The sequence below is a fragment of the Oceaniglobus roseus genome (assembly GCF_002869745.1).
GTDB classification, from domain to species: domain Bacteria; phylum Pseudomonadota; class Alphaproteobacteria; order Rhodobacterales; family Rhodobacteraceae; genus Oceaniglobus; species Oceaniglobus roseus.
In genome coordinates, this window is record NZ_PNOS01000032.1 from 1 (window position 1) to 54,856 (window position 54,856).

Annotated in this window: 56 protein-coding genes and 1 tRNA gene (1 of these 57 cut by a window edge); 30 read left to right on the forward strand and 27 right to left on the reverse strand. The window is 70.3% G+C overall.

The window, feature by feature from the left end; translation table 11 throughout:
• The first annotated feature begins 172 nt into the window (after positions 1-172).
• Both A7B20_RS15220 and A7B20_RS15225 read left to right on the forward strand, forming a co-directional pair.
• On the forward strand, positions 173-442 hold the full coding sequence (locus A7B20_RS15220) for a hypothetical protein (RefSeq protein ID WP_342747266.1): 270 nt from the start codon (positions 173-175) through the stop codon (positions 440-442).
• 9 nt (positions 443-451) lie between these two features.
• A complete protein-coding gene (locus A7B20_RS15225; RefSeq protein ID WP_102109440.1) occupies positions 452-1,114 on the forward strand; it encodes a DUF1523 family protein in 663 nt (220 codons plus the stop codon).
• A 27-nt stretch (positions 1,115-1,141) separates the two neighbouring features.
• On the opposite strand, the gene A7B20_RS15230 is transcribed toward A7B20_RS15225, so the two are convergent.
• The 8 genes from A7B20_RS15230 to A7B20_RS15265 form a co-directional block, all read right to left on the reverse strand.
• Positions 1,142-1,705: a cupin domain-containing protein gene (locus tag A7B20_RS15230; RefSeq protein ID WP_102109441.1), complete on the reverse strand. Its 564-nt coding sequence runs from the start codon at positions 1,703-1,705 to the stop codon at positions 1,142-1,144.
• A 69-nt stretch (positions 1,706-1,774) separates the two neighbouring features.
• Positions 1,775-2,893, reverse strand: coding sequence for a substrate-binding domain-containing protein (locus A7B20_RS15235; protein ID WP_102109442.1), 1,119 nt, complete (start codon positions 2,891-2,893; stop codon positions 1,775-1,777).
• 43 nt (positions 2,894-2,936) lie between these two features.
• Positions 2,937-3,920: an ABC transporter permease gene (locus A7B20_RS15240; protein ID WP_102109443.1), complete on the reverse strand. Its 984-nt coding sequence runs from the start codon at positions 3,918-3,920 to the stop codon at positions 2,937-2,939.
• Positions 3,917-4,903 (reverse strand): ABC transporter permease, encoded by a 987-nt coding sequence (locus tag A7B20_RS15245; protein WP_102109444.1) that lies wholly within the window; start codon positions 4,901-4,903, stop codon positions 3,917-3,919. Before A7B20_RS15245 ends, A7B20_RS15240 begins: the two co-directional genes overlap by 4 nt.
• Positions 4,900-6,429, reverse strand: a complete 1,530-nt coding sequence (locus A7B20_RS15250; protein WP_216641211.1) for a sugar ABC transporter ATP-binding protein — start codon at positions 6,427-6,429, stop codon at positions 4,900-4,902. Before A7B20_RS15250 ends, A7B20_RS15245 begins: the two co-directional genes overlap by 4 nt.
• A complete protein-coding gene (locus tag A7B20_RS15255) occupies positions 6,426-7,274 on the reverse strand; it encodes a sugar phosphate isomerase/epimerase family protein (protein ID WP_102109446.1) in 849 nt (282 codons plus the stop codon). The genes A7B20_RS15250 and A7B20_RS15255 overlap by 4 nt, the downstream gene beginning before the upstream one ends.
• A complete protein-coding gene (locus A7B20_RS15260; RefSeq protein WP_216641212.1) occupies positions 7,271-8,401 on the reverse strand; it encodes a Gfo/Idh/MocA family protein in 1,131 nt (376 codons plus the stop codon). The genes A7B20_RS15255 and A7B20_RS15260 overlap by 4 nt, the downstream gene beginning before the upstream one ends.
• Before the next feature lies 1 nt (position 8,402).
• Entirely contained in the window at positions 8,403-9,461 is a 1,059-nt protein-coding gene (locus A7B20_RS15265) for a sugar phosphate isomerase/epimerase family protein (protein ID WP_102109447.1), read from the reverse strand.
• A 120-nt stretch (positions 9,462-9,581) separates the two neighbouring features.
• Between A7B20_RS15265 and A7B20_RS15270 the strand changes: the two genes are divergently transcribed.
• From A7B20_RS15270 to A7B20_RS15290, 5 genes are all read left to right on the forward strand, one after another.
• Positions 9,582-10,583, forward strand: a complete 1,002-nt coding sequence (locus tag A7B20_RS15270) for a LacI family DNA-binding transcriptional regulator (protein ID WP_102109448.1) — start codon at positions 9,582-9,584, stop codon at positions 10,581-10,583.
• A gap of 187 nt (positions 10,584-10,770) precedes the next feature.
• Positions 10,771-11,871, forward strand: coding sequence for an ABC transporter substrate-binding protein (locus A7B20_RS15275; RefSeq protein WP_102109449.1), 1,101 nt, complete (start codon positions 10,771-10,773; stop codon positions 11,869-11,871).
• Positions 11,872-11,968: 97 nt separating this feature from the next.
• Positions 11,969-12,889 (forward strand): ABC transporter permease, encoded by a 921-nt coding sequence (locus A7B20_RS15280; protein WP_102109450.1) that lies wholly within the window; start codon positions 11,969-11,971, stop codon positions 12,887-12,889.
• Positions 12,886-13,701, forward strand: a complete 816-nt coding sequence (locus tag A7B20_RS15285; RefSeq protein WP_102109451.1) for an ABC transporter permease — start codon at positions 12,886-12,888, stop codon at positions 13,699-13,701. Before A7B20_RS15280 ends, A7B20_RS15285 begins: the two co-directional genes overlap by 4 nt.
• On the forward strand, positions 13,698-14,768 hold the full coding sequence (locus A7B20_RS15290) for an ABC transporter ATP-binding protein (protein ID WP_102109452.1): 1,071 nt from the start codon (positions 13,698-13,700) through the stop codon (positions 14,766-14,768). The genes A7B20_RS15285 and A7B20_RS15290 overlap by 4 nt, the downstream gene beginning before the upstream one ends.
• A 428-nt stretch (positions 14,769-15,196) precedes the next feature.
• Here the strand turns inward: A7B20_RS15290 and A7B20_RS15295 are convergent.
• Positions 15,197-15,273: transfer RNA gene (locus A7B20_RS15295), tRNA-Met, on the reverse strand.
• A gap of 103 nt (positions 15,274-15,376) precedes the next feature.
• A complete protein-coding gene (locus A7B20_RS15300) occupies positions 15,377-16,135 on the reverse strand; it encodes an alpha/beta fold hydrolase (protein WP_102109453.1) in 759 nt (252 codons plus the stop codon).
• A 90-nt stretch (positions 16,136-16,225) separates the two neighbouring features.
• Here A7B20_RS15300 and A7B20_RS15305 point away from each other — a divergent pair, with 90 nt between their 5' ends.
• On the forward strand, positions 16,226-16,588 hold the full coding sequence (locus tag A7B20_RS15305) for a hypothetical protein (RefSeq protein WP_102109454.1): 363 nt from the start codon (positions 16,226-16,228) through the stop codon (positions 16,586-16,588).
• Between the two features lie 19 nt (positions 16,589-16,607).
• Here the strand turns inward: A7B20_RS15305 and A7B20_RS15310 are convergent, their stop codons facing one another.
• The gene (locus A7B20_RS15310; protein WP_342747267.1) at positions 16,608-17,492 is read right to left on the reverse strand and encodes a DUF817 domain-containing protein; all 885 of its coding nucleotides are present in this window, start codon (positions 17,490-17,492) and stop codon (positions 16,608-16,610) included.
• A gap of 172 nt (positions 17,493-17,664) precedes the next feature.
• Positions 17,665-18,960, reverse strand: coding sequence for a serine hydroxymethyltransferase (glyA, locus tag A7B20_RS15315; RefSeq protein WP_102109455.1), 1,296 nt, complete (start codon positions 18,958-18,960; stop codon positions 17,665-17,667).
• Between the two features lie 123 nt (positions 18,961-19,083).
• On the opposite strand from glyA, the gene A7B20_RS15320 reads away from it, so the two are divergent.
• Together A7B20_RS15320 and A7B20_RS15325 are read left to right on the forward strand one after the other, a co-directional pair.
• Positions 19,084-19,608, forward strand: coding sequence for a GNAT family N-acetyltransferase (locus A7B20_RS15320; protein ID WP_102109456.1), 525 nt, complete (start codon positions 19,084-19,086; stop codon positions 19,606-19,608).
• A gap of 77 nt (positions 19,609-19,685) precedes the next feature.
• Complete coding sequence (locus A7B20_RS15325; RefSeq protein WP_102109457.1) at positions 19,686-20,450, forward strand: NAD kinase; 765 nt, start codon at positions 19,686-19,688, stop codon at positions 20,448-20,450.
• A gap of 729 nt (positions 20,451-21,179) precedes the next feature.
• Here the strand turns inward: A7B20_RS15325 and A7B20_RS15330 are convergent.
• The 3 genes from A7B20_RS15330 to deoC form a co-directional block, all read right to left on the reverse strand.
• Positions 21,180-22,226: a fatty acid desaturase gene (locus A7B20_RS15330; RefSeq protein WP_102109458.1), complete on the reverse strand. Its 1,047-nt coding sequence runs from the start codon at positions 22,224-22,226 to the stop codon at positions 21,180-21,182.
• A 124-nt stretch (positions 22,227-22,350) separates the two neighbouring features.
• Entirely contained in the window at positions 22,351-24,705 is a 2,355-nt protein-coding gene (locus tag A7B20_RS15335) for an aldehyde dehydrogenase family protein (RefSeq protein ID WP_102109459.1), read from the reverse strand.
• Positions 24,706-24,755: 50 nt separating this feature from the next.
• On the reverse strand, positions 24,756-25,745 hold the full coding sequence (gene deoC, locus A7B20_RS15340; protein ID WP_102109460.1) for a deoxyribose-phosphate aldolase: 990 nt from the start codon (positions 25,743-25,745) through the stop codon (positions 24,756-24,758).
• A gap of 153 nt (positions 25,746-25,898) precedes the next feature.
• Here deoC and rpe point away from each other — a divergent pair, with 153 nt between their 5' ends.
• Entirely contained in the window at positions 25,899-26,579 is a 681-nt protein-coding gene (gene rpe, locus A7B20_RS15345; protein ID WP_102109461.1) for a ribulose-phosphate 3-epimerase, read from the forward strand.
• Between the two features lie 3 nt (positions 26,580-26,582).
• Here rpe and A7B20_RS15350 read toward each other — a convergent pair whose 3' ends face one another.
• Positions 26,583-27,239, reverse strand: a complete 657-nt coding sequence (locus tag A7B20_RS15350) for a hypothetical protein (RefSeq protein ID WP_172961031.1) — start codon at positions 27,237-27,239, stop codon at positions 26,583-26,585.
• The gene (locus A7B20_RS15355; RefSeq protein ID WP_102109462.1) at positions 27,239-27,814 is read right to left on the reverse strand and encodes a hypothetical protein; all 576 of its coding nucleotides are present in this window, start codon (positions 27,812-27,814) and stop codon (positions 27,239-27,241) included. The genes A7B20_RS15350 and A7B20_RS15355 overlap by 1 nt, the downstream gene beginning before the upstream one ends.
• 126 nt (positions 27,815-27,940) lie before the next feature.
• On the opposite strand from A7B20_RS15355, the gene A7B20_RS15360 reads away from it, so the two are divergent.
• From A7B20_RS15360 to A7B20_RS15380, 5 genes are all read left to right on the forward strand, one after another.
• Positions 27,941-28,396 carry a sensor histidine kinase gene (locus A7B20_RS15360; RefSeq protein WP_172961032.1) on the forward strand — a complete coding sequence of 152 codons (456 nt, stop codon included), beginning with the start codon at positions 27,941-27,943 and terminating at the stop codon, positions 28,394-28,396.
• A gap of 18 nt (positions 28,397-28,414) precedes the next feature.
• Positions 28,415-28,642, forward strand: a complete 228-nt coding sequence (locus A7B20_RS21825) for an ATP-binding protein (protein WP_102109464.1) — start codon at positions 28,415-28,417, stop codon at positions 28,640-28,642.
• Between the two features lie 75 nt (positions 28,643-28,717).
• Positions 28,718-29,326 (forward strand): LysE family translocator, encoded by a 609-nt coding sequence (locus A7B20_RS15370; protein WP_102109465.1) that lies wholly within the window; start codon positions 28,718-28,720, stop codon positions 29,324-29,326.
• Between the two features lie 74 nt (positions 29,327-29,400).
• The gene (locus A7B20_RS15375; RefSeq protein WP_102109466.1) at positions 29,401-31,401 is read left to right on the forward strand and encodes a caspase family protein; all 2,001 of its coding nucleotides are present in this window, start codon (positions 29,401-29,403) and stop codon (positions 31,399-31,401) included.
• Positions 31,398-31,577: a hypothetical protein gene (locus A7B20_RS15380; RefSeq protein WP_102109467.1), complete on the forward strand. Its 180-nt coding sequence runs from the start codon at positions 31,398-31,400 to the stop codon at positions 31,575-31,577. The genes A7B20_RS15375 and A7B20_RS15380 overlap by 4 nt, the downstream gene beginning before the upstream one ends.
• 83 nt (positions 31,578-31,660) lie before the next feature.
• On the opposite strand, the gene A7B20_RS15385 is transcribed toward A7B20_RS15380, so the two are convergent.
• From A7B20_RS15385 to A7B20_RS15395, 3 genes are read right to left on the reverse strand one after another with little or no spacing between them, the layout of a single operon-like run.
• Positions 31,661-32,269 (reverse strand): hypothetical protein, encoded by a 609-nt coding sequence (locus A7B20_RS15385; RefSeq protein WP_102109468.1) that lies wholly within the window; start codon positions 32,267-32,269, stop codon positions 31,661-31,663.
• Positions 32,257-32,508: a hypothetical protein gene (locus tag A7B20_RS15390; RefSeq protein WP_102109469.1), complete on the reverse strand. Its 252-nt coding sequence runs from the start codon at positions 32,506-32,508 to the stop codon at positions 32,257-32,259. Before A7B20_RS15390 ends, A7B20_RS15385 begins: the two co-directional genes overlap by 13 nt.
• Entirely contained in the window at positions 32,505-33,122 is a 618-nt protein-coding gene (locus tag A7B20_RS15395; RefSeq protein WP_102109470.1) for a hypothetical protein, read from the reverse strand. Before A7B20_RS15395 ends, A7B20_RS15390 begins: the two co-directional genes overlap by 4 nt.
• A gap of 207 nt (positions 33,123-33,329) precedes the next feature.
• Between A7B20_RS15395 and A7B20_RS15400 the strand changes: the two genes are divergently transcribed.
• The 8 genes from A7B20_RS15400 to A7B20_RS15440 all read left to right on the forward strand — a co-directional run bounded on the left by A7B20_RS15400 (position 33,330) and on the right by A7B20_RS15440 (position 40,674).
• Entirely contained in the window at positions 33,330-35,558 is a 2,229-nt protein-coding gene (locus tag A7B20_RS15400; RefSeq protein ID WP_102109499.1) for a putative monovalent cation/H+ antiporter subunit A, read from the forward strand.
• A gap of 118 nt (positions 35,559-35,676) precedes the next feature.
• A complete protein-coding gene (locus tag A7B20_RS15405; protein WP_102109471.1) occupies positions 35,677-36,096 on the forward strand; it encodes a Na+/H+ antiporter subunit B in 420 nt (139 codons plus the stop codon).
• 244 nt (positions 36,097-36,340) lie between these two features.
• Positions 36,341-36,703 carry a Na+/H+ antiporter subunit C gene (locus A7B20_RS15415; RefSeq protein ID WP_102109472.1) on the forward strand — a complete coding sequence of 121 codons (363 nt, stop codon included), beginning with the start codon at positions 36,341-36,343 and terminating at the stop codon, positions 36,701-36,703.
• Positions 36,700-38,199 carry a Na+/H+ antiporter subunit D gene (locus A7B20_RS15420; RefSeq protein ID WP_102109473.1) on the forward strand — a complete coding sequence of 500 codons (1,500 nt, stop codon included), beginning with the start codon at positions 36,700-36,702 and terminating at the stop codon, positions 38,197-38,199. The genes A7B20_RS15415 and A7B20_RS15420 overlap by 4 nt, the downstream gene beginning before the upstream one ends.
• Positions 38,196-38,675, forward strand: a complete 480-nt coding sequence (locus tag A7B20_RS15425; protein ID WP_102109474.1) for a Na+/H+ antiporter subunit E — start codon at positions 38,196-38,198, stop codon at positions 38,673-38,675. The genes A7B20_RS15420 and A7B20_RS15425 overlap by 4 nt, the downstream gene beginning before the upstream one ends.
• Positions 38,672-38,986 (forward strand): MrpF/PhaF family protein, encoded by a 315-nt coding sequence (locus tag A7B20_RS15430; protein WP_102109475.1) that lies wholly within the window; start codon positions 38,672-38,674, stop codon positions 38,984-38,986. The genes A7B20_RS15425 and A7B20_RS15430 overlap by 4 nt, the downstream gene beginning before the upstream one ends.
• The gene (gene mnhG, locus A7B20_RS15435) at positions 38,983-39,306 is read left to right on the forward strand and encodes a monovalent cation/H(+) antiporter subunit G (protein ID WP_102109476.1); all 324 of its coding nucleotides are present in this window, start codon (positions 38,983-38,985) and stop codon (positions 39,304-39,306) included. The genes A7B20_RS15430 and mnhG overlap by 4 nt, the downstream gene beginning before the upstream one ends.
• 168 nt (positions 39,307-39,474) lie before the next feature.
• Entirely contained in the window at positions 39,475-40,674 is a 1,200-nt protein-coding gene (locus tag A7B20_RS15440; protein ID WP_157937701.1) for a sensor histidine kinase, read from the forward strand.
• A gap of 79 nt (positions 40,675-40,753) precedes the next feature.
• On the opposite strand, the gene murJ is transcribed toward A7B20_RS15440, so the two are convergent.
• Genes murJ through A7B20_RS15455 form a run of 3 tightly spaced genes read right to left on the reverse strand, consistent with a single transcriptional unit; the run spans position 40,754 to position 46,294 of the window.
• Entirely contained in the window at positions 40,754-42,337 is a 1,584-nt protein-coding gene (gene murJ / locus A7B20_RS15445) for a murein biosynthesis integral membrane protein MurJ (RefSeq protein ID WP_102109478.1), read from the reverse strand.
• Positions 42,337-45,156, reverse strand: coding sequence for a [protein-PII] uridylyltransferase (locus A7B20_RS15450; protein ID WP_102109479.1), 2,820 nt, complete (start codon positions 45,154-45,156; stop codon positions 42,337-42,339). Before A7B20_RS15450 ends, murJ begins: the two co-directional genes overlap by 1 nt.
• Entirely contained in the window at positions 45,116-46,294 is a 1,179-nt protein-coding gene (locus A7B20_RS15455; RefSeq protein WP_102109480.1) for a penicillin-binding protein activator, read from the reverse strand. The genes A7B20_RS15450 and A7B20_RS15455 overlap by 41 nt, the downstream gene beginning before the upstream one ends.
• Before the next feature lie 86 nt (positions 46,295-46,380).
• Between A7B20_RS15455 and rsmI the strand changes: the two genes are divergently transcribed.
• The 3 genes from rsmI to gshB all read left to right on the forward strand — a co-directional run bounded on the left by rsmI (position 46,381) and on the right by gshB (position 48,627).
• The gene (gene rsmI / locus A7B20_RS15460; protein WP_102109481.1) at positions 46,381-47,244 is read left to right on the forward strand and encodes a 16S rRNA (cytidine(1402)-2'-O)-methyltransferase; all 864 of its coding nucleotides are present in this window, start codon (positions 46,381-46,383) and stop codon (positions 47,242-47,244) included.
• Positions 47,241-47,591, forward strand: a complete 351-nt coding sequence (locus A7B20_RS15465; RefSeq protein ID WP_102109482.1) for a YraN family protein — start codon at positions 47,241-47,243, stop codon at positions 47,589-47,591. Before rsmI ends, A7B20_RS15465 begins: the two co-directional genes overlap by 4 nt.
• 88 nt (positions 47,592-47,679) lie before the next feature.
• Positions 47,680-48,627, forward strand: a complete 948-nt coding sequence (gene gshB, locus A7B20_RS15470; RefSeq protein WP_102109483.1) for a glutathione synthase — start codon at positions 47,680-47,682, stop codon at positions 48,625-48,627.
• A gap of 62 nt (positions 48,628-48,689) precedes the next feature.
• Here gshB and A7B20_RS15475 read toward each other — a convergent pair whose 3' ends face one another.
• Genes A7B20_RS15475 through cobU form a run of 4 tightly spaced genes read right to left on the reverse strand, consistent with a single transcriptional unit; the run spans position 48,690 to position 52,307 of the window.
• Positions 48,690-50,198 carry a YifB family Mg chelatase-like AAA ATPase gene (locus tag A7B20_RS15475; RefSeq protein ID WP_102109484.1) on the reverse strand — a complete coding sequence of 503 codons (1,509 nt, stop codon included), beginning with the start codon at positions 50,196-50,198 and terminating at the stop codon, positions 48,690-48,692.
• Between the two features lie 57 nt (positions 50,199-50,255).
• Positions 50,256-51,143: a glutathione S-transferase gene (locus A7B20_RS15480; protein ID WP_102109485.1), complete on the reverse strand. Its 888-nt coding sequence runs from the start codon at positions 51,141-51,143 to the stop codon at positions 50,256-50,258.
• Positions 51,144-51,201: 58 nt separating this feature from the next.
• Positions 51,202-51,774 carry a histidine phosphatase family protein gene (locus A7B20_RS15485; RefSeq protein WP_102109486.1) on the reverse strand — a complete coding sequence of 191 codons (573 nt, stop codon included), beginning with the start codon at positions 51,772-51,774 and terminating at the stop codon, positions 51,202-51,204.
• Entirely contained in the window at positions 51,771-52,307 is a 537-nt protein-coding gene (gene cobU / locus A7B20_RS15490) for a bifunctional adenosylcobinamide kinase/adenosylcobinamide-phosphate guanylyltransferase (protein WP_102109487.1), read from the reverse strand. The genes A7B20_RS15485 and cobU overlap by 4 nt, the downstream gene beginning before the upstream one ends.
• 98 nt (positions 52,308-52,405) lie before the next feature.
• Here cobU and A7B20_RS15495 point away from each other — a divergent pair, with 98 nt between their 5' ends.
• The 3 genes from A7B20_RS15495 to A7B20_RS15505 all read left to right on the forward strand — a co-directional run.
• A complete protein-coding gene (locus A7B20_RS15495) occupies positions 52,406-53,284 on the forward strand; it encodes an RNA polymerase factor sigma-32 (protein ID WP_102109488.1) in 879 nt (292 codons plus the stop codon).
• Positions 53,285-53,434: 150 nt separating this feature from the next.
• Entirely contained in the window at positions 53,435-54,658 is a 1,224-nt protein-coding gene (coaBC, locus tag A7B20_RS15500; RefSeq protein ID WP_102109489.1) for a bifunctional phosphopantothenoylcysteine decarboxylase/phosphopantothenate--cysteine ligase CoaBC, read from the forward strand.
• 51 nt (positions 54,659-54,709) lie between these two features.
• Positions 54,710-54,856, forward strand: the start of a protein-coding gene (locus tag A7B20_RS15505; protein ID WP_102109500.1) for an alpha-glucosidase. 1,575 nt of this gene lie beyond the right edge of the window; 147 of the gene's 1,722 nt are visible here — the first part of the coding sequence; its start codon is at positions 54,710-54,712; its stop codon lies beyond the right edge, outside the window.

The following is a 54,856-nucleotide window of genomic DNA, read 5'->3' on the forward strand; positions in this document are numbered from 1 at the left end:
CCGCCAGGGCGGGGCCGCGCCGCCCCCTCTCGGCCCCCGCCCCCGCCGGGGGGGGCCCCCCCCCGCGCCCCCCCCCCGCCGCACCGCCGCCGCCGCCCGCCGAACCCCGCCGCCCCGCCGCCGCCGCCGCGCCCCGCGTCGGCCCCTGGGGTCCAGCCACCGGAAGACGTTCGTGATCTTCGCCATCGCCCGCCTCGCCCTGATGGGCTTCGTGATCCTCAGCGTGATCTACGTCCTGCTGTCGCTCTACTCCCGCTCGGTCCGCCGCGAGAAGCTGGAGAACGCTTGGGAGGCCGAGGGGCGCCCCGGCGAGCGCGAGGAGTTCGTGCGCGCGGGGCTCGCCGAATACGACAGCTCGCTGCGGCGCAAGCTGATCCTCGGCGTCTATGTCATCCCGCCGATCGTGGTCGGCACCCTGATCTACGCGATCAACTACTGGTAGGAGCCACGCATGCGCTACGTCAAATGGGCCTTTTGGCTGGTCATCGCCGTGATCCTGGCCGGCTTCCTGCACTATACGCTGCCCCAGCAGGACATCGTGCGCGTGGTCAACACCGAGGTGCGCCGCGTCGACGTGGGCGAGAACAGCTGGTTCTGGGCCCAGACCGACGTCGGCAACAACCCGGACACCACCAACCGTGACGTCCGCTTCATCGAGACGATCAGGCCCAACGGCCGCCCCGTCGTCTATCGCAACGAGGACACGGGCTGGGGCTGGCCGCCCTATTTCAAGCTCGACTCGTCGAACCTCCAGGCCCAGGCGAGCGACATGATCTCGACCCGCGCCAACCCGGAATGGGTGGTCGTGCGCCACTATGGCTGGCGCAACGAGTTCCTGTCGATCTTCCCCAATGCCGTGGGCATCCGCCCGGTCGCGGGGCCGGACGTGACGCTGATCCCCTGGCTCAACATCGTGATCCTCGGCGCGCTCCTGGTCCTCGTGCTGCTGATCCGCGCCATGTGGCTCCAGTTCCGCCAGCGCACCGTCGATCCGCTGATCGAGGACGCGGGCGAGGCCTGGGACCGCGCCGACGCCTATGCCGACGAGAAGCGCGGCCGCCTGAACCGCTGGCTCGACACCTGGAAGAAGAAGCCGGGGCCGCGGCGGCGATAGGCCGCGCCCCGGCCGCACCGGAGGGGGTCAGCCCGAGGCGTCCAGCCCGTCCCGGAAATCGTTCCAGCCGCCGTCGACCGAGGAGGGCGCGTCGCGCCACTGGTGCAGCGGCCGGCCCGTCACGGGATCGCTGGCCGGGATCGGCAGCGACATGATCAGCTTGGCGGCGGCGCGGAAGTCGGCCTCGCTCACGAATTCCTCCTGGATGTTGTCCCAGTCGCGCCCCTCGGGATAGCCGCCGGTCACCATCACGTCGTCGGAATTGCCGATCATGCAGTGCGACACGCCCGCGGGCATCACCACGACATCCCCCGCCTCGACGCGCACCTTCGTGCCGCCCTTGCCGAACAGTTCCAGTTCCATCCAGCCTTCGGCGACGCCGAGGCATTCGTGGGTCGTCGAGTGGAAGTGGTGATAGGTGTAGATTCCGGGATAGCGCCAGTTGTTCAGCCAGCCGTTCTCCCGGAACCGCCCGCGCACGGCGTCGAGCCCGCCGCCGGGAACGCCGCCGCGGTGGATCAGCAGCGGAAAGCGGCTGTTGGGCACCCGTCCCCGGGGCATCGACTGATGTTCTTCGATCTTGCCGGTCATGCCGGTCCTCCCTTCTTCAAGCCGTTCCGAAATGAAAAGGGGCGGCCTGCGCCGCCCCCGTCCGTCGGCTCAGTTGCCGCCCCAGGCCTGGGGATAGTTCTCCATCTCCTCGCAGCCGCACATCGCATAGTGCAGCGGCGGCATCGCCGGGTTCACGTACTGGTCCAGGTTCTCCTGGGTGATCGCCGGCTGCGGCAGCACCCACTCGGGCCCCGGCACCGCCTCGCCCTCGATGACCTTCGCGGCGGCGATGATCGCCGTGCGCCACTGGTAGGTCGGATAGGTCGGCGCGATGGCGGTCAGCCCCTCGTCCTGCCACTTCCGCAGGAAGTCCTGCTGGTCCTCGCCCACGAACACCGGGATGTCATAGCCTGAATCCTCGAACGCCTCGATGGCGGCGACGGCGGTGGCGCCCGCGTCCATCCACACGGCGTCGATGTCGCCGCGCATCAGGTAATCTTCCACGATGGACTTGGTCTTGGCGTTGTCGCCATCGGTGAATTCGGCGCCGACGATGTTCATCCCCGCCTCGTCGAGGATCCGCCGCCCGGCCGAATACCGCGTCTCCAGCACGTCGACGCCGGGCAGGATGCGCAGCATCAGCACGTTGTCGCCCTGTTCCAGCTTGCTGGCGATGAACTCCGCCCCCTGGATGCCGAAGCCGTAGCCGCCGACGGGGTGGATGAAGGTGACGGGGCACTGGGTGTTCACGCCGCGGTCGAAGACGATCACCGGCATCGCCTCGCAGGCGCGCTCGACCGCCGGGGTCAGCGCGGCGGTGGTGTTGGGCGAGACGATCATCACGTCGCACTCGCCGCCCGCCAAGAGGTCGTCGATGTCGGCGATCTGCTTGTCGTCCGAGCCTTCGGCGTCGACGTGGATGAAGTTGCCGATGGATTCGTGGTTCTTCACCTCCTCGGTCATGTTGGTATAGCCGACGACGCGCCAGGGGTTGTTCACGCCGGCGTTCGAGAAGCAGACGGTCGCGGGCGCGCTCAGGCCCAGGTCCGCCGTTTCGACCATTTCGCCGCCGATGTGCTGAAGCCAGGGCTGGCCCTCGGGGCCTTCCGGCGTCGCCGCCAGCTGTTCCTTCTGCTTGGCGAACTCCTCGGGGTCGTCGAAGTTCTGGGCGTGAAGCGGCGCAAGGCTCAGGGCCAGGGCGCCGGTCGCCAACAGGATGCGTTTCATGTGGTCTCTCTCCCTATCGGTTGGGGGCCGCGTTTTGCGACCCTCAGGTTCCCGTCTCCTCCCTTCGGTGCATGGCCAGCGCGACGGCCGCGATCAGGATCAGACCCTGCACCACCTGCCGGACGGGTTGCGGCAGACCGAGGAAGTTCAAAAGCGTGAAGATGGCCGTCAGCGCCAGCGCTCCGCCCACGGCCGCGGGGACCGAGCCGCGCCCGCCCAGAAGCTGCGCGCCGCCCAGCACCGCGGCGGTGATCGCCTGCAGCTCGTAGCCGGTGCCGACATCGGTCGACACCCCGGCGAACCCGCCCAGAAGGATGCCCGCCAGCGCGCCCGAGAGGCCCGAGAGCATGAAGGCGGTGATGCGGACCCGGTTCACCGCGACCCCCGCCAGCCGCGCGGCCACGGGGTTGTCGCCGATGGCGTGGACCTGTCGGCCGAGGTTGGTGCGGTGCATCAGCCAGGTCAGCAGCCCCACGACCACCACCAGCACGATCACCGACACGGGGATGAAGCGCACCAGCGGCACGTCCTTGATCAGCTCGCGCCCGAAGAAGCGGAAGGTGTCGGGCAGATATCCGCGCGGCGCGCCGCCCGACCAGAGGAAGGCCAGCCCGTTCAGCGTGATCATCATGCCCAGCGTCGCGATCAGCGAGGGTACCCGCAGGAAGCAGACGATCGCTCCGTTCACCGCGCCGACGCCAAGGCCGAGCGCCAGCATCAGCGGGATCACCCAGACCGTCGCCGAAGGGTCGTTGTTCGTCAGCATGGACGAGCCGACGACGACCAGCGTGATGAGCGAGCCGACCGACAGGTCGAAGCCGCCCGAGACGATGACATAGACCTGCCCGGCGGCGAGGATGGCGAGCGGCGCCGCCCGTTTCAGGAAGTTCATGTAGCCGGTGGGCTCCACGAACCCGGGGTTCATGAAGACGATGGCGAGGATCAGCGCGGCCAGCAGCAGCCAGACCGGATTGACCCGCGGCAGGCGGCGCCGGGCGGCGCGGGGGCGGGCGGTGCTGTCGCTCATGCCACGATCCTCTTCGAACGGATGGCATAGAAGGCGACGGCGGCGACGATGATGATGCCCCTCAGCACCTGCTTGGCGAAGCTGTCCACGCCCGCGATGTTGAAGACGGAATCGATCAGCGAGAAGATCAGCATCCCCGCCATGGTCCCCCAGATCCCGCCGCGCCCGCCCGCCAGCACCGTTCCGCCGATCACCACAACCGCGATGCTTTCGAGGTCATAGACCCCGTCCGACCCGATCCACGGCGCGCCCGAGCGCAGGCGGCTGGCGAGGTACAGCCCCGCGATAGCGGCGCAGACCGAGCAGATGACATGGGTCAGGATGACGACGCGCCCGGTCTTGATCCCGGCGAAGCGCGCCGCCTCCTCGTTGCCGCCGACGGCGTAGATGTCGGAGCCGAACCTGGTGAACCGCAGCACCGCCCAGGCGAGCGCCGCCATCAGCGCGAGGAAGATCAGCGCCAGGGGGAAGGGGCCGATCTCGCCATAGGCGAAGACCTGGAAGGCCACGGGCACCTTGCCCGCGAAGTTCGACACGAAGGCCGAGAGGCAGCCCTGGATGATCAGGCTCATCCCCAGCGTCGCGATCAGCGGGTTCACCTTCAGCGCGCTCACCATCAGCCCGTTGCAGACCCCGACCAGCGCGCCGAGCGCCAGCGCCGCCAGGATCGCGGGCAGGATCATTGCGGGCGCGCCGTCCATCACGACCGAGGCGAGGACGGCGGTGGCCGAGATCAGGCTTGCCACGCTGAGGTCGATGGACGCGACGAGGATCACGAAGGTCTGCCCGATCGCCGTGATGCCGAGCGCGATGGAGCGGCCGAGGATGGCGATGAGGTTGTCCAGCGTCAGGTACTGCGCCTGCCCCGTGCCGATGGCGACGGCGACATAGATCAGCGCCGCGCCCGCCAGAAGGATCAGCGGCGCCCAGCGTTCGAAGCGGAAGCCCGTGGCGCGGGGCGGAGTGTCTTCGGCGAGGCTCATGCGGCCACCTCGGCCCCGCCGGTCGCGGCGTGCATGATCTCCTGCTCGCTCGCGCCGCGGCCGAAGGCGGCCACGATCCGCCCCTCCTGCATCACCAGCACCCGGTCGGCGGCGCCGATCACCTCGGGCAGGTCCGACGAGATCATCAGGATCCCCGCGCCCTCCCGCGCGAGGTCGCGCATCAGGTGATAGATCCCGGCCTTGGCGTTCACGTCGATGCCGCGGGTCGGCTCGATGAAGATCAAAAGCTTCGGGCGCATCGACAGCCACCGCGCGACGATGGCCTTCTGCTGGTTGCCCCCCGAAAGCGCGCGGATGTCCTGGTCGTAGGAGGCGGCGCGGATCTCCATCCGGTCCAGGAGCCCGTCCATGCCAGTCGTGTCGGCATGGGCGTTGCGCCGGTCCGAGGCCCAGAGCGGCGCGAAGGCGCGGGAGGTCAGCATCCCGTTGTCGCGGACGGACTGCATCAGCACCAGCCCCTCGCTCTTGCGGTCGCCGGGCAGAAGGCCCACGCCGCCGAGGATCGCGGCGCGGGGGCTGCGGAAATCGACCCTTTCGCCGCTCAGCGTCACCTCGCCCCGCTCGAAGGGTGCCTGCCCGAACAGCGCCATGGCCAGCGCCACGCGGCCCGCGCCCTGGATCCCGGCAAGGCCGACGATCTCGCCCGCCTTCACCTCCAGATCGATGCCCTTCAGCACCGCGTTGCCGCCGCCCCTGACGGTCAGGACCGGCGGACCGATCTCCCCGGCCGTGGCGGGAGCGGCGTAGAAATCGGCGATGTCGCGGCCGACCATCGCGCGCACGATCTCCGCGGGCTCGGGCACCTCGTCGAAGCGCGCGGCCACCTCGCCGTCCTTCAGCACTGTGACGCGGTCGGCCAGCCGCGCGATCTCGCGCATCCTGTGGGTGATGTAGATGATCGCGACGCCCCGGGTCCGCAGCGTGTCGACGGTGGCGAACAGTTCCTCGCACTCCGCCTCGTTCAGCGCCGCCGTCGGCTCGTCCATCACCACGACGCGGGCGCCTGTCGAGACTGCCTTGGCGATCTCCACCACCTGCTGCGTGGCCACGTCCAGCGTGCCGACGATGCGGTCGGGGTCAATCCGCCCGGCGGCGGCGAAGAGCGACAGCACCTCCCGCGTCTCGCGCCGCATCCGCGCGCCGTCGATCAGCCCGAAGCGGGTGCGCGGCTCGCGGCCCAGGAACAGGTTCTGCGCGACGGTCCGCTCGGGCAGCAGCGAGAACTCCTGGTAGATCACCGCGATCCCGGCCCGGAGCGACTCGACGGGATGGGCGAAATGCACCGGCTCGCCGTTCAGCAGCACCGCGCCGGAATCGGCCCGGTAGACGCCCGAGAGGATCTTGATGAGGGTCGACTTGCCCGCCCCGTTCTCGCCCACCAGCGCCTGCACCTCGCCCGCGCGCACGTCGAAGCTGACGTCCGACAGCGCGCGGACTCCCGGGAAGGTCTTGGTGATGCCCTTCATCTCGATCATGGGCGCGGAGCCGGGGGCAGGGGCGGTCATGCGGCCTCCCATGCCCTGCGGATGACATCGTGGGATTCGGTGAACAGCGTCTCGAAATCCGGGAACAGCGGCCGCCAGACCCGCGTGGCCGCCGCAAGCTCGGGCACGCCCGCGCCGAAGGCTTCCAGCACCACGTGGCCGTCGAAGCCGGCGGCGCGCACCGTCCTCAGGATACCCGCGAAGTCAATCTGGCCGCGCCCGACCACGCCGCGGTCGTTCTCGGACAGGTGCAGGACGTGCATCTTCTCGCCCAGATGACGGATCGCGGCGTGCTGGTCCTGCTCCTCGATATTGGCGTGGAAGGTGTCGTACATGATGCCGAAGGCCGGGTGGTCCACGCGGTCGGCATAGTCGCGGGCCTGGGCCATGGTGTTCAGGAAGTAGGTCTCGAACCGGTTCAGATGTTCGAGCGCGAGCCTGTAGCCGTTCCTCGCCGCCCGCTCGGCCATCGCGCGGTGCGCCTCGGCGCCGCGCTCGATCTCGCCCTCGGTCGGCCCCTCGCCGGTGAAATGCCCCATGGGCGCGTGAAACGGCCCGCCGACGGTTTCCGAGCCGAGCGCCTCGGCACAGTCCTGGATCCACGACAGGTGGTCGAGACCGCGCCGGCGCACCGCCGGATCGTCGGAGAGCGGGCTGGCATCGGGATCGGGCACGATCGAGGTCTGCGCGCGGCCGAGGCCCATCCCGGACAGCTTGCCGCCGAGCCAGGCGTAGTGGTCGGGGCTGCCGCGCATCACCGGCACCTCGACATGGTCGTAACCAATCTCGGCGATCCGCTCGATCTGGGGCAGGTGGCTTTCGTCGATGTGACCGCCGAGGCAGAGGAGGTTGACGCCGAGTTTCATGGCGTCACCCAGGCGCCGTTGTCCCGCGACGAGCGCACGCAGGCCGCCACGAAGCGCATCCCCGCCAGCCCGTCCTCGAGCGTGGGGTAAAGCAGCCCGTCCGGCACCGCCTCTCCCCTGCGACGGGAGAGGATCGCGCGGGCGGCGTCGGTGTAGATGTTGGCGAAGCCTTCAAGGTAGCCTTCGGGATGGCCCCCCGGCACGCGGCTGGCGGCGGTGTTCGCCGCGCTCGCCCCCGCGCCGTTGCGGGTCAGCAGCCGCTTCGGCTCGCCCAGCGGCGTGAACCACAGGCGGTTCGGCTCTTCCTGCTCCCACTCGAGCCCGCCCTTGTCGCCGTAGAGGCGCAGGCGCAGGGCGTTCTCGTTGCCGGTGGCGACCTGGGAGCACCAGAGCATCCCCCGCGCGCCGCCCTGCCAGCGCAGCATCATGTGGGCGTTGTCGTCCAGCACCCGTCCCTCGCCGAAGGCCTGCAAGTCCGCCGAGAGGCTTTCCAGCGTCAGGCCCGAGACGAAACAGGCGAGGTTGTAGGCGTGGGTGCCGATGTCGCCGATGGCCCCGCCCATGCCGGAACGCTCGGGGTCCATCCGCCATTCCGCCTGCTTGCCCTCGGCCGCGCCGGCCATCCAGTCCTGCGCATATTCCGCCTGCACGACGCGCAGGGTGCCGAGCAGCCCGTCGGCCACCATCTCGCGCGCCTGCCGGACCATCGGGTAGCCGGTGTAGTTGTGGGTCAGCACGAACAGCGCGTCCGAGCGCCGCGCGGCCTTCGCCAGCGCCTCGGCCTGCTCCAGCGTCGCGGTCAGGGGCTTGTCGCAGATCACGTGGATCCCGCGGTCGAGAAAGGCGATGGCGGCCTCGGCGTGGACATGGTTCGGGGTGACGATCGCCACCGCCTCGATCCCGTCCTCGCGCCCCGCCTCGCCCTCGGCCATGGCGGCGAAACTGTCGTAGCTGCGGGGCAGGCCAAGCGCCCCGGCGCTGGCCCGCGCCTTCTCGGGCGTCGAACTCAGCGCGCCCGCGACCAGCGTGTAGTGCCCGTCGAGCCGCGCGGCGATGCGGTGGACCGCGCCGATGAAGGCGTCGCCGCCGCCGCCGACCATGCCGAGCCGGATGGGTGCGTCGGCCATCTCAGACCTCCAGCCCCAACATCCGGCGGTTGGCGGCATCGTCCGCCCCGCCGTCCGCGAAATCGTCGAAGGCGCGCTCGGTCACGCGGATGATGTGGTCGCGCACGAACTGCGCCCCCTCCCGCGCCCCGTCCTCGGGGTGCTTCAGGGCGCATTCCCATTCGACCACCGCCCAGCCGTCGAAATCCATCGCCGTGAGCTTCGAAAAGACTGCGCCGAAATCCACCTGACCGTCTCCGGGGCTGCGGAACCGGCCCGCCCGGTTCACCCAGGACTGGTAGCCGCCGTAGACGCCCTGCTTGCCGGTCGGATTGAACTCCGCGTCCTTGACGTGGAACATCCCGATCCGCCCGGCGTAATCGTCGAGGTGGGCGATGTAGTCGAGGCACTGGAGCACATAGTGCGACGGGTCGTAGAGCATCCGGGCGCGCGGGTGCTGGTCCACGCGGTCGAGGAACATCTCGAAGCTGACGCCGTCGTGCAGATCCTCGCCGGGGTGGATCTCGTAGCAGATGTCCACGCCCTTCTCGGCCGCATGGTCGAGGATCGGACGCCAGCGCTTTGCCAGTTCGTCGAAGGCGGCCTCCACCAGACCCGCGGGCCGCTGCGGCCAGGGATAGACGTAGGGCCAGGCGAGGGCGCCGGAGAAGGCGCCGAGCGCGGTGAGGCCGAGGTTGGCCGATGCGTCGAGCGCGAGGCGCACCTGCCGCACCGCCCATTCCTGCCGTGCCTTCGGATCGCCGCGCACGGACGGGTCGGCGAAGCCTTCGAAGGCGATGTCGTAGGCCGGGTGGACCGCGACGAGCTGCCCCTGCAGATGGGCGGAGAGTTCCGTCACCGCGATGCCGTTCTCGGCGGCCTCACCCTTGAACGTGTCGCAGTAATCCTGCGAGGCGGCGGCGGTTTCGAGGTTGAACAGCCGCTTGTCCCAGCTTGGAACCTGCACCCCCTCGTAGCCGCAGTCGGCCGCCCAGCGGGTGATCGCACGCCAGCCGTTGAACGGGGCGTCGTCCGACGCGAACTGCGCCAGGAAAAGGGCGGGGCCCTTCATTGTCTTCATGGTTCCTCCCAGCGGCGCCGTCCTCCCCGGCGCCTCTGCAATCGATTACAACGCGATTCGCCGCAGCATTGCAAGACAATTTGCAATCGATTACAGTCCCGCTGTTTTCCGGGAGAACCCATGCGGGCACGGCCGAAGATCAAGGATGTGGCGACGCTTGCCGGCGTCTCCACGGCCACCGTCAGCCGGGCGCTCTCGACGCCGGAAAGCGTCGGCCTCGCCACCCGCGAGAAGGTGATGGAGGCGGTGAAGGCGACGGGCTACCGCATCAACGCCGCCGCGCGGGATCTCAGGATGCGGCGGGCGCGCTCGATCCTGATCCTCGCGCCGAACCTGTCCAACACTTTCTTCAGCCGGATCTTCGCCGCGGTTCAGGAAGAGGCCAGCGCGGCGGGGCTCACGGTGCAGATCTCGGACAGCCGGATCGGCCGCGAGAGGCTGCTGTCGCTCGGTTACGACGGGCGGGCGGACGGGATCGTGCTGCTCGACGGCAGCCTCGACCCCGAGGTGGTGAACGGCTGGCAGCTGCCGCTGATCCAGCTCAGCGAATGGAACGACGCCTACGACGCCCCGCGCCTCGGCATCGACAACCGCGCCGCCGCCGGCCTGGCCGTGCGCCACCTTGCCGCGCTCGGCCACCGGAAGGTGCTGCACGTCAGCGGCCCCGGAGACAACGTGCTGGCCCTGACCCGGCAGCAGGGCTTCAGCGGAACCGCGGCAGAGAGCGGCATCGCGCCCGTGGTGTTTCCGGGCGATTTCACGATGGAAGCGGGGGCCGGGGCCGCGCGGCGCTGGGCAAAGCTGTCCGACCGCCCGACCGCGGCCTTCTGCGCCTCGGACGAATGCGCGCTCGGCTTCATCTCGGAGTGCGTGCACATGGGCTTTTCCGTGCCGGGCGACGTGTCGGTGGTGGGTTTCGACGACATCGACTTCGCCGACCGCTTCCTGCCCTCGCTGACCACCATCCGCCAGCCGCGCGAGGCGATGGGACGGCTCGCGGCGGAGCGGGTCATCGCGATGATGGGCGCCCCTGCGAAAGAGCCGCGCTCCCGTCCCGCGCCCCCGATCCACGTCGCCGCCGCGCTGGTCGAGCGCGCCTCGACCGGACCCGCGCACACCTGACCGCTCATTCTTCCCGGCGCAGGCACGAGGCGGACCGGGGCAGGGTGCGAAACCGTACCTCGCGGGCGAGTTTGTCGCGATTTGTCATAAATCCATAACACCCGGCCCCTAATCCGCCTGTCACCCGCTGCCGGGTTCCGCCGCCGCCCCGTGCCGCGTCGGGCTGCATCTGCTTATGGAGATTACCATGACCCTTCGTTCCGCGCTTGCCACCTCGGCGGGTGTCCTCGCGATCCTGTCCGCCGCGGCTGCCTCGGCCCAGTCGATCGAAGACCTCTACGCCGCCGCCAAGGAAGAAGGCCAGCTGACCACCATCGCGCTGCCCCACGACTGGTGCGGCTACGGTGCCGTGATCGACGGCTTCAAGGCCAAGTATCCGGGCATCACCGTGAACGAGCTGAACCCGAACGCAGGCTCGGGCGACGAGATCGAGGCGATCAAGGCGAACAGGGACAACACCGGCCCGCAGGCGCCCGACGTGATCGACGTCGGCCTCGGTTTCGGCCCGTCAGCCAAGGCCGAGGGGCTGCTCCAGCCCTACAAGGTCGCCACCTGGGACGAGATCCCGGACAGCGCCAAGGACCCCGAGGGCTACTGGTACGGCGACTATTACGGCGTGCTGGCCTTCGCGGTGAACAAGGACATCGTCACCGACGAACCGAAGAGCTTCGCCGACCTGATGGATCCGAAATACGCCAACTCGGTCGCCATCCCGGGCGATCCGCGCACCGGCAACTCGACCATGATGACGGTCTATGCCGCGGGCCTGTCGACGTCGCCCGAGGCCGCGGGCGCGGAGGCGCTGAACGCGGGCATCGCCTATTTAAAGGCGATGAAGGAGAACGGCAACCTGGTGCCGGTCAACGGCTCGGCCCAGAACCTCGCGCAGGGCACGACGCCGATCTACTTCGACTGGGACTACAACCTGCTGGCGATGCGCGACAAGCTGGCGGGCAACCCGCCGGTCGAGGTCATGGTGCCGTCGGACGGCGTGGTGGCCGGTGTCTATGTCCAGGCGATCTCGGCCTTCGCGCCGCACCCGAACGCGGCGAAGCTGTGGATGGAGTACCTCTATTCCGACGAGGGCCAGCTGCTGTGGCTGAAGGGCTACTGCCACCCGATCCGGTTCAACGCCATGGCCGAGGCCGACAAGCTGCCCGCCGACCTGATGGAGGCGCTGCCCCCGGCCGAGAACTATGCCAAGGCCGTGTTCCCCACCCTGGACGAGCAGACCGCCGCCAAGACCGCCACCGCCGACAACTGGGCGACCGAGATGGGCGCGAACTGATCCGCCCGGGCATGATCACCGCGGGGCCGGGGCGGCTGTCCCGGCGCCGCCTTTGCAGAAGCCCGGGCGCACGGCGTCCGGGCCAGCGGCCGAGCAGATGACGACGATCGCCACCGACGCACTGGAAGAGACCGCGCCCCGGACGGCGCCGCGCCCGCCGTTCCTGCGCGGGGCGCGGGGCCGCTGGGACTGGCTCGGCGCGCTGCCCTATCTCGCGTTCACCGCGCTGTTCATGGTCGCGCCGGTGTTTTACCTCGTCACCGGCGCCTTCCAGCACCCCGACGGAGGCTTCACCCTCCAGAACATCCGCGACCTCGCCGCGCCGAACATCGCCGCGTCCTACTGGCTTTCGATCCGCCTCAGCCTCGCCTCGGCGCTGATCGGCACGGTGGCCGGGCTGCTCCTTGCCTGGGCGGTGGTGCTGGGCGGGCTGCCCTCCTGGGTGCGCAGCGCCGTCACCACCTTCTCCGGGGTCGCGTCGAATTTCGCGGGCGTGCCACTGGCCTTCGCCTTCATCGCGACGCTGGGGCGGATCGGCCTCGTCACCGTGCTGCTGCGCGACCTGTTCGGCTTCAACCTCTACGGCACAGGCTTCTCGCTGTTCTCGTTCTGGGGGCTGGCGCTGACCTATCTCTACTTCCAGATGCCGCTGATGCTGCTGGTCGTCACCCCCGCCCTCGAAGGGCTGAAGCCCGACTGGAGCGAGGCGGCGGCGAGCCTCGGCGCCAGCCGGTTCCAGTTCTGGCGCCATGTCGGCGCGCCGGTGCTGGCGCCCTCGGTCCTGGGCTGCTTCCTGCTGCTCTTCGCCAACGCCTTCGGCACGCTGGCCACGGTGATCGCCTTGACGGGATCGAACTTTTCCGTCGTGCCGATCCTCCTGTTCCAGCAGATCCGCGGCAACGTCTTGTACAATCCGAACCTTGGCTACGCGCTGGCGGTGGGGATGATCGCGATCATGGCGGTGTCGAACACGCTCTACCTGATGTTGCGCGCCCGGGCCGAGCGGTGGCAGCGATGAGGCGCGGCACGCCGATCCTGTCGACCGTGATCGTGCTGCTGGGGGCGGCCTATTTCCTCGTGCCGCTCTATGCCGCGTTTCAGTTCTCGCTCCAGATGAAGCGGGGCGAGCTGTCCCTCGAGGCCTACCGGTCGGTGCTGTCGAGCAGCGTGTTCCTGTCTACGCTCACCTTCTCCGCCGTCGCCTCCTTCGCCGCCATCGCGATGGGCGCGCTGCTGGTGGTGCCCACCGTCTACTGGGTGCGGCTCAAGCTTCCGCGTCTCAGGCCCGTGGTCGAGTTCCTGTCGCTGCTGCCGCTGATCATCCCGCCGGTCGTGCTGGTCTTCGGTCACATCCGGCTCTTCGGCTCGAACTCGGTCCTGCCGCTGACGATGACCGCATCCGGCACGAACGTGCTGCTGGTCATGGGCTATGTCGTGCTGTCGCTGCCCTACATGTTCCGGGCCGTCGACAACGGCATGGCGGCGATCGACATCCGCACCCTGACCGAGGCGGCCGAAAGCCTCGGCGCCTCCCGCATCCGCACCATCGCCGGGGTGATCTTTCCGAACGTCCGCTCGGCCATCGTGTCGGGCGCCTTCCTGACCTTCTCGATCTGCCTCGGCGAGTTCGTGCTGGCGAGCCTGCTGAACCGCCCGGCCTTCGGCCCCTACATGGTGCAGCTCGGACAGGACTATGCCTACGAGCCCGCGGCGCTCGCCATCCTCAGCTTCGCGCTGACCTGGACGCTGATGGCGCTGATGCAGCTCTTCGCCACCCGCAGCCCCGGCCGCCGCCGCCGCGCCCCTCTAAAAACGAGCACGACGCCATGAGCTTCCTCGCCCTCTCCTCCATCCGCAAGAGCTTCGCTGCGAACACCGTGGTGAAGGACTTCACCCTCGGCGTGGAGCGGGGCGAGTTCGTGTCGCTCCTCGGCCCCTCGGGCTGCGGCAAGACGACCGTGCTGCGGATGATCGCGGGCTTCGAGACGCCGAGCGCGGGCAGCCTCCGCATCGACGGCGAGGACGTGACCGCGCTGCCTCCGAACCGGCGCAGGATCGGCATGGTGTTCCAATCCTACGCCCTGTTTCCGAACCTGACCGTGGCGCAGAACGTGGCGTTCGGCCTGCGCGTCGCCGGCGTGCCCGGGCCCGAGCGCGAAACGCGCGTGGCCGAGATGCTGCGACTGATCGGCCTGCCGGACCTCGGCGCGCGCTATCCCTACCAGCTGTCGGGCGGCCAGCAGCAGCGGGTCGCGCTCGCCCGGGCGCTGGCGGTGCGCCCCCGGGTGCTGCTGCTGGACGAGCCGCTGTCGGCGCTCGACGCGAAGATCCGCGTGTCGCTCAGAAGCGAGATCCGCGAGATCCAGCGCGACCTCGGGATCACGACGATCTTCGTCACCCACGACCAGGAGGAGGCGCTGTCGATGTCGGACCGCGTCGTGGTGATGAACGGCGGCGTCGCCGAGCAGGTCGGCACCCCGTTCGAGATCTACAACCGCCCCCGCACGCGCTTCGTCGCGGGCTTCGTCGGCACGCTGAACCAGCTCGAGGCGGTCGTGAGGGATCCCGGCCGCGGCCTGGTCGAGATCGGCGGCACGACCCTGACCATGAGCGGCCCGCTTGCGGTGGCGCCGGGCCGGCGGGTCCGCGTCGCGTTCCGGCCCGAGGCGATCCGCATCGGCGCCGCGCCGGGGCGCGAGGTGATGCTGCGCGCGCGCATCACCGCGGTGGACTTCATGGGCGCGGTGATCCGGATCCGCGCCGAGACCGAGGGCGGCACCCTGTCGCTCGACACCTTCAACCGCCCCGACACCCCGCCCCCCGGCATCGGCACGCGGACCGACCTCAGCCTTTCGTCGCGCGACCTGATCGTGCTGGAGGACGGCCCGGCCGCCTGAGTTCCAGGAGCGGGAGACCCTGCGCGCCCGCGTCCGCGGCGAGCAGGATCCCAATGTCGGGGGGGCGTCCCTGCCCCCGGCGTCTTGGGCGCCGGCGCTGCCGGGCGGCGGGGCAGGGAAAGAACCCGGCGCGCCAGGCCCGACACCCCTGGCTTCGCACTCCGCCCGGCAGCCCGCCCAAAGCGCCGCCTTCGCGTCGATTCTCACCACAGGAAACCAGATGGCCTACCGCGAAACTCCGCGAACCCCTGCCCTGGACGGCGCGAAAGGCTGGCCTACCGCGGCGCCTTCCGTGTCCGCCGGTGTTACACGGAGCGGTCGGGAGCGAGCGCAAATCTGGGGAAGCTTTCGGGCGCATTCGACACGACTTTGAAGCGCGAAACGCGCAGGCCCTCTGGCCTGTACCTTCGCTGTCCTGTCGAGAAACTTGGTTGCGGGAGTAGGATTTGAACCTACGACCTTCAGGTTATGAGCCTGACGAGCTACCGGGCTGCTCCATCCCGCGCCAAGTCCGGGTTATCTATTGGAGCCTCCGGTGAGTCGCAAGGGGGAGAGGGCGGATTGCTGCACTTTCATGACGAAAAATCTGCATGCCCTCGCGTCAGCCGTCAGCCGCCAAGAAACACCCGCACCGAAGCCTCCACCTCGCGCGGCTTCTCGGCGTGAAGCCAGTGGCCCGCATCGCGGATCGCGGCGAAGCGGGCGGCGGGGAAGAGGGCGCGGATCGCTCCCCGGTGCTCGGGGCGGACGTAGCCGCTTTCGGCACCGGTCAGGAACAGGGTCGGGCCGTCGAAGCTGCCCGCGATCCCGGGCCAGCCCATGATCTTTGGCATTTCGCGCGCCAACACGTCGAGGTTCAGCCGCCAGCGCCCCTCGGCCACGTCCAGCGACTGCAGCAGGAAGGCGCGCACGCCCCGGTCCTCCACCGTCTCGGCCAGCCGCGCGTCGGCCTCGCTGCGCCGGGTGATGCCGGTCAGGTCCAGCCCCCGCATCGCCTCCACCAGCGGCAGCTGCGTGTGCCGGTAGGCGACCGGCGCGATGTCGGCGACGATCAGGCGGCGCACCAGCCCGGGCCGGGTCAGCGCCAGCACCATCGCCGCCTTGCCGCCCATGGAATGGCCCAGCACGTCGGCGGGGACGTCGAGCGTCTCCAGCACCTCCGCCAGGTCGCCCGCCATCTCGGGATAGCCGTGGGTGTCGCTCCGGAAGGAGCCGCCGTGGTTGCGCATGTCCACCGCCACCACCTGGCGGTCGCTGGCCAGCCGCGCCGCCACGGCGCCCCAGTTCCGGGCCGATCCGAACAGTCCCGGAACGATCAGCAGGGGCGGCAGGGCGCCCGGTTCCCCGTGGTGGACCGTGTTCAACATGCCGCCGTTCTATCCCGCACCCTCTCCCCGCGCCACAGCATATTGAGCGCGCGGAACCTCTGGAGTAGGAGGGCGCAAAAAGGATGGGTGATGACCCCGAAGGAGCAGGCACAGGAGATCGCCGACCTGATCGGCGCGCGCCTCGGCGTGGGCGGCACGGGGCTCGAGACCAAGCTGCGCCGGGCCGGACGCCTGCTGCCCCGCCGGATCCGCAGGGAGGCCGAGCAGCTGGCCCAGGCCGCCCGCCTTGCCGAGCATCCGCGCCTCGCCAAGCAGCTGCACCTGATGGACCACGACCGCGCCTACCGCGACTGCAAGCGCTTCCTCGAAGGCATCGACGGCTCCGAGCGCATCGTCCGCGCCCTTCTCGGGTTCGTGACGACCAACGCCTTCAACGTCCTCGTCATCGGCGCGCTCCTGATCGCCCTGCTGCTCTGGCGCGGCTTCCTCTGAGCCTTCCGCCCCGTCGCCGTCAGCGCCGCGACCCCAAGCCGCCCGCCAGCGGTGCGGGGTGCAGCACGTCGCGCACCACCAGGGTGACGCTCACGAAGCTCACGAACAGAAGCAGGTACCACGATCCGATCTTGGCCGGGCTCACCCAGTCGCCCTCGCTCTGCCCGGCATAGATCCAGACACCGCCGTGGGTACCCACGTTCTCGGCCACCCACAGCGCGAGGCTCGACAGGAAGGCGGCCAGCGGCAGCGGCATCCAGCGGTCGCGATGGCCGATGCGGAACCATATCCGGGTCCGCCAGAACAGCGCCAGCGTCGCGGCGAACAGCAGGGAGCGGGCGTCGGGCAGGACGTGGTGGGCAAAGAAGTTGACGTAGATCGCCACGGCCAGGGCCACCGTCGCGGGGAAGGCGGGGTAGGGCGCGAAGCGCATCTCGAAGACCCGGATCGCCCGCGCCATGTAGCTGCCGACGCTCGCATACATGAAGCCCGAGAACAGCGGCACGCCGCCGATCTTGAACAGCCCGGGCTCGGGATAGCTCCACGATCCGGCGTCGACCTTGAAGATCTCCATCAGCGTCCCGACGGCATGGAAGATCAGGATCACCCGCACCTCGCGCCAGGTCTCCAGCCGGAAGGCGAGGAACAGGGCCTGCACCGCCACCGCGAAGACCAGCAGCGCATCGTAGCGCGCGACCGGCCAGTCCGGGCGCCAGGCCGCGTGACTTGCAAGGATGGCAATCAGCAGCAGGGCACCGTACAGGGCGGCCCAGCCCTGTTTCAGCACGAACATCACCAGCTCCGCCCAGCCCGGCGGCAGGTGCGCGCGCACCCGGTCGCCGAGGTGCCGCTCGATCCCCCGGGTGTCCGCCGGGGGAACATCGACCCTGTCGACCCTGCTCACCGGAAAGCCTTCCGCGTCATGCCCTTGGCACCGGCCGTCCGTGACCGCACCGGTCCGCCGCCCGGCCGGACGGCAAACCCGCTCCGCACCGCTTCACCCCATCTTTGCTTCCCAAATATCCCGGGGTGCGCGAGGGGCAGGGCCCCTCGCTCCCACACCTACAACCCGCGCCTCACGCCTCGGGATAGATCGGGAAGCGGGCACACAGCGCCTCGACCTCGCCCTTCACGCGCGCCTCGATCTCGCCGTTGCCGTCCTCGCCGTTGGCGGCAAGGCCGTCGACCACCTGCACGATCCAGTCGGCGATCTGGGTGAACTCCGCCGCGCCGAAGCCGCGCGTCGTCCCGGCGGGTGCGCCCAGCCGGATCCCCGAGGTCACCGTCGGCTTCTCGTCGTCGAACGGGATGCCGTTCTTGTTGCAGGTGATGTTCGCGCGCCCGAGCGCCTTTTCCGTTGCGTTGCCCTTCACCCCCTTGGGGCGCAGGTCGACGAGCAGCACGTGGCTGTCGGTCCCGCCGGTGACGATGTCGAGGCCCCCCTCCATCAGCCGGGCCGCCAGCACCTTGGCGTTGGCGATCACCTGCTGCTGGTAGACCTTGAAATCGGGGCGCAGCGCCTCGCCGAAAGCCACCGCCTTCGCCGCGATGACATGCATCAGCGGACCGCCCTGGATGCCCGGGAAGATCGCCGAGTTGACCTTCTTCGCGATGTCCTCGTCGTTGGTCAGGATCATGCCGCCGCGGGGGCCGCGCAGGGTCTTGTGGGTGGTCGTCGTCGCGACGTGGACATGGGGGAAGGGCGAGGGGTATTCGCCCGCCGCGATCAGCCCGGCGAAATGCGCGACGTCCGCCAGCAGCCAGGCGCCCACGGAGTCGGCGATCTCCCGCATGCGGGCAAAGTCGATCACCCGCGGAATGGCCGAGCCGCCGGCGATGATCATCTTCGGCTGGTGCTCCTCTGCCAGCGCCGCCACCTGGTCATAGTCCAGCTCCAGCGTGTCGCGCTTCACGCCGTACTGCACGGCGTTGAACCACTTGCCCGACTGGTTGGGCTTCGCGCCGTGGGTCAGGTGCCCGCCCGCGTCCAGAGACATGCCGAGGATGGTGTCGCCCGGCTTCAGCAGGGCGGTGAACACCCCCTGGTTGGCCTGCGAGCCGGAGTTCGGCTGCACGTTGGCGAAGCCGCAGTCGAACAGCCTACACGCCCGCTCGATCGCCAGCTCCTCGGCGATGTCGACGTACTGGCAGCCGCCATAGTAACGCCGCCCGGGATAGCCCTCGGCGTACTTGTTCGTCATCACCGACCCCTGCGCCTCCATCACCGCCTTCGATACGATGTTCTCGGACGCGATCAGCTCGATCTCGGTCTGCTGGCGGTGCAGCTCCTTGCCGATGGCGCCGAAGATCTCGGGATCGCGCTCGGAGAGGGGTTCGGTGAAGAAGCCTGAGCTCTTGTGGGGGGCGTTCATGGCAGCACTCCTGGGACGGGTGAAGGTTGCGCAAGGGTCTATCCGATGCGCGGGTTTCGAAAAAGACCGGATTGCGGCGCTCCCGCCCTTGGCAGCGGCGTCCGCCCCGGCTAGGGCGCGGGGATGCGCTGCCCGCCCCGCCTCCGCCCCGCCACCGCCGACGACGCCTCCAGCCTCGCCGCGCTCTCGGTCGAGGTCTGGCTCTCCACCTACATCCGCCGCGGCATCAACGCCCATTTCGCCGACTACGCGCTGGCCGAGTTCACCGCCGCCCGCTTCGCCGCCCGCCTCGCCGACCCGAAGGAAACCTTCACCGTGTCCTGCAACGCCGAGGGCATCGACGGCTTCCTGCGCCTGACCGACGGCAGCCGCGCCCCGGTCGAGGGGTGCTCGGACACCGAGATCGCGACGCTCTATGTCCAGCCGCGCCACCAGGGCAGGGGGATCGGCGCCGCGCTGCTGTCCGCCGCTTTGGACCAATGTCGCGCGGCGGGCGCCCCGGCGCCCTGGCTCGCCGTCAACGCCGAGAACGACGCGGCCCTCCGCTTCTACACCGCCCACGGCTTCCACGTCGCCGGCGAGACGCGCTTCAGCTTCGGCGGACAGTCCTATCCGAACCTGATCCTGTCCCGCCGCCTCGGCGCCTGAAATCCCCCGCGACCTTCGCCGGACTTGTAATCCCGTCGCCTCCGCGCCATCCATGAGCGGACCAACCGGAGCACGCCATGCCGCGCGCCATCGCCTTCGAGGCCAGCTCGGCGCCCATGGCGCAGGCGGCGGCCGAACGCCTTCGCGCGCTCCACGGCACCGTGCCGCCGGAGCGGGCCGAGGTGATCGTCGCGCTCGGCGGCGACGGCTTCATGCTCCAGACGCTCCACGCCACCATGATGCTGGGCGTGCCGGTCTACGGCATGAACCGCGGCACCATCGGCTTCCTGATGAACGAGTACTCGGAAGAGGATCTGCCCGCCCGCATCGACGCCGCCGAGGAGGAGGTGATCAACCCGCTGGTGATGACCGCCACCAGCATCGACGGCCGGGTGCACGAAGCCCTTGCGATCAACGAGGTCGCGCTGCTGCGCGCCGGGCCCCAGGCGGCGAAGCTCGCCATCCACGTCGACGGCCGGATGCGCCTCGCGGAACTCGTCTGTGACGGCGCGCTCGTCGCGACGCCCGCCGGGTCCACCGCCTACAACTATTCCGCCCACGGACCGATCCTGCCCATCGGGGCCGAGGTGCTGGCGCTGACCGCCATGGCCGCCTTCCGCCCCCGCCGCTGGCGCGGCGCGCTGCTGCCGAAGTCCTGCACCGTGCGCATCGAGGTGCTGGAGCCCGAGAAGCGCCCGGTCATGGCCGATGCCGATAGCCGCCAGTCGGTGCGCGACGTCGCCACGGTCGAGATCCGGTCGAAGACCTCCGTCCGCCACCGCCTGCTGTTCGATCCCGGCCACGGCCTGGAAGAGCGGCTGACCCGCGAACAGTTCGTCTGAGCCGTTCCGACGGTCCTTGTCATTTGAACGCGCGATCCCGATGCCGGATCATCGGGGTCATTGAACGCAGACATTGACGAGACCGAAGATTTCAGCTGCTGCATTGACGGGTGCGCTGTTCATGGTCGGGTCGCCCCGGCCATGGGCAGCGCGCCGCAGCGCCTCGCGGGCGTCGCCCGCGCGATGTCCATGACGACCGGGGACTGTCAGGCAATCCTTGCCGCGAAGACCCCGAGGCAGGCCTTGCGGGCATCTGATCCATGAAATTACGTGGCCGGACGGGCGGCATGTCTCCACCCTTGCCGCGAAGGAGCGCCCCGGCGCGACCCTTGCAGACACCTGGTCCGTGGAGGTCCGCCGCCGGACGGGCGGCATGTCGCCGGGCTTGCGCACCGGCGGCGCCCTAGATGCGGCCGAGGGCGAAAGGGTCACGCTCTGCCGGGTCGGCATCGGCGGCGGGGCGGCGGGATCGAGGCGGAGATGGCCCGCACTTTAGACAGCGCCACAAGACTGCCCTCTCCGGACCGACCCGCCGCTCACGCGCGGCTTGTGGGGGCCGTCACCGGGTGGAGCCCCCACGGCGCGGCTTGCCGGATGGGGACCGCGGTTCGTTGCGCAGGGGGGCGGAACCCGATCCAGGCCCCGGATACTGACGGATCGGAAATCCGGGCCGTTCCGCGACGCGCGGGCGCAGTAGCCTCTGCGACGCCGGAACAGGGTCGGCCTGCGTCAGCTTCGCTCCGGCACGCCGTACAGCTCCCTCTCCGAGCGGAACGACAGGAGCTTGCGCTGCCGCTCGTCCCAGAGGTGCAGCTTCACGCAGGCGAGGCTTTCGCGCAGGGTCAGCCGCTGGGCCGTCGCAAGCTCCGCATGGTCGCGCAGGACCTCCGTCAGGCGATAGAACGGGATCCGCGCATAGAGGTGATGGACGTGGTGCACCCCGATGTTGCCCGAGAACCAGCGCAGCACGCCCGGCAGGTCGTAGTGCGACGAGCCGTGCAGCGCCGCGTCGTGCAGCTGCCAGTCCTGGTCGTTGTCCCAGTGCGTCTCCTCGAACTGGTGCTGGACGTAGAACAGCCAGACCCCGGCCGAGGCGCCGACCAGCACCGTGGGCAGGAAGATCAGCACCAGCGGCTGCCAGCCCCCGGTCCACCAGATCAGCCCGAGCGCCCCCGCGATCAGGACATTCGTCGCCATCGCCGAGGTCCAGTAGGTCGCCCCGGCGCGCATCAGCCCGAGGGGCAGGCGGTTCTGCACCATGAACAGGTAGCTCGGCCCCAGCCCGAACATCACCGCCGGGTGACGGTAGACGCGGTAGAGGAACCGGTTCCAGGGCGACAGCGCCCGGTATTCGGCAACGGTCAGGGTGTGGACATCGCCCATTCCCCGCTTGTCGAGGTTGCCCGCCGCCGAATGGTGGAACGAGTGCGTCCGCCGCCACACGTCGTAGGGCGTCAGCGTCAGCACGCCGATGGCGCGTCCTGTCCAGTCCGACAGGGACCGGCTGCGGAAGAACCCGCCATGCCCGCAGTCGTGCTGGATGATGAACAGCCGCACCAGGAAGCCGCCGTTCAGCACCGCCAGCAGCACCGACAGAACCGGCGCGATGTCCAGAAGCCACCAGGCCAGCGCCCAGATCGCGAGGTAGGGCAGGAGGCTGACCCCCAGTTCGAACCCGCTGCGCAGCGGATCCGGGTCGCGATACTTGGCGAGGATGCTCACCCAGTTCCGGGCGGGCATCGGCGCGCCGCTGTTGCGTGAAGGGTCGGCTGTCATGGATCGGATCCTGTCGTCTGCTCGATCGAGGCTGCACCGGGACCGCATGTGGCCCGCTGGAGCGCAACCCTACGCGAGGGAGCGGCCCAAGTCGAGCGGTGCAGGTCGTCCGGCGGCTGCGGCATCATCCCTCGCCATAGGGGATCCAGATCGTCTTCGTCTCCGTGGCCTCGGTCCTGAACGCCTCGGCCACGCCCCCGGGACCCTGCCAGTCGCGGGTTAATCCGTGGTTAAGCCAGGTCCGCTTCAGGTTCGCGGCCGAGGCCTTCGCAACGACCTCCGACAGCCCCGTCGCCGAGGAGAAGGACCAGACCGCGTCAACGTCCATATGCCCCGCCAGGAGCGGCGCAAGCTCGGCCGCGTCGCCGGTCAGGATGTTCACCACGCCCGCGGGGACGTCCGAGGTGTCGAGCACCTGGTAGAAATCCGTCGCCGCCAGCGGAAAGGCCTGCGAGGCCACCGTCACCACCCGGTTGCCGAAGGCGATCGCGGGTGCGACGACCGAGACCAGCCCCAGCAGCGGCGCCTCGTCCGGCGCGAACTGGCCGATCACGCCCACCGGCGCGGGCATCGCCAGCGCCACCGCGCGCATCGGCACGCCCCGCGCCGCGCCGTCGTGCTTGTCGGCCCAGGCGGCCCAGTGGAACAGCCGGTCGACGCTCGCCTCGACCTCGGCCTCCGCCTGCTTCGCCCCCGTCCCGGTCATGTCCCGCAGCCGCGCCGCGAACTCCGCCCCCCGCGCCGCCAGGTTCTCGGCGACGTAATAGAGGATCTGCGCCCGCAGGTGCCCCGTGCTGCGCGACCAGCCCGAAGCCGCCTGCGCCGCCTCCACGGCATTCCGCACGTCCTTCCGGTTCGCCAGTCCGACATGGCCCAGCAGCGTTCCCGAAGGCGACCAGACGGCGCGCGAATAGCCCCCGTCAGGGCGCGCCTGCTTGCCGCCGACATAGAGCTTGGCCGTCCGGTCCAGCCCCTCGACCTTCGCGGCCTTCGGTGCCGGAACGGCCTCCACCGGCTTCAGCGGCTTCTCGCCGTCCGTTGCCTTCGTATAGGCCGCCAGCCCTTCCCGGCCGCCTTCCCGCCCGAAGCCCGATTCGCGCACCCCGCCGAAGGGGGCCGCCGCATCGAAGAGGTTCGTCGCGTTGACCCAGACCACCCCGGCCGCGAGCTTCGGCGCGATGTCGAGCGCGAGGTTCACGTTCTCGGTCCAGACCGTCGCGGCCAGGCCGTAGCGGGTGTTGTTGGCCATCTGCACCGCCTCGGCCGGGGTGCGGAAGGTGGCCGAGACCAGGACCGGCCCGAAGATCTCCTCCTGCATCAGCGTATCCGACGGTGCGAGCCCGGTGATCAGCGTCGGCGGATAGAAGCAGCCCGCGGGCAGCGCGACCGCCGCGCGGTGCACCTCGCCGCCCGACCCGTCGACCAGCGCCGAAATGCGCTCCAGCTGCACCGGGTCCACCACCGCGCCGACGTCGATGCACTTGTCCAGCGGATCGCCGACGCGCAGGCGGTCCATCCGCGCCTTCAGCCGGGCGTGGAAATCGGCCGCGATGTTCTCCTGCACCAGAAGCCGCGAGCCCGCGCAGCAGACCTGCCCGCCGTTGAACCAGATCGCGTCGACCAGCCCCTCGATCGCGCTGTCGATGTCGGCGTCGTCGAAGACGATGTAGGGCGATTTGCCCCCCAGCTCGAGCGTCAGCGCCTTGCCGGTCCCCGCCGTCACCTCCCGGATCCGGCGCCCGACCTCGGTCGAGCCGGTGAAGGCGATCTTGTCGATGCCGTCTTGGGCGACGATCCTCTCGCCCACGGCACCATCGCCGGTGACGATGTTGACGACGCCCGCCGGCACTCCGGCCTCGGCGCAGAGTTCGGCGAAATACAGTGCCGTCAGCGGCGTGTATTCGGCGGGCTTCAGCACCACCGTGTTGCCCATGGCAAGGGCAGGGGCCACCTTCCAGGCCAGCATCAGCAGCGGGAAGTTCCAGGGCACGATCTGCCCGCACACCCCCAGGGCTTCCCGCCCCGGCAGCTCGGACTCCATCAGCTGCGCCATCCCGGCGTGATAGTAGAAATGCCGCGCCACCAGCGGCACGTCGATGTCGCGGCTCTCGCGGATCGGCTTGCCGGTGTCGAGGCTTTCGAGCACGGCGAACATCCGCGCCTGCTTCTGCACCAGCCGCGCCAGCGCATAGAGCACCCGCGCCCGCGCCGCGCCCCCGGCCTTCGCCCACCCGGGTTGCGCCTTCCGCGCCGCGGCCACCGCGGCGTCCACATCCGATGCCGTCGCCTGCGTGACCGAGGCCAGTACCGTTCCCTTCGCCGGGTTGCGCGTCTCGAACGTGTCGCCCGGCGCCGTCATCTTCCCGCCGATGAACAGCCCGAAGGCCCGACCGTGCCCCTCCAGCCATCCCTGGGCCTCGGCGTCGCTCTCGGGCGCGGGGCCATACTCCATGCTCTGGTATATCTCGGAAACGCTCATGGCTCTTTCTTGGTCCAAATACTCAGTTACGCCGCCCGCAGCACGCGCCGTCAGCCGATCCCGTGGCGATAGCCGGCCGAGTAGCGTCCGGTCACCTGGTGCTCGAGCTGCCGCTCGATGTCGCCGAGCAGCGAGGAGGCGCCGAAGCGGAACAGGTCGGGCTGAAGCCAGCGGTCCCCAAGCTCGTCCTTCATCAGCGACAGGTACACCAGCGCGTCCTTCGCCTTGGAAATCCCGCCCGCCGGCTTGTAGCCCACCTTGAACCCCGTGCGCGCCTCGTAGGCGCGGATCGCCCGGACCATCACCAGGGAGACGGGCAGGGTGGCGTTCACGGTCTCCTTTCCGGTCGAGGTCTTGATGAAATCCGCCCCCGCCATCATGCAGACCAGCGAGGCCCGCGCGACGTTCCGGAGCGTGCCAAGCTCTCCCGTCGCCAGGATCGCCTTCACGTGGGCGTCGCCGCAGGCCGCGCGGAAGGCGCACATCTCGTCGTAGAGCGCCTGCCAGTCCCCGGTCAGGACGTGTCGGCGCGAGATCACGATGTCGATCTCCGAGGCCCCCGCCGCCACCGACTCGCCGATCTCCGCCAGCCGCAGCCGGTAGGGCGACAGGCCCGCCGGGAAACCCGTGGAGACCGCGGCCACGGGCACGCCCGTGCCCTCCAGCGCCGCGACCGCCGTCTCGACCATCTCGTGATAGACGCAGACGGCCCCGGTGGTGATCCGCCCCATCCCGAGCGCGTCCAGCAGGTCGCGCCGCACCGGGTTCGCCGCTTTGGCGCAGAGCCGCTTCACCCGCTCGGGCGTGTCGTCGCCCGACAACGTCGTCAGGTCGATGCAGGAAATCGCCCGGAGCAGCCACGCCGCCTGATGGTCCTTCTTCACCGACCGCCGCCCCGGCAGCGTCGCCGCCCGCCGCTCGATCGCCGAGGTGTTGGCCTGCACCGCCCGGACCCAGTCCATGTCCAGCGCCATCCCCGGATTGCGGGGCAGGCTCAGCTGCGGCAAAAGCGCCGTCTGGGGCAGGGCATGGGTGGTCATTCCGGGAAGCTCTCGGTTTCGATAACGCCGGAACCCTCGCACGGGGCCGTGCCGGAGGCAACATTGACCCGGCGGACGGATGTCGCCGGACTGGCGTCCGGCGCGATTCCGGTCTATCGCACCGCCGTCCCCCGCTGCCGGAAGGAGCCCGCAATGCCGTTCGACCGCTCGCCCAAGATCGCCCCCTCGATCCTCTCGGCCGACTTCGCCGATTTCGGCCGCGAGTGCCGCGCGGTGCAGGAGCAGGGGGCCGACTGGATCCATGTCGACGTGATGGACGGCCATTTCGTCCCGAACCTCACCTTCGGCCCCGCCATGGCAAAGGCGATCCGCCCCCATGTGAAGACAGTGATGGACGTCCACCTGATGATCGCCCCGGTCGATCCCTACATCGACGCCTTCGCCGAGGCGGGGGCCGACATCCTGACCGCCCATGTCGAGGCCGGGCCGCACATCCACCGCACCCTCCAGGCGATCCGCGCCGCGGGCATGCGCCCCGGCGTCGCGATCAACCCCGGCACCCCGGTCGAGGCGGTCGAGGGCGTGCTCGACCTCGTGGACCTCGTGCTGGTGATGACCGTGAACCCCGGCTTCGGCGGGCAGAAGTTCATCTCCTCCGCCCTGTCCAAGGTGCGCCGCCTCCGCGAGATGATCGGCGCGCAAGAGATCCACATCGAGGTCGACGGCGGCATCGACGCCACCACCGCGCCCCTCGCCCGCGACGCGGGGGCCGATGTCTTCGTCGCGGGCTCGGCGCTCTTCAAGGGCGGCTCGGTCGACCGGCCCGAGGTCTATGGCGCCAACATGAAGGCGATCCGCGACAGCTGGGCCTGAGCCTCAGCGCCAGCGCTCGGGCAGCTCGGGCCAGGCGATGCCGCGGAAGGGCGGGAAGTCGGCGTGGCGCGCCTGCCGCTCCCCGGCCGTCTCGCCCGGCACCGCGCCCGCCGCCAGCAGCTTGCCCTTCGGCGCGATGTAGGACGAGATCGTGCGCGCCCCCGCGGCGTGCCAGCCGATGTTGAACGCCGCCCGCTTCGGGAAGAACCAGAGCGCGCAGGGCGGCAGGTGGTCGTGGATCCACCAGGCAAGGTCGCGCCAGTCCCGCCCCGCCTCGTACTGCGCGGCGAACCACGGCACAGACACGCAGGCCATGGCCCCGGCATGCCCGGCGCCGTCGCGGGCGTCCCACCTGTGGTGCGCCGCCGCCGAGGCGTTCATCGCGCAGTTCATGCCCTTGGCATTGCCGAACCCGTTCACCGCCGCGTTGCGGTAGGAGCCGCGCAGCGTGATCGGCCCGAAGGTGTCGACCAGCGGATCCAGCAGGTCGGTGCACAGCCTGGTGCCCGCCGCGATCGCCATCTCGGGATCCTCGGGGAAGTTCGGGATGCCGTGGAAGTTGGCGATCTCGGAATAGAGGAACTCGCGCATGTGGAAGTGCCGCGACAGGCGCACGCGGCCCAGCTTCTCGAGCATCGCGAAGGAGCTGACCGCGCGCATCAGCGGCCCGGCACGGTGTCGATCTCGAACTCCAGGAACGCGGGCGACGGCGCCCGTGCCGCGCGGCGGCTCTTCAGGCTGACGGCGGCGCGGGTCGTCTCGCCGAAGCCCGCCTGCTCCAGCAGCCCCGCCAGCCCCTCGCGCGCCGCGATCGGCGCCGCGCGGGTCCGCTCGACCGCGGGCTGGGCGAGGAAGGACAGGTCCTCGACCTCCGACTGCGGCGTTGCGGGGGTCAGCACCACCACCATGCGGTCGCGTCCGAAGGCCGCGTCGGTGATCAGGATGAAATCCTGGTCCAGCCTGTCGCCGGGCAGCAGCCGCCCCTTGTCCATGAAGGAGATCGAGTAGTCCGACCCGACGTAAAGGATGTTGCCGCGCAGATTCCGCCGCATTGGGTCCACGTCGTTCGGCGGGCCTTTGAGCCGGAAGCGTTCGTCCGGGCTAAGGCACTCCGAGGCGCCGATCAGCGGCACGAAGGCCTCCCGCGCCGTGGCTCCGCGGGGCGCCACGGCAGCGATCATCGCGGCGATCAGCAGCAGGTCGGGACGCAGCGGGGCAGGGAAGCGAGGGATCATGGCGGTCCTTCTCCGTTCCTCATCGGCATGCGGGCGCTGACCCCGGGTCCGTCGTTGCGCACTCCGACCGTCACGCTCCCGGCCGTCGCAGGCTCCCGGCCGCGGTAGGCGATGGGACCCGGCGCGGTGTCGAAGATCGGCGCCCCCGCGACATCGCGCACGAAGAGGTTCGGATCCGCCGCGCCCGCGCCCTCGACATATACACCATATGCATCGGCTTGGGAAAAGGGCTTCGACGACCACCTTGCCAAGCCTTTCGACCCCGCCGATGCCGAGGTGCGCGGCGAGATGCGCAACGCCATCCGAATCTTCGACGCCATGCTCGACATCTCCGGCGCCGAAGCGGCGGCGGGCGAGACCCCGGGCCCTGTCCCCGTCGACCTCGGCGCGCTGGCCGAAGAGGTGGCCGAACTCTACCGGCCGCTGGCCGAGGACCGCGGCCTGCGCTGGTCCACCGACATCGCGCCCGGCCTTCGCGTGCTGGGGGACGCGAACTTGATCGCGCAGGCGCTGTCGAACCTCCTCGACAACGCGGTGAAGTTCTGCCGCCCCGGCGACGCCATCGCGGTCACCCTCCACTAGGCCGAGGGCCGCCACCGCCTGTGCGTCCGCGACACCGGCCCCGGCCTGCCCGAGGGGATCGGGGACGCCGCCTTCTCACGTTTCGTCAGGGGAGACCGCGACCGCGCAGCACCGGGCCACGGCCACGGCCTTGCGCTGGTGCAGGCCATCGCCACCCGACACGGCGCGCGCCTGTGCCGCCCTGGCGTCGCCCGCGGCCTCGCCGTCGAACTGGCCTTCCCGCCGCTCGCGACGCCCGCGGACTGACCCCCCCCGCCGGAAACCGCTGGACACCGCGCCCCCGCCTGCGCCACGCTCCGCCCAACCACCGAAGGAGCCGCCATGTCCCCCGAATTCCTGCTGACCGCCCTGGTCGTCGTGCTGCTCCCCGGAACCGGCGTCATCTACACCCTCGCCGTCGGGCTTGGCCGCGGCTTCCGCGCATCGGTCTTCGCGGCCGTCGGCTGCACCCTCGGGATCGTCCCGGCGGCGCTGGCGGGGATCGCGGGGCTGGCCGCGCTGCTCCATGCCTCGGCGCTCGCCTTCCAGATGCTGAAGCTGCTCGGCGCCGCCTACCTGCTGTTCATGGCGTGGCAGATCCTGAAGGACGGCGGCACGCTCGACGTCCGCCCAGAGGTCAAGCCGCGCACCCCCTGGGCGATCCTGCGCGACGGCACGCTGCTGAACGTGCTGAACCCGAAGCTGTCGCTCTTCTTCCTCGCCTTCCTGCCGCAGTTCGTCCCCCACGACGCGGCGCACCCCACCGCGCTGCTGCTGGGCCTTGCCGGGGTGTTCATGGCGATGACGCTTGCCGTCTTCATCGCCTACGGCGCCTGTGCCGCGCTCGCCCGCGATCACGTCCTCGCCCGGCCGCGGGTGATGCTGTGGCTGCGCCGCAGCTTCGCGGTCACCTTCGGCCTTCTCGGCTTGAAGCTCGCCACCGAACGCTGACCGAAAGCATGACATCCGCGTTCACCCGCCGGTGATTTGTTGCCAAGCTTTCAGGTTCCTATAAGCTCGTCGGCATGAAACCGCTCATGCTCCTCGGCGTCGCCGCCACGCTGCTGCTCTCGGTCCACCCGGCCGGGGCCGAGGTGCGGGCCCTTCTCGTCGGGGTCAGCGACTACCAGTATCTCGACGCCGACCTGCGCGGCCCCGCCAACGACGTCCGCCTCATGGCCGAGACGCTGGCGGCCCGCGGCGCCGACACGATCACCGTCCTCGCCGCGCCTTCGGTCGTGCTGCCGAAGGGCGTCAGGGCGGGGGGCGCGCCGACCCACGCGGCGATCGTCGAGGCACTGGGCAAGCTGGCCGATGGCCTCGGTCCCGGGGACACCGCCCTGTTCTACTTCTCCGGCCATGGCGCCCAGGCCCCCGACACCAGCGGCGACGAGGCGGGCGGATACGACGAGATCCTGCTGCCCGCCGACTCGAAACAGTGGAACGGCGGCATCGGCGAGGTCGAGAACTCCATTGTCGACGATGCCTTCGGTCCCTATTTCCAGGCGATCCTCGACAGCGGCGCCACCCTTGTCGCCATCGTCGATGCCTGCCACTCGGCCACCGGCTTCCGCGCCGTCGGCGGCACCGGCGTCGCGCGGTTTCTCGGGCCCGAGATCCTGCACCTGCCCGCCGATGCCCCGCCGCCGCCCGCCGCCGATCCGCGCCAGACCCCGCCGCTGTCGGGAGAATACGCCTTCCTCTATTCCTCCCAGTCCGACGAACGGTCCTTCGAGTTTCCGCTGGGCGACCCGGACCAGCCCGGCAACTGGTATGGCGGCTTCACCCGCGCCCTGGCCCGCGCGCTGGCCGACGCCCCGGCGCTGACCTGGGAGCAGGCGCTGGCCGCCGCCACGGACGCGCTGCGTCGCGACGGTGTCGACCAGACCCCGGACGGCGAGGGCACGGCGCTCGAGAGCCCGGTCTTCGGTGCCGCCCGCGTCTCCGACGTGCCCGCGCGGATCCCGTTCCGCGACGGGGTGCTGTCCGCGGGCCTGCTCGACGACCTCAGCGAAGGGGCCGTCGTGGCGCTCTACGCCAGCGCCGCCGCGCCCGAGCCGGTGGGCGAGGCGCAGCTCACGGCCCTCACCGCCACCTCGGCGCAGCTGTCCGCCGCCCCCGAGCTTCCGGCGTCGGGCTTTGCCATGCCGATCGCTCCGGGTCTGCCCGTCCCCTTCGCCATCGCGCCCCCGGTGGTGCTGGACGACGCCGACTATGCCCCGATCCTCGACCAGCTGGCCGAGCTGTCGGCCGCGGGCCTTCCGGAGGGGGCGGTCTGGAACGCCGCCAGCCCCGATGCCGTCCCGGTGCTCGTCGGCGGCGCGCTCGCGCTGACCGGCCCCGATGGCGTGCTCGATCCCGCCGGCCCCGGCTCGTCGCCGCGGATGCGGGGCGATCCCGCGGACTTCTTCGAACGCGCGGCCCGCGTCCACAACCTGCGCCGCGCCCTCGCCCTGGCCCAGAAGCGGCCCGGCCGCCGCACCGCCTTCCCCGGCGCGGGGCTGAACGTCACCGTGGAACGCCAGCCGGGCAGCCCCAGTGCCGAGGGTTGCGGCGAACCGGCGCCGCCCGCGGCGTTCGACGCCGCGCAGCCGGTTGGTCCGTGCGACCGTCTGTGGCTGTCGATGGCCAACCGCGGGACCGCCGCCCAGGACGTGACCGTGCTCTATGTCGATGCCGACAACCGCATCTCCGCGCTCTGGCCCGAACCGGGCCTCTCCAACCGCATCGGCTTCGGCGAGACCCGGGAAGCCGGGCTGGAGATCCACCTGCCCGACAACCGGCCAGGCCGCGAGGAGATCGTGGTGATCGCCGTGCCCGCCCGCCCCGGCGCCCCGCGCACCGTCCTGACGGCGCTGGCCGATCCCGCCGTGACCCGCGCCGGTCCCGACGCGCCGCTGCTGGAGCAGTACCTGCGCGCCGCGCTGGAGCCCGGCAGCCACGGCCGGGCCTTCGGCGCGACGGGCGACCTGGGACAGCTGGGCGTGACCCGCGTGCCGCTGGTGCTTTCACCCGGACCCGAATGATCGAACGCGGCGTGAAGCCCGCCGGGATGCGCCCGACCGCGGTGCAGATCCTCGACCGCGGCCTCTGCAACAGCATGACGATGGAAGGACACGCCAAGAACGCCTCGCAACCGGTCAACCAGGCCGCCGCCGTCTTCCAGCTGAGCGATGAGGACGCGCCGCCTAGAACGCCCTGACCCAGAGCGTGCCCCTGCCGCTGACCCCGAACATGCTCTGCTCCGTTCCGCGACCACCCCTACCGGATCGAGTCCGTCTCGCATCAGGGGGTCGCCGCGCTGGCCCGCGAGCGGCTGAAGGAGGCCGACCTCCCGCTGCGCGCCGCCCACGCCGCCTGCGCCCCCCGCGGCGACCCGGAGGACGCCAGGGCGTCGCCCATTTCTGGCTCGCCACCACCGCGCTTTGCCTCGACGCAGACGATGCCCGCGACCTCAGGGAAAGCTTCTTCGACGCGAACGCCTTCGACAACCCGCTGATCTCCCTGCCCGAACATGCCCTCCTCCTGCAAGCCGACGCCATGGAGGCGATAGCGCGAACTCGGCATAGTGATCGGCCGGGGCGGCGGGACCCCGCCGAGAGAACCTTCCTCGACGGCCACTACGCCCGGGCCCAGGGCGCGCTCCTCGCCGAAACCGACAGCGGCAACACCGACCCGTCCCTGGCCCTGAACCGCGCGCCGTTCTTCGCGCTGATGGGGATGCAGGCCGACGCGCTGGCCGATCTCGACCGCGTCCGCGCGGCCCCGCCCGCGATCGAGGGCGCCGCCTACGCCGCGGCCGTCGCGCCCGCCCTCGCCGACCACCACGAAGGGCGCCCAAAGCCGGGGATGGGCCAGCCGCGACGCGTTCTGGTCGTCGATCAGCGCCGGCATCGCGGCCCGCAGCGCCTCGGCCCGGCCAGCCCCGGCAGGCTGCCGGACAGCGGCCCGTGGGTGGCGCATGAGACGATGCGCACCGCCGGCAGGTCCGCCGCCAGCAGATGGCCGAGCTGCGGGTCGCCGGATCCGACGAAGGGCTGCCGCGCCGCAAGGGCCGCCGTGACTCGCGCGAAGCGCAGGACCTTCAGGGCCGTGACGTTGGGCAGCGTCGTCAGCGCGTGGTCGCGGATCATCGAGGCGGTGCCGCGCGGCGAGGCCGGATCGCCGTCGCCCGCCGCCCCGCCCGCCGGCGGCGCGGTGACGAGCAGCGACAGCGGCAGGCTCGCCAGCGACCGTCCACCGCCGCCATCACGTGCCGCGCCGTGCCGAACACCGATTCCAGCGGCGCGAACAGATCCCGGTACAGCGCAAAGGCCGCCTCCCGCGGGAAGGGCGTGACCGCGGGACCCGCCGCGGGCCGGTTCAGCGCCACGCCCGAGCGGTCGTCGGCGCCCGAGAACCCGGCCCGCAGCTCCGCCACCCGCGCCGCCAGCGCCTCGGTTCCGAGATCCGCGCGGTGCCAGTCCGCCGCCTCCGGCGAGACCGCCCAGACATAGGTGTAGGTCGCGTCGGTGAAGCTAAACAGCACGGCTTCCCCGGGATCGAGGATGGCCTGCAGCGCCGCGATCCGCGTCGCCGACTGCGCCAGCGCCGCGTACGCCGCCGTCACCACCGCCCGCCGCGCCGTGCGGAAGGCATGGTCCATCGCCTCGGCACGGGCGCCGTCCCGCGTGCCATACCGGGCGGTGCCGGGGTGCGGCAGGCCCGCAGGACAGGCAGGAAAGAGCGCGACGCGAAAAAAGGTCATCGGAGCAGTCTGTAAAACCGTTGACGGCATCCTATGTCAGAGATGACACGGCTGTGAGGGAACTCCGACCATCCCGTGCGCGCCCCGCGGCCTGCCGCACCCCTGACACCTGCCGTCCGATCCGGACCGGCGCCGACCGCCACCCCGACTCAGAGAGCCGAGGAGACAGCCATAGCGACCGATCCGAAGTCCGACCGCCGCAACGGGATCGCCGGCTGGGCGCCCGTTCTGCTCTCTGCCACTCTGTTCGCGTGGTTCTGCACGTTCCTCCCGGCTGTCGCCGAGGGAGAGGTCCTGCTCTGGCAGCTCGACTGGGTGCCGTCCCTGAGCGTCTCCCTCTCCTTCCTCGTCGACGGACTGTCGCTGACCTTCCTGCTGCTGATCTCGGGCATCGGCACGCTGGTGATGCTCTATTCCGACAGCTACCTGCGGGGCGATCCGCAATACGCGCGCTTCGCCCTCTACCTCACCTCGTTCATGCTCTCGATGCTGGGGCTCGTCGCGGCGGACAACCTGATCGCGCTCTTCGTGTTCTGGGAGCTGACGACGATCACCTCCTACCTGCTGATCGGCTTCCACAACGACGAGGCCGACAGCCGCCGCTCGGCGCTCCAGGCGCTGCTGGTCACGGGCACCGGGGCGCTGGCCATGATGGCGGGGATGATCCTGATGGGCGTCGCCGCGGGCACCTTCGAGATCTCCGAGATCGTGGCCCAGGGCGACGTCCTGCGCGAACATCCCTGGTACCTCGCGATCATGATCCTGATCCTCGCGGGGGCCTTCACCAAGTCGGCGCAGGTGCCGTTCCACTTCTGGCTGCCCAACGCCATGGCCGCGCCGACGCCGGTCTCGGCCTTCCTGCACTCGGCCACCATGGTGAAGGGCGGCGTCTACCTGCTGGCCCGCCTGCACCCGGCGCTTTCCGGCACCGAGGTCTGGCTCTGGACGCTGACCATCGCCGGGGCGGCGACGGCGGTCTTCGCCTCGCTCCAGGCGATGCGGCAGACGGACATGAAGCAGGTGCTGGCCTATACCACGCTGATGGCGCTTGGCACGCTGACGCTGTTCCTCGCCTCGGGCAGCGCCTATGCGATCACCGCCTTCGTCGTCTTCCTCGTCACCCACTCGTTCTACAAGGCCTCGCTGTTCCTGATGGCGGGCTGCGTCGATCATGGCACCGGCACCCGCGACCTGCGCGTGCTCGGCGGGCTCGCCCGCGCCATGCCCCTGACGGCGCTCGCCGCCGCGATTGCCGCGCTGTCCATGGCCGGGCTGCCGCCCTTCATCGGCTTCATCGCCAAGGAACTCGGCTATGGCGGCTCGATCGAGGCCGCGTCCTCGCCGCTGCTCGTCACCGGGGCGGCGCTGATCGCCAACGCGCTGATGTTCACCGTCGCCGCCGTCGTCGCGCTGAACCCGTTCTGGCGGAGGGGCGGCGAGACGCCGTCGAAGCCCCACGAGGCCGACTGGCAGATGCTGGCCGGGCCGCTGATCCTCGCCGCCCTGGGCCTTGCCGCGGGGATCTTTCCGCATGTCCTGGAACACTACGCAGCCGCCCCCATCGCGCAGAGCCTGCTCGGCGACGCGGAAAAGGCGAAGGAGCTGCACCTCTGGGCCGGGGTCAACACGCCCTTCCTGCTGAGTCTCGCGACCTTCGCGCTCGGCCTCGTCCTCTATTTCGCACGCGGCGCCCTGCGCCGGGCGCTGGAGTCGACGGTGGGCAGGCTGCCGGACCTCGACGCGCGCTGGGACGACGTGATCGACGGGCTGAAGGGCTTCGCTGCCTGGCAGACGCGGCTGCTCCAGACCGGCAAGCTGCGCCGCTACCTCGTGGTGATCTTCGCGACCTATGCCGGGGTCATGGCCGTGACGCTCGCCATGAAGGCCGCCGTGGTGGTCGAGCTCGACTTCTCCGACCTGATCCTGAAGCAGTGGATGGTGGTCGGGCTGATCGTCACCGGCGCCGCCATCGTGACCGTCACCCGCTCGCGCCTCGCCGCCATCGCCGCGCTCGGCACCGTCGGCATCGGCGTGGCGCTGACCTTCATCGTCTACTCGGCCCCCGACGTCGCCATCACCCAGCTCCTGATCGAGACGCTGAACGTGGTGCTGGTCTCGGTCGCGCTGCTCCGGATGCCGCTGCTCGACCCCGCGGGCACCCACGACCACCGGCCCAAGGACGCGGTGCTGGCGCTGGCCGTGGGCGGCGTCGTCGCCACGCTGCTGCTCTGCGTGCTGGCGGTGCCGATGGACATGCGCCTGACCCAGTTCTTCGAGGAGGCAAGCTATCCCGACGCCCACGGCCGCAACATCGTCAACGTGATCCTCGTCGACTTCCGCGCCATCGACACCTTCGGCGAGATCACCGTGGTCGTCATCGCCGCGCTCTCGGCCTATGCGCTGCTCAGGACCACCGGCAGGAGGGACCGCGCATGAGCCGTCTTCCGATCCGCGGTGTCCCGGGACGCGTGCGCGGTGGAGCCGCAACCGGCAGGCGGGCGTTCTGCGGAATGCGGTGCCGCGTGCTCGACCGTCCGGCAGGGGAGGTGCAGCCGTGAAATCCCTGATCCTCCGCGTGGCCACCCGCTATCTCGCGGCGCTGCTGCTGATCTTCTCGCTCTACCTGCTGCTCCGGGGCCACAACGAACCCGGCGGCGGCTTCATCGGCGGACTGGTCGGGGCGACGGCCTTCGTCCTGCACGCCATCGCCTGCGGTACGGCCGAGGCGCGGGCGGCCCTGCGCGTCCAGCCCCAGACGATCGCGGTCACCGGCCTCGCCGTGGCGCTGGTGGCGGGGCTGGTCCCGGCCTTCTCGGGCGACGCGTTCCTCACCGGCGAGTGGCTGTTCCTCTTCGCCGAGGATGGAGGCAAGGGCATCCCGCTGTCCACCCCGCTGATGTTCGACACCGGCGTCTACCTCGTGGTGCTGGGTGCGATCCTGACGCTGGTCCTCGCGATGGAAGAGGAGATCTGAGATGCCGCCCGCCGACCTTCGATCACCCGTTCCGCTCCGTTCGTCCTCCGGCGCCCGGGGGAGGGCCGGGGGGGGGGGGGGGGCCCCCCCCCCCCCCCCCCCCCCCCCCCCCGGGGGGGGGGGCGGGCCCCCCCCCCCCCCCCCCCCCCCCCCCCCCGCCCCCCCCCCCCCCCCCCGACGGGTGCGCGGCGCACCCGCCGGACCCGTCCCCGACACGTTATCCTGTCCCCGAACCGCCTGAGCCATGGAAACCCTTCTCTCCCTCACCATCGGCCTTCTCATCGCCGCTGCCGTCTACCTGATGCTGGCGCGCAACGTGCTTCGCTTCCTGTTCGGCATGCTGTTGCTGTCAAACGCCGTGAACCTGCTGATCTTCACCGCGGGCCGCCTGACCTTCGGCGTGCCCTCCTTCGTGCCCGAGGGCGCGAAGCTGCCGCCCGAGGACGCCGCGAACGCGCTGCCGCAGGCGCTGGTGCTGACGGCCATCGTCATCGGCTTCGGGCTCTTCGCCTTCGCGCTGGTGCTGGTGTTCCGCGCCTACACCAGCCTCGGCACCCTCGAATCCGCGAAGATGCGCGTCGCCGAGCCGGAAGAGGAAAAGGCGTGAGCTGGATCCTCGTCACCCCCCTGCTGGTCCCCTTTGCGACGGCCATCGCGGCCTTCCTGCTGCGCCACCGCCCGGCGGGTGCCTGGATCTCGGTCGCAGGCTCCGCCGCCGCCCTGGCCGCCTCGATCGTCCTGCTGACGGCGGTGCTGCAACAGGGCGTCGTCGCGGGCCAGATGGGCGGCTGGCCCGCGCCGTTCGGCATCACGCTGGTGGCCGACCGCCTTTCCGCCGTCATGGTCGTCATCACCGCGATCACCGGCCTTGCCGTCGCCCTCTACGCCACCGCCGAGGTGACCGAGCGGATGCGTTACCTCGGGTTCCACGCGCTGTTCCAGGTGCTGCTGGCGGGCGTCACCGGCGCCTTCCTGACCGGCGACATCTTCAACCTCTACGTCTGGTTCGAGGTCATGCTGATCTCGAGCTTCGGGCTCCTGATCCTCGGCGGCCGCCCGGCGCAGATCGACGGCGGGATCAAGTACGTCACGATCAACCTGATCTCGACGATCTTCTTCCTGTCTGCCACCGGCCTCCTCTACGGGATGACCGGCAGCCTCAACATGGCGGATCTGTCGCAACTGATCCCGCGGGTCGAGAACCAGGGCCTGATCACCGTCGTCGCGATGATGTTCATGGTCGCCTTCGGCATCAAGGCGGCGGTCTTCCCGCTGTTCTTCTGGCTGCCGGCCTCCTACCACACGCCCGCCTTCTCGGTCTCTGCCGTCTTCGCGGGGCTGCTGACCAAGGTCGGGGTCTATGCCCTGATCCGGGTCTTCACGCTGATCTTCGACCACGACACCGGCTATACCCATACGGTGCTGCTCTGGGTCGCCTGCCTGACCATGGTCACCGGCGTTCTGGGGGCGGCGGCGCAGATGGACTTCCGCAAGATCCTGTCGTTCCACATCATCAGCCAGATCGGCTACATGATCCTCGGCCTCGCGCTGCTGACGCCGCTGGCGCTGGCGGGGGCGGTCTTCTACCTCGTTCACCACATCATCGTGAAGGCGAACCTGTTCCTCGTCGCGGGCGTCGCCGAGCGTCTCACCGGATCCACCGCCCTCGGGCGCATCGGCGGCCTCTACACCCATGCGCCGCTGCTGGCGCTGCTGTTCCTGATCCCCGCCTTCTCGCTCGCGGGGTTCCCGCCGCTCTCGGGGTTCTGGGCGAAATACGTGCTGGTCAAGGCCTCGCTCGACATCGAACACTGGATCGCCGCCGCCGTGGCGCTGGCCGTGGGCCTGCTCACCATCTTTTCGATGACCAAGATCTGGGGCGAGGCGTTCTGGCCGCCCCACCCCGACGGGGTCGAGCCGAAACTGTCCCGCCTCACCCGCGCCGAGCGTTGGCGGCTCCTGACCCCGATCGCGGCGCTGGCCACCATGACGGTCATCATCGGCCTCTTCCCGCAGCCCTTCATCACCTTCGCCGAAGGCGCGGCCGCGCAGCTTCTGGACAAGACCGCCTATGTGGACGCCGTGCTGGGGGCGCAGGAATGAACCGCTTCGTCACGAACCTTCTTCTCGCCGCCAGCTGGGCCGCCTTCCAGGGGCAGTTCACCCTGTTCAACCTTGCCGTCGGCTTCGTCATCGGCTTCGGCGTGCTCTGGGCGCTGCAACCGCTGATGGGCGGGCCGAGCCCCTATTTCCGCCGCGCGTGGACCTGGTCGAGGTTGCTGGTGATGTTCCATTACGAGCTGATCCTCGGCGCCATCACCGTGGCCTGGGACGTGCTGACCCCGACCCAGCACTCGCGCCCCGGCATGGTGGAGGTGCCGCTCGACGTGACCTCGGACACCGCGATCTTCCTCGTCACGAACCTGATCTCGCTGACGCCGGGCACGCTCTCGCTGGACGTGTCCGAGGACCGCAAGACGCTCTATGTCCATGCCATGTTCGCCCACGACCCCGAGGCGACGGTGAAAAGCCTGAAACAGGGCATGGAACGCTGGGTGAAGGAGGCCGTGGAGACATGACGCCCGAAGATTTCCTGGCCGTGGCGCTGAACGTCACCTTCTCGCTGATCCTCGCCGCGCTGGTGCTGGGCTTCTACCGCCTTGCCAAGGGGCCGACGCTGCCCGACCGGGTGGTGGCGCTCGACATGATGACGGTGCTGATCGTCGCCTTCTGCGTCGCCTTCTCGATCACCTCGGAGGATCGCGCCTTCCTCGACGTGGCGCTGGTGCTGGGGCTGACCGGGTTTCTCGCGACTGTCGCGCTGGCCCGCTTCGCCGAACGCCGGCAGGCCCGGCGCGAGGCCCGCTCGGACACGGAGGACGGGGAATGAACGACATCGTCACCGGCATCCTCTGCCTTGCCGCAGGAGTCTTCGCGGTGATCGCCGCCCTCGGCGTCGTGCGCCTGCCGGACGTGCTGGTGCGGATGCATGCCTCGACCAAGGCCGGCACGCTCGCCTCGGGGCTGATGGCCGCGGCGGCCATGGTGCACTTCGGCGACATCACCGTGATCTTCCGCGGCATCCTGATCGTCGGCTTCCTGTTCCTGACCGCCCCTGTGGCCGCCCACATGATCGGCCGCGCCGCTCTGAAGACCGGCGCCTCGCCGGAGACGCGCGACCTTACCCCGGGCGAGGAACACCCGCTCTGAGGCGGCGTTGCCCCCGGGGAGACCTTGCAGTTCCTGACAGTCCGGCTGTAACCTTCGACTGACATCTTGACCCCGCCCGGTGGCGGCCGGACCCGCACCCCGCACGCACGGGGGCCGGGCCACGGCTGGCGCAGAGCGGCCTGCATGCGTTGCAGGCCACCGGGAGCAATGGGAGACGACGCGCCGATGATCGAGCATTTCTCCGAATACATGCCCCACGGCATGTGCCTGCTGTGGGAACCCTGGCTGCTGCTGCTCTACGGCGGGTCCGATGTCCTGATCTTCATCGCCTACTTCGCCATCCCGCTGGCCCTGCTGAAGGTGCTGCGGGGCCGCAAGGACATCCGCCATCGCGGTCTGATCCTGCTCTTCGCCTCGTTCATCCTGCTGTGCGGCATCACCCATGCGATGTCGGTCGTCACGCTGTGGATCCCGATCTACCCGATCCAGGGGACGATCAAGCTTCTGACCGGCATCGTCTCGGCCACGACGGCGGTGGTGCTGTTCCGCCTCGTGCCGCGGCTGATCGCGCTGCCGGGGGTCGATGCGCTGGAGCGGGCCAATGCCGAGTTGCGCGCCGAGATCGCGGCCCACGAGCAGACGCTGGCCGACCTGCGCCGCTCGCGGCTGGAGCTGGAGGGCAAGGTGGAGGAGCGCACCGCAGAGCTGAAGGTGGCGAACGCGCGGCTGGCCGTGACCGCGCGGGAGGCGATCCACCGCAGCCGCAACCTGATCACCGTCGTCGCCTCGCTGGCCCGCCAGACCGCCCGCGGCCAGACCAGCCTCGACGCCTTCACCGAGCTGTTCAACGGCCGTCTCCACGCGCTGACCGTCGCCACCACCGCCGTGCTGCAGGGCGCGAACGAGACGGCGGCGGACCTCGACGACGTCATCCGCCGCCAGCTCGAGCCGCTGCTGCTGACCTGGGGCGAGCGGATCGAGATCTCGGGGCCCACGGTGCAGGTCGGTTCGGAAGCGGCGCAGCAGATCAGCCTCGCCATCCACGAACTGTCGACCAACGCCCAGAAGCACGGCGCGCTCGACACCCCGGGCGCCCGGATCGCGGTGACCTGGACGCTGCCCGTCGCGGCGGACGGCGACCGCCGCCTGGTGCTGGCCTGGCGCGAGACGACGCCCGCCGTCACCGCCACCCCCGCGGTGGAACGCGGGGGGCCGGGCTTCGGCACCCGGCTTCTGAACCAGATCGTTCCGACCATGCTCCAGGGCAGCGCCCGCCAGCTGCGCGACGGCGGGGGGCTGTCCTACGTGCTCGACGTTCCCGTCTCCGCGCTGCGCCCCGGGGATGGCGAGGCCGAGAACGAGGGCTTCGTCACCGCCACCATCGACGAGACCTACGGCGTGGCCTGACCCGCTGCGGGCCGCAGGGCGGTTCTCCGGAGGAGGGCGGCGGGTCTCTGCGGCATTCCGGAAGGAAACAGAGTGGGGGTCAGGCCTTCCGGGGGCGTTTCAGGGCGCCGCGGATGTCCGACAGCGCGAAGGCGCCGATGGCCGAGCCGATGACGTAGTAGCTGACCATGCCCGTCAGGACGAGGCCGACCAGCGCCGGGACCTTCCAAGCCGGCAGGTCGAACAGCGGTCCGAGCGCGGCCATCGCCGCCCAGAGGCAGAGTCCCATGCCCGCCGAGGCGGCGAGGATGCGCCAGAGGCGGCGGCGGAAGCGGTCGTCAAAGCGCGCCGCCTCTCCCATGGTGCGCGCGCCGCGCCAGAGCAGCCAGACCATCGCCCAGGCCGCGAGCGTCGTGCCGAGCGCCGCGGCGAGGTAGCCGATCACCGGCGCGAGGCCGATGGCAAGGCCCGCATTCACCACCAGCGCGGCGAGCGCGAAGCGGAACGGGCTCTTCGTGTCCTCGCGCGCGAAGTAGAGCGGCTGCAGCACCTTCTGGAGCACGAAGGCGGGCAGGCCCAGCCCGTAGACCGCCAGCGCCCAGGCCGTGGCAAGGCTGTCCTCGGGGCCGAAGGCGCCGCGCTGGAACAGGACCTGCGTGACGGGCAGGGGCACCACGACGAAGGCGACGGCACAGGGCACGGTCAGGGTCAGCGCCATCTCGGCGGCGCGGCTGACGGCATAGCGGCCGCCCACCGTGTCCCCCGCCTGGAGGCGGCGCGACAGCTCGGGCAGCAGCACCACGCCGATGGCGATGCCCACAACGCCGAGCGGCAGCTGGTAAAGCCGGTCGGCATAGTTCAGCCAGGCGATGGCGCCGTCGAAGAAGCTGGCCACCTGGCGGCCGACCAGCAGGTTGATCTGCACCACGCCCCCCGCCAGCGCCGCCGGCGCCGCGATGATGGCGAGCTTCTTCAGGTCCGGCGTCAGCTTCGGCTTCCGGATCGTGAGCTTGAACCCCGCCCGCGCCGCCGCCCACCAGACCAGCGCCAGCTGCGCGATGCCGCCCACCGGCACCGACAGCGCCAGCGTGTCGCCGACCCTCAGCCCCAGCATCTGGTCCATTCCCGCGCCCAGCATGTCCGACGCCGGGCGCCCCATCGCCGCGCCGACCAGCACGCCGACGATGAAGACGATGTTCAGCAGCACCGGCGCCGCCGCCGCCGCTAGGAACCGACCGTTGGCGTTCAGCACGCCCGAGACGAGCGCGGCGAGCGAGATGAACAGGATGTAGGGAAAGGCGATGCGGCCGTATTCCACGGCGAGGTCGAAGCGTTCGTCGCCGCGGAACCCCCCGGCCATGGCCGTGACGAGCCAGGGCATGACGAGGATGCCGATCACGGTGAAGACCGAAAGGACCAGGATCATCCCCGCGAAGGCGTCCTGCGCGAAGCCCTTCGGATCGTCGCCGGATTCCACCTTCTTCGAGAACAGCGGCACGAAGGCCATGTTGAACGCGCCTTCGGCGAAGAAGCGGCGGAACATGTTCGGCAGGGAGAAGGCGACGAGGAAGGCCTCGGCCACGGGGCCCGAGCCGAGGTAGGCCGCGATCATGATGTCGCGGACGAACCCCATGACCCGGCTCGCCATGGTCCAGGCGCCGACCGTCAGAAATCCGCGCAGCATTACGCCCGGGCCCTCGCAGATCCCTGTTCGATGGCCTCGCGCAGGCGCCTCTCGATCGTGCGCTGCTTGCTCTCGGTATAGAATTTCAGACCGAACATGTCCTTGACATAGAAGGTGTCCACCACCTGCTCGCCGTAGGTCGCGATGACGGCGGAGGCAATGGAGATGTTGGAGGCGGCCAGCGTCCGTGTCAGGTCGTAGAGCAGGCCGGGGCGGTCGCGGGTGTCGACCTCGATGATGGTGTAGATCTCGGAGCCGTCGTTGTCGAAGGTGATGATCGTCGGGACGCGGAAGCCCTTCTCGCGCTTCTTCATCTTGTCGCGCGGCTTCAGCGCCTCGCGCGCCACGACCTCGCCCTTCAGCGTGCGGCCGATCATGGTGCGCAGGCGGTCGAGCTTGTCGCGGGCATAGGGGTGGCCGTCGGCGTCCTGCACCCAGAACACCGCCGTGGCATAGCCGTCGTTGGAGGTGTAGGTGCGCGCGTCGACCACGTTCGCGCCGACCAGCGCCAGCGCCCCGGCGAGGCGCGAGAAGATGCCGGGGTGGTCGACCATGGCGAAGCAGGCGCGGGTCGCGTCGCGGTCGGGGTCGGGTTCGAGGTCGATGCGGATGTCGCCGTCCTCGATGTTCTGGAGGAGCTTGGCGAAGACGACATGGGCCGCGGTGTCGAGCCCCTGCCAGTAGGGCGGGTAATGGCGCTGCGTCTCGTGGCGGACCACGGACTTGTCCCAGCCCTCGAGCGCCTCGCGCAGCAGGCGGCGCGCCTCGGTGCCGCGGGTCTCGCGGTTGAGCGCCTCGATGCCGTTCTCCAGCGCATCCACCGTCTCGCGGTAGAGCTGGCGCAGCAGCTGGGCCTTCCAGTTGTTCCAGGTGCCGGGGCCGACCCCGCGGATATCGCAGACGGTGAGAACGGTCAGCAGGTCCAGCCGCTTGCGGTTCCTCACCGCCTTGGCGAAGTCGCGGATGGTGCGCGGGTCCGACAGGTCGCGCTTCTGGGCGATGTCGGACATCAGCAGGTGATAGCGCACGAGCCATTCCACCGTGTCCGTCTCGGCCTGCTTCAGCCCGAGCCGCGGACAGACCTTGCGCGCGATCTTGGCGCCGAGGGCCGAGTGATCCTCGTCCCGGCCCTTGCCGATGTCGTGCAGCAGCACCGACAGGTACATCACCCGCCGGTTCACCGCGTTCTCCTTCAGGATCCGGCTGGCGATCGGCAGCTCCTCGACCAGCTCGCCCCGCTCGATCTGCGAGAGCGCGCCGATGCACTGGATCGTGTGCTCGTCCACCGTGAAGTGGTGGTACATGTTGAACTGCATCATCGCCACGATGGGCTCGAACTCGGGCAGGAAGGCGGCCAGCACGCCCAGCTCGTTCATCCGCCGGAGCGCCCGGTCGGGAGAGGGGTACTTCAGCAGCAGGTCCATGAAGATGCGCACCGCCTCGGGCGACTTGCGCACGCTGTTGTCGATCAGGTGCAGGTTGGCGGCGATGGCCCGCATGGCGTCGGGATGGAGGAGGTGGCCGGTCCTGAGCGCCTCCTCGAAGATGGCGAGCAGGTTCAGCGGATCGGCAAGGAAGGCCTTGCGGTCCTCGAAGTTCAGGCGGTTCTGCTCGATCGCGAAGCCGGGACGGGTCTTCCGCTTGCGGCGGAACAGGCCGACGAGGCTGGGCGCGTCCTTCTTGTGGTCGGCTTCCAGCGCGGTCAGCAGGATCCGCGTGAGCTCGCCCACCCGGTTCGCGTGCCGGAAATAGGTCTGCATGAAATGCTCGACCCCGCGCCGCCCCGCGCGGTCCTGGAAGCCCATGCGCTCGGCCACCTCGACCTGCATGTCGAAGGTCAGCTGGTCCATCGCCCGCCCCGCGATCAGGTGCATGTGGCAGCGCACCGCCAGCAGGAAGCTCTCGGCCCGCTGGAACTGGTCGAACTCGTTCTGGGTGAAGGTGCCCGCTGCGACGAGGCCCGAGGTGTCCTCGACCCGGTTGACGTATTTCGCGATCCAGAACAGCGTCTGGAGATCCCGGAGGCCGCCCTTGCCCTCCTTCACGTTCGGCTCCAGCACGTAGCGCTGGCCGCCCTGCTTGTTGTGCCGCTGGGTGCGCTCGGCCAGCTTGGCGGCGATGAACTCGGCCCCGCTGTCGTTGAAGAGCTCGCTCCACAGCCGCTCGCCCAGGTCGTCGTCCAGCTCCTGCCGCCCGACGAGGAAGCGCCGCTCAAGAAGAGCGGTGCGCACGGTATAGTCCTCCTTGGCCATGCGCAGGCAGTCCTTGATGGTGCGGCTGGCATGGCCGACCTTCAGGTGCAGGTCCCAGAACATGTAGAGCATGGACTCGATCACGCTCTCCGCCCAGGCGGTGATCTTGTAGGGTGTCAGGAACAGCAGGTCGACGTCCGAGAAGGGGCACATCTCGGCCCGGCCGTAGCCGCCCACGGCCAGCACCGCCAGCCGCTCGCCCCCGGTGGGGTTCGGGCGCGGGTGCAGGTGGCGGGTGGCGACGTCGAAGATCGTCCCGACGACGCAATCGGTGAGATAGCTGTAGGCGGCGACGGTCGGGCGCGCCGTCTCGGGACTGGCGGTGAAGGCCTCGGCGATCGCGCGGCGGCCCTCGTCCAGCCCGGCCTTCAGGTGCTGCACGGCGGCGGCGCGCATCGCGGCGGGATCGGTTGCCCCGGCAATATCGGCCTCGATCCGCGCCTGCAGGGCGGCGCGGTCGAAGATCCGGTGCTCCGGCAGGATCAGGTCCCCGTGGGACGCTGGAAAGACGTCGACGGGCGCAGGCTCAGAAGCCGGGGCCGCCGAAACTCTTCGGCGCAGGGTCAATCACCACCACCTGGTTGTTGCGGATCTGGGCCACGGCCATGCCCCGCTGGTTGGTGCCGTCGGGCCGCAGCCGGAAGATGCCGTTGACGCCGATGAAGCCCGAACCCTGGGTCAGCGCGCTGGTGCTGAGCGCGTCGCGGCGGCCGGTCTTCACCAGGGCGCCGATCGCCGCGATCCCGTCATAGGCCAGACCCGCGATCGCATGGGGGTTCGAGCCGTAGGCGGCGGTGTAGCGGCTTTCGAACCGGCTGGTCAGGCCCGGATCGGGCAGGGCGAACCAGCTGCCCTGGAGGCCCTGGAGCGACAGCGCGCTGCTCGGGATGTCGAGGCGCGAGAGGCCGATGAACTGGGTCGCCGAGGGCGAGACGCCATTGGCGGGCAGCAGGTCGGCCAGGAAGGGCAGGGCGCCGGCGGTGTCCGAGGTCATGAACAGGGCGTTCGCGCCCGAGGCCTGAATCGCGCTGGCGATGCCGGGCACGGCGCGGGTCACGCCCTGCTGCGACAGCTCGAAGGACGAGACCCCGGCCAGCTGCGCGCGGTTCGCCTGGATGGCGCCGAGGATGGCGTCGCGGCCCAGCTCCTCGGCCGTGCTCTGGCCGTGGACGACGTAGATGTTGCCGCGGCCCTGGCGGGCGGCGTAGCTGACCAGCCGGTTCGCCGTGTTCTCGAAGGTGTTGCCCAGCACGAAGACGTTGCCGCCCGCGATCGAGGTATTGTTCGAGAAGGCCAGCAGGTTCACCCCGCGGTCGGCCACGGCGACCCCGGCCGCGTTGGCGGCCTGGGCGAACACGGGGCCGAGGATGATCTGCGCGCCGTCGGCCACCGCGCGGGTCGCCGCCTCGGCCGCCTGGGCGGGTTGGCCGCCGGAATCGTAGACCTTGAGGTCGATCTGGACGCCGTCGAGGTCGGTGATGGCAAGCCGCGCCGCGTTCTCGAGGCTGCGGGACAGCAGGGCGCCGCCGTCGGGCGAGGAGGCGGGCACCAGCAGGGCCACCTGCACCGGCGCCGACGGGTTGATCCGCCCGCCGCCGCCTCCGCCGAGCGCGATCGGATCGCAGGCGGCAAGCGAGAGGGCGGCAAACGCAGCGGCGGCCAGCCGGACGATCGGCTTGCGGGCGGCGGTCAAAAAGGCAAACATCGGCGAACTTTCTTGCGGCGCGGTCTGAAGGTGTCGCACGACCCTAGGCTGAGACGCGGAGCGTGTAAATCGGAGAGAGCGCCGACATGCCGCCAATCGCACAGATCCGCCCGCTGGACCCCGGGCTCTACTTCGTGGCGACGCCGATCGGCACCGCGCGCGACATCACCCTGCGCGCCCTCGACATCCTCGCCTCGGCCGACGCGATCGCCGCCGAGGACACCCGCACGGCCCGCAAGCTCATGGAAATACATGGCATTCCGGTGGGTGGGCGACCGCTGATCGCCTATCACGACCACAACGGCGCCGCGGTGCGCCCGCGGCTGCTGGCGATGATGGCGGAAGGCCGCTCGGTTGCCTATGCCTCGGAGGCGGGAACGCCGCTGGTCGCCGATCCGGGCTTCGCGCTCGCCCGGGACGCGATCGCGCGGGGGCTGCCGGTGACCGGTGCGCCGGGGCCTTCGGCGCTGCTCGCGGCGCTGACGCTGGCGGGGCTGCCGACCGACCGCTTCCTGTTCGCCGGGTTCCTGCCGCCCGCCTCGGCGGCGCGCCGCAAGGTTCTGCGCGAACTCGCGGCGGTCCCGGCGACACTGGTGTTCTTCGAGTCGCCCAAGCGGCTTTCGGGAACCGTTAGGGATATTGGTTCAGAGTTGGGCGAGACGCGGCGAATCGCGGTATGCCGGGAGCTGACGAAGAAGTTCGAGGAGGTGCGCCGCGGCACCGTGGCCGAAGTGCTGGCGGACTGCGAGGAGCGGCCGGTGCGCGGCGAGGTCGTGATCGTGCTGGACCGTGACCGCTCGGTGGCGGGCGAAGAGGACATGATCGCGGCCCTGCGCCGGGCGATGGAGACGATGACGGTGAAGGACGCGGCACGGGCCGTGGCCGAAGACCTGGGTTTGCCGAAACGCGACGTCTACCAGGCGGCGCTGGAACTGGAGGGAAAGACATGAGCGGTGCGGTTTCCTATCACGCCGGGCTCTGCGCGGAAGACCGGGTCGCAGCGGAATACAGCCGTCGCGGCGCCGCCATCGTCGGCCGCAGGTGGCGCGGCAGGGGCGGCGAGATCGACGTCATCGCCCGCGAAGGTTCGGCGCTGGTCTTCATCGAGGTGAAGGCGTCGCGCAGCCATGCCCGCGCGGCGGAACGGATCGGCGCGCGCCAGATCGCGCGGCTCTACGATGCGGCCGCGGAATACGTCGCGACGGAACCGGACGGCCTGAACACCGAGATGCGCTTCGACGTGGCGCTGATGGACCGGACCGGGGCCATCGAGATCCGCGAGAACGCCTTCATGTGACGGGCGGCGCGCCCGCGCCGCGCGGATCCGCCATTGCTCCCGCCCGTCCCTCGGGCCATGAAAGCACATGTCAGGAACCGAGGGCCCCATGTCACTGAAGATTGCCATCCAGATGGATCCCATCGCGCCGATCAACATCGACGCGGACTCCACCTTCCGCATCGCCGAAGAGGCGCAGAAGCGCGGTCACAGCCTGTTCTACTACACGCCGGACCGGCTGGCCTGGCAGCAGGGCCGGGTGACCGCGCGCGGCTGGCCGCTTGAGGTCCGGCGCGAGAAGGGCAACCATTTCACGCTGGGCGAAGAGGCCGAGGTCGATCTTTCAGACTGGGACGTGGTCTGGCTCAGGCAGGATCCGCCCTTCGACATGGGCTACATCACCACCACCCACCTTCTGGACTTCCTCGCGCCGAAGACGCTGGTGGTGAACAACCCGTTCTGGGTGCGCAACTATCCCGAGAAGCTGCTCTGCCTGCAATTCCCGGACCTGATCCCGCCGACGGCCATCGCGCGCGACCTCGCTACGCTGCGCGCCTTCAAGGCCGAGCACGGCGACATCATCCTGAAACCGCTCTACGGCAACGGCGGCGCGGGCGTGTTCCGCCTGACGCCGGAGGATCGCAACATCGCGAGCCTGCACGAGCTGTTCTCGGGCATCAACCGCGAGCCGCTGATCGTGCAGAAATACCTGCCCGCTGTGACGAAGGGCGACAAGCGGGTGATCCTGGTCGAGGGGGAGCCGGTGGGCGCGATCAACCGCGTGCCGCAGCAGGGCGAGACGCGGTCGAACATGCATGTCGGCGGACGGGCCGAGAAGGTGGGCCTGACCGATCGCGACCGCGAGATCTGCGCCGCCATCGGCCCGCTGCTGCGCGAGAAGGGGCAGGTCTTCGTCGGCATCGACGTCATCGGCGACTACCTGACCGAGATCAACCTGACCTCGCCGACCGGCATCCAGGAACTCGAGCGGTTCGACGGCACCAACATCACCGCCGGGCTGTGGGAGGCCATCGAGGCGCGCTGCGCCGCGCGCTGAGGCCCGGCATCGCCGGGTCCGCCCGCCCCTCGGCAAGACGGCGGTCCGCACCCCGGGGCGGCTCAGGCGGTGGCCGGGAGGCGGAAGCTCAGGGCTTCGGCGACGTGGCACTCCAGGACGCCGTCGCTTTGCGCGAGGTCGGCGATGGTGCGCGCCACGCGCAGCACCCGGTGATAGCCGCGCGCCGACAATCCGAACCGGTCCGCCGCCTTCAGCAGCAGCGCCCGGCCGGCGGCGTCGGGGTTTGCGAACCGCTCCAGCAGCGCGCCCTCGGCGTCGGCGTTGACGGTCACGTCGTCAAGCCCGTCGTAGCGCTCGGCCTGCCGCATCCTCGCCGCGGCGACACGGGCCGCGACGACGGCGGAGCTTTCGCCGCTGGCGGGCAGGTCGAGATCCTGGAAGGAGACCGGCGGCACGTCGACGCGCAGATCGAAGCGGTCCATCAGCGGGCCGGAGATGCGGCCGAGATAGTCCTCGCCGCAATGGGGCACCCGGGCGCAGGCGCGGGCGGGGTCGGCCATGTGGCCGCACTTGCAGGGATTCGCCGCGGCGACCAGCATGAAGCGGCAGGGATAGCGGACATGGGCATTGGCGCGGGCGACGACGACATCGCCGGTCTCGATCGGCTGGCGCAGGGTCTCCAGCACCGCGCGGGCGTATTCCGGCAGCTCGTCGAGGAACAGCACGCCGTTGTGGGCAAGCGAGATCTGTCCCGGCTTCGCGCCCTTGCCGCCGCCGACGATGGCGGCCATCGAGGCGGTGTGGTGCGGCTCCATGAAGGGCCGCTCGCGCGAGATCCCGCCTTCGGTCAGCAGCCCGGCGAGCGAGTGGATCATCGAGGTGTCGAGCGCCTCCTTCGCCGTCAGCGGCGGCAGCAGCCCCGGCAGGCGCTTCACCAGCATCGACTTGCCCGAGCCCGGCGCGCCCACCAGCAGCAGGTGGTGACGTCCGGCGGCGGCGATCTCCAGCGCCCGCTTCGCGCGCTCCTGGCCCTTGACCTCGGACAGGTCGCGGCTGTGGACCGAGGGGGCGACGATGCCGGCCGTGGCGGGCGACAGCGGCGACTGGCCGTTGAAATGTCGGATCGCCTCGGAAAGGCTTGCGGGCGCGATCACCGTTGCCGCCTCGACCCATGCCGCCTCGGCCCCGCAGGCCTTCGGGCAGAGCAGGACGCGATCCTCCGTCGCGGCGGTCAGGGCGGCGGGCAGGGCACCGATGACCGGCACCAGCGTGCCGTCGAGGGAGAGCTCGCCCAGGGCGAGCGTGCCTTCGACCTCGTCCTTCGGCAGGATATCGAGCGCGGCGAGCAGGGCGAGGGCGATGGGCAGGTCGAAGTGCGACCCTTCCTTCGGCAGGTCGGCGGGCGAGAGGTTGACGGTGATCCGCTTGCTCGGCAGCGCGATGGCGAGGGCGTTCAGCGCGGCGCGCACCCGCTCGCGCGCTTCCGACACCGCCTTGTCGGGCAGGCCGACGACCGAGAAGGCGGGCAGGCCGGGCGCGATGGCGCACTGCACCTCGACCAGGCGCGCCTCGATCCCCTCGAAGGCGACCGTGTAGGTTCTTGAGACCACCCTCCGCTCCTGCCGCTGGACTTCGTTAACGGCTAGGGCAGGGGCGTTTAGGAATGGTTAACGATGCGCCTTCCCGGTGTCCGCGACCAGCGCCATGAAGGCAGGCCAGGCCTCGGGGTCGGCTGCGGTCCTGTCGCGGCAGAAGGCGTTGCAGAAGCCGTAGATCCTGCCGTCGAACTCCAGGAAATGGGTCACCGGCCTGCCCGAACAGGGGCAGCTGTCGTTGACCGCCGGGCCGTGGTCCACCGCGCCGGCCGGACGGGGGGCCGGGCCGGGCCAGGCGGTCTGTTCGCAGGGGCGCGCGTACCAGGGCAGGTCGTCGCCGTGGACAAGGCCCATGGCCCGCCAGCGGCGAAACGCCGGATCGGCAAGGTGGGCGTCGACATAGGCGCGGGCGGCGGCGCCCACGCTCAACCCGTAGGTGGCGATGCGCGTCGCCACCGGGGCGAAGAAGGCGTCGGCGGCGGAGTAGGGCCCGCAGAGCCACGGACCTTCGGCGGCGCAGGCGCGGCGGGCATGGTCCCAGATCGTCTCGAGCCGTCGCAGGTCCGCCTGCACCCCGTCCGAAGCCTCGAAGCCGGTGTAGGCGCAGCGCAGGTTCATCGGGCAGGCGCTGCGCAGGGCGGTGAAGCCTGCGTGCATCTCGGACGCGAGGGTCCGGGCGATCGCGCGGGCCTTCGGGTCGGTCGGCCAGATCCCGGCCCCGGGGTGGCGCGAGGCCAGCTCCTCGGCGATGGCGAGGCTTTCCGAGACCACGGCGCCGTCGTCGAAGACGGCGGTCGGCACCGTGCGGGCGGGGGCGAGGGCCGACATCTGGTCGGCCACGGCGCCGTCGTTGAAGTCCACCATCTTCGTGGCGAACGGGATGTTCCAGCGGTCGAACAGAAGCCAGCCGCGCAGGGACCAGGAGGAATAGGCGTAATCGCCGAGGTAAAGCTGTGTCATGGCGCGACGCTAGGGCGACGGCGGACGGCGGGGAAGCGAATCTTCGTCATCGCGGTCATCACGGCCGGTGATTGACCGGCCCCGCCGTTCCCGCGGCATAGTCGAGCCGGGTCAGCGACAGCGGCTCGATCCGCTGGGCGAGCGCCTGGTAGGGGGTGCAGCCGGTCGCGGCGGCGAACTGCGTCAGGATCGTGCCGATATGGGCGACGGCGACGATGTCGCGCCCGGGATGCGCCGCCGAGAGCGCGGCGACGGCGGCCGAGACCCGCGCCGCCGCGGCGTTCCAGCTTTCGCCCTCTGGCGGCGCGATGTCGCCCGGTTCCTCCCAGTACCGTCGGGACAGCGCGGGATCGCGGGCCGCGATCACGTCGAAGGTCAGTCCGTCCCACGCGCCGAAGTCGAATTCCCTGAGCGCGGCGGCATCGGGCAGGCGCTGCCGCTTGCCCTGCAGGGCGTCCGCCGTCGCCCGTGCACGCAGCAGGTCCGACGAGACGACCAGTGCATCCTCCGGCAGCGCCGCCGCCAGCCGGCAAAGGGCGGCGCTGTCCGAGAGGTCGGCCGCCACGTCGCGCCAGCCGCAGACCGCCTTCTGGTGCGTCGGACCGTGGCGCACCCACCACCAGGCGCTCACGAACCGTCCCCGGGCAGCGCGCCCTTCAGCACCAGCGGCAGCCCGGCCATCACGGCGACGACCAGCCCGGCGCGTTCCGCCAGCCGACGGTTCAGCCGTCCCTGCGCATTGCGGAACCGGCGGGCCAGCGCGTTGTCGGGCACGATGCCCTGACCGACCTCGTTGCTGACCACGACAAGGGGGCAGGGCAGGGCGTCGAGCGCGTCCAGCAGGGCGGCACACTCCGCCTCGACATCGGCATCGGCCAGGATGAGGTTGCTGAGCCAAAGTGTCGCACAATCGAGCAGCGCGATGTCCGAGGGCGCGAGCGCGCCAAGCGCCCGCGGCAGGTCCAGCGGCACTTCCCGCGTCTGCCAGCCTTCCCCGCGGGCGGCACGGTGGGCCCTTATTTTCTCTCGCATTTCATCGTCGAAGGCCTGCGCGGTGGCAAGATACACCGGCCGACGGTGCCGCTCGGACAGGACCAGACGCTCGGCGAAATCGGATTTTCCCGAGGCGGCGCCACCTAGCACAAGGGAAACATTCGGCAACATGTCCGGCAACTTTCTTTGATCCAGTAACGTTACGACCCCGTAGATTTCACAAATGTTTAAGGGCCCGGGCTGGCGGGCCGCAATCGGGGAAATATGCGATGGCACTCGACGGTTTCAACGATCAGACACTCCCGCGGCGGGCCATGAAGGCCGAACTCCTGGACGCGGAGACGGAATTGCAGCTGGCCTATGCCTGGCGCGATCATCGGGACGAGAAGGCGCTGCACCGTCTGATCACCGCCTACATGCGGCTGGCGATCTCGATGGCCTCGAAGTTCCGCCGTTACGGTGCACCGATGAACGACCTTATTCAGGAGGCGAGCCTCGGGCTGATGAAGGCGGCCGACAAGTTCGACCCCGACCGCGGCGTGCGCTTCTCGACCTATGCCGTGTGGTGGATCAAGGCCAGCATCCAGGACTATGTCATGCGCAACTGGTCGATGGTGCGCACCGGCTCGACCTCCTCGCAGAAATCGCTGTTCTTCAACATGCGCCGGGTGCAGGCGCGGCTGGAGCGCGAGGCGGCGGCGCGGGGCGAGCGGCTGGACATGCACCAGATGCGCCAGATGATCGCCGTCGAGGTCGGCGTGCCGCTACATGACGTCGAGATGATGGAGGGGCGGCTTTCGGGATCGGACTATTCGCTGAACGCCACGCAGTCCTCCGAGGAAGAGGGCCGTGCCTGGATCGATGCGCTGGAGGACGAGGGCGAGCAGGCGGCCGAGTCGGTGGAGCGCAGCAAGGACATGGGCACCCTGCGCAACTGGCTGCTGACCGCCATGGCGGACCTGAACGACCGCGAGAAGTTCATCGTGCGCGAGCGCAAGCTGCGCGACGAGGCGCGGACGCTCGAGTCCCTCGGCAACGAGCTTGGCCTCAGCAAGGAGCGGGTGCGCCAGCTCGAGGCGGCGGCGTTCAACAAGATGAAGCGCAGCCTGGAGACACAGTCGCGCGAGGTCCTGCACTTCCTGGCGTGAGGCGCGGTCCGGCGGAGCGGCCTCAGGGCCGCGCGCCGACGCGACAACCCGGTGGCCGCGCGCCGACGCGACCCCGGATCGGGGATCGCGCCGCGCTTGTACCGCCGTCACGGCTTGCCTAGAACCGTGTGAACCCTGCGGAGCGCGGTCATGGCAAGCGGCAGACATATCCTTCTGATCATCGCGGGCGGGATCGCGGCCTACAAGGCGCTTGAGCTGATCCGCCGCCTGCGCGAGCGCGGGATGCACGTGACGCCGGTGCTGACCCGCGCGGCGCAACAGTTCGTCACCCCGCTGTCGGTCTCGGCCCTAGCCGGGCGCAAGGTCTTCACCGACCTCTTCGACCTCACCGACGAAGCGGAGATGGGCCATATCGAGCTGTCGCGCGCCGCCGATCTGGTGGTGGTCGTTCCCGCCACCGCCGATCTCATGGCGAAGATGGCGCAGGGGCAGGCCGACGATCTGGCTTCGACCCTGCTGATGGCCACCGACAAGCGGGTGTTGATCGCCCCCGCCATGAACGTCCGGATGTGGCAGCACCCGGCCCTGCAGCGCAACCTCGCGCTGCTGAATGGCGACGGCATCCTGACGGTGGGCCCCGACGAGGGCACAATGGCCTGCGGCGAATTCGGGCCCGGCCGCATGGCCGAGCCCGCGGCGATCGTCGCGGCCGTCGAGGGGGCGCTGGCCGAAGGGCCGCTCTCCGGCCGCCATGTCCTCGTCACCTCCGGCCCGACCCACGAACCCATCGACCCGGTGCGCTATATCGCCAACCGCTCGTCCGGGGCGCAGGGCACGGCCTTGGCCGAGGCGCTGCTGGACCTCGGGGCGCGCGTGACCTTCGTCACCGGCCCCGCGCAGGTGCCACCGCCCCCACGCGCCGAGGTCGTCCGGGTCGAGACGGCGCGCGAGATGCTGGCCGCGGTCGAGGCGGCGCTTCCGGCCGATGCCGCCGTCTTCGCGGCGGCGGTCGCGGACTGGCACGTCACCGGCGCAGCGGAGCAGAAGATCAAGAAGACCGCGGGCGGGCTGCCGACCCTGACCTTCGCCGAGAACCCCGACATCCTCGCCACGGTATCGCAGCGGACCGAAGGACGGCCGCCGCTTGTCGTCGGCTTCGCCGCCGAGACCGAGAACGTGGTCGAACACGCGACGGCGAAGCGGCTGCGCAAGGGCTGCGACTGGATCGTCGCCAACGACGTCTCGCCCGCCACCGGGATCATGGGCGGCGCCGAGAACGCCGTCACCCTGATCCGTGCCGCGGGTGTCGAGGAATGGCCGCGCCTGCCCAAGGCCGAGGTCGCCCGCCGCCTCGCCGCGCGCATCGCCGCCGCCCTGAACGGCGAAACAGATCGGGACGGCGCGGCAGACTGAGGGGCGGGGTGGTTGCACTCCATGGGCTTCCGGGCCATCCTCGGACCCGCCATGCATGACGATCTTTCCTCCGACCCCGCCGGGGATGCCGTCGGCGACGCGCCCGGAGCGCGCGCGGTGCCCTGGTGGCAGACCGCCACGGGATACCAGGTCTACCCTCGCAGCTTCTGCGATTCGGACGGCGACGGCATCGGCGAC

What these genes read in the sequence shown, in the direction of transcription:
- rsmI (WP_102109481.1), top strand. Translation starts at nt 46,381, where the DNA reads ATGCCGCCAATCGCACAGATCCGCCCGCTGGACCCCGGGCTCTACTTC.
- A7B20_RS15325 (WP_102109457.1), top strand. Translation starts at nt 19,686, where the DNA reads ATGCCGCGCGCCATCGCCTTCGAGGCCAGCTCGGCGCCCATGGCGCAG.
- A7B20_RS15245 (WP_102109444.1), bottom strand. Translation starts at nt 4,903, where the DNA reads ATGAGCCTCGCCGAAGACACTCCGCCCCGCGCCACGGGCTTCCGCTTC.
- A7B20_RS15375 (WP_102109466.1), top strand. Translation starts at nt 29,401, where the DNA reads ATGAAACCGCTCATGCTCCTCGGCGTCGCCGCCACGCTGCTGCTCTCG.
- A7B20_RS15440 (WP_157937701.1), top strand. Translation starts at nt 39,475, where the DNA reads ATGGGAGACGACGCGCCGATGATCGAGCATTTCTCCGAATACATGCCC.
- A7B20_RS15270 (WP_102109448.1), top strand. Translation starts at nt 9,582, where the DNA reads ATGCGGGCACGGCCGAAGATCAAGGATGTGGCGACGCTTGCCGGCGTC.
- A7B20_RS15395 (WP_102109470.1), bottom strand. Translation starts at nt 33,122, where the DNA reads ATGACCTTTTTTCGCGTCGCGCTCTTTCCTGCCTGTCCTGCGGGCCTG.
- A7B20_RS15370 (WP_102109465.1), top strand. Translation starts at nt 28,718, where the DNA reads ATGTCCCCCGAATTCCTGCTGACCGCCCTGGTCGTCGTGCTGCTCCCC.
- A7B20_RS15305 (WP_102109454.1), top strand. Translation starts at nt 16,226, where the DNA reads ATGACCCCGAAGGAGCAGGCACAGGAGATCGCCGACCTGATCGGCGCG.
- A7B20_RS15265 (WP_102109447.1), bottom strand. Translation starts at nt 9,461, where the DNA reads ATGAAGACAATGAAGGGCCCCGCCCTTTTCCTGGCGCAGTTCGCGTCG.
- cobU (WP_102109487.1), bottom strand. Translation starts at nt 52,307, where the DNA reads ATGTTGCCGAATGTTTCCCTTGTGCTAGGTGGCGCCGCCTCGGGAAAA.
- A7B20_RS15415 (WP_102109472.1), top strand. Translation starts at nt 36,341, where the DNA reads ATGGAAACCCTTCTCTCCCTCACCATCGGCCTTCTCATCGCCGCTGCC.
- A7B20_RS15300 (WP_102109453.1), bottom strand. Translation starts at nt 16,135, where the DNA reads ATGTTGAACACGGTCCACCACGGGGAACCGGGCGCCCTGCCGCCCCTG.
- coaBC (WP_102109489.1), top strand. Translation starts at nt 53,435, where the DNA reads ATGGCAAGCGGCAGACATATCCTTCTGATCATCGCGGGCGGGATCGCG.
- A7B20_RS15230 (WP_102109441.1), bottom strand. Translation starts at nt 1,705, where the DNA reads ATGACCGGCAAGATCGAAGAACATCAGTCGATGCCCCGGGGACGGGTG.
- A7B20_RS15225 (WP_102109440.1), top strand. Translation starts at nt 452, where the DNA reads ATGCGCTACGTCAAATGGGCCTTTTGGCTGGTCATCGCCGTGATCCTG.
- A7B20_RS15335 (WP_102109459.1), bottom strand. Translation starts at nt 24,705, where the DNA reads ATGAGCGTTTCCGAGATATACCAGAGCATGGAGTATGGCCCCGCGCCC.
- A7B20_RS15350 (WP_172961031.1), bottom strand. Translation starts at nt 27,239, where the DNA reads ATGCGCGCGGTCAGCTCCTTCGCGATGCTCGAGAAGCTGGGCCGCGTG.
- A7B20_RS15320 (WP_102109456.1), top strand. Translation starts at nt 19,084, where the DNA reads ATGCGCTGCCCGCCCCGCCTCCGCCCCGCCACCGCCGACGACGCCTCC.
- A7B20_RS15255 (WP_102109446.1), bottom strand. Translation starts at nt 7,274, where the DNA reads ATGAAACTCGGCGTCAACCTCCTCTGCCTCGGCGGTCACATCGACGAA.
- A7B20_RS15355 (WP_102109462.1), bottom strand. Translation starts at nt 27,814, where the DNA reads ATGATCCCTCGCTTCCCTGCCCCGCTGCGTCCCGACCTGCTGCTGATC.
- rpe (WP_102109461.1), top strand. Translation starts at nt 25,899, where the DNA reads ATGCCGTTCGACCGCTCGCCCAAGATCGCCCCCTCGATCCTCTCGGCC.
- A7B20_RS15280 (WP_102109450.1), top strand. Translation starts at nt 11,969, where the DNA reads ATGACGACGATCGCCACCGACGCACTGGAAGAGACCGCGCCCCGGACG.
- A7B20_RS15275 (WP_102109449.1), top strand. Translation starts at nt 10,771, where the DNA reads ATGACCCTTCGTTCCGCGCTTGCCACCTCGGCGGGTGTCCTCGCGATC.
- A7B20_RS15285 (WP_102109451.1), top strand. Translation starts at nt 12,886, where the DNA reads ATGAGGCGCGGCACGCCGATCCTGTCGACCGTGATCGTGCTGCTGGGG.
- A7B20_RS15260 (WP_216641212.1), bottom strand. Translation starts at nt 8,401, where the DNA reads ATGGCCGACGCACCCATCCGGCTCGGCATGGTCGGCGGCGGCGGCGAC.
- A7B20_RS15390 (WP_102109469.1), bottom strand. Translation starts at nt 32,508, where the DNA reads ATGATCCGCGACCACGCGCTGACGACGCTGCCCAACGTCACGGCCCTG.
- A7B20_RS15235 (WP_102109442.1), bottom strand. Translation starts at nt 2,893, where the DNA reads ATGAAACGCATCCTGTTGGCGACCGGCGCCCTGGCCCTGAGCCTTGCG.
- A7B20_RS15240 (WP_102109443.1), bottom strand. Translation starts at nt 3,920, where the DNA reads ATGAGCGACAGCACCGCCCGCCCCCGCGCCGCCCGGCGCCGCCTGCCG.
- glyA (WP_102109455.1), bottom strand. Translation starts at nt 18,960, where the DNA reads ATGAACGCCCCCCACAAGAGCTCAGGCTTCTTCACCGAACCCCTCTCC.
- A7B20_RS15425 (WP_102109474.1), top strand. Translation starts at nt 38,196, where the DNA reads ATGAACCGCTTCGTCACGAACCTTCTTCTCGCCGCCAGCTGGGCCGCC.
- A7B20_RS15290 (WP_102109452.1), top strand. Translation starts at nt 13,698, where the DNA reads ATGAGCTTCCTCGCCCTCTCCTCCATCCGCAAGAGCTTCGCTGCGAAC.
- A7B20_RS15250 (WP_216641211.1), bottom strand. Translation starts at nt 6,429, where the DNA reads ATGACCGCCCCTGCCCCCGGCTCCGCGCCCATGATCGAGATGAAGGGC.
- murJ (WP_102109478.1), bottom strand. Translation starts at nt 42,337, where the DNA reads ATGCTGCGCGGATTTCTGACGGTCGGCGCCTGGACCATGGCGAGCCGG.
- A7B20_RS15465 (WP_102109482.1), top strand. Translation starts at nt 47,241, where the DNA reads ATGAGCGGTGCGGTTTCCTATCACGCCGGGCTCTGCGCGGAAGACCGG.
- A7B20_RS15380 (WP_102109467.1), top strand. Translation starts at nt 31,398, where the DNA reads ATGATCGAACGCGGCGTGAAGCCCGCCGGGATGCGCCCGACCGCGGTG.
- A7B20_RS15495 (WP_102109488.1), top strand. Translation starts at nt 52,406, where the DNA reads ATGGCACTCGACGGTTTCAACGATCAGACACTCCCGCGGCGGGCCATG.
- mnhG (WP_102109476.1), top strand. Translation starts at nt 38,983, where the DNA reads ATGAACGACATCGTCACCGGCATCCTCTGCCTTGCCGCAGGAGTCTTC.
- A7B20_RS15430 (WP_102109475.1), top strand. Translation starts at nt 38,672, where the DNA reads ATGACGCCCGAAGATTTCCTGGCCGTGGCGCTGAACGTCACCTTCTCG.
- deoC (WP_102109460.1), bottom strand. Translation starts at nt 25,745, where the DNA reads ATGACCACCCATGCCCTGCCCCAGACGGCGCTTTTGCCGCAGCTGAGC.
- A7B20_RS15385 (WP_102109468.1), bottom strand. Translation starts at nt 32,269, where the DNA reads ATGCCGGCGCTGATCGACGACCAGAACGCGTCGCGGCTGGCCCATCCC.
- gshB (WP_102109483.1), top strand. Translation starts at nt 47,680, where the DNA reads ATGTCACTGAAGATTGCCATCCAGATGGATCCCATCGCGCCGATCAAC.
- A7B20_RS15330 (WP_102109458.1), bottom strand. Translation starts at nt 22,226, where the DNA reads ATGACAGCCGACCCTTCACGCAACAGCGGCGCGCCGATGCCCGCCCGG.
- A7B20_RS15480 (WP_102109485.1), bottom strand. Translation starts at nt 51,143, where the DNA reads ATGACACAGCTTTACCTCGGCGATTACGCCTATTCCTCCTGGTCCCTG.
- A7B20_RS15455 (WP_102109480.1), bottom strand. Translation starts at nt 46,294, where the DNA reads ATGTTTGCCTTTTTGACCGCCGCCCGCAAGCCGATCGTCCGGCTGGCC.